General features: G+C 67.9%; 44 protein-coding genes. 33 read left to right on the forward strand and 11 right to left on the reverse strand.

Annotation, left to right across the window (positions count from 1 at the left end):
- Positions 1–262 precede the first annotated feature (262 nt).
- The 4 genes from tal (at position 263) to AC07Y4_RS22075 (ending at position 3,841) form a co-directional block, all read left to right on the forward strand.
- Positions 263–1,219 carry a transaldolase gene (tal, locus tag AC07Y4_RS22060; protein ID WP_495275107.1) on the forward strand — a complete coding sequence of 319 codons (957 nt, stop codon included), beginning with the start codon at positions 263–265 and terminating at the stop codon, positions 1,217–1,219.
- Positions 1,220–1,221: 2 nt separating this feature from the next.
- Positions 1,222–2,775, forward strand: a complete 1,554-nt coding sequence (gene pgi / locus AC07Y4_RS22065) for a glucose-6-phosphate isomerase (RefSeq protein WP_487847998.1) — start codon at positions 1,222–1,224, stop codon at positions 2,773–2,775.
- A 173-nt stretch (positions 2,776–2,948) separates the two neighbouring features.
- Positions 2,949–3,281, forward strand: coding sequence for a DUF805 domain-containing protein (locus AC07Y4_RS22070; RefSeq protein ID WP_495275108.1), 333 nt, complete (start codon positions 2,949–2,951; stop codon positions 3,279–3,281).
- A gap of 227 nt (positions 3,282–3,508) precedes the next feature.
- Positions 3,509–3,841 (forward strand): DUF805 domain-containing protein, encoded by a 333-nt coding sequence (locus tag AC07Y4_RS22075; protein ID WP_495275109.1) that lies wholly within the window; start codon positions 3,509–3,511, stop codon positions 3,839–3,841.
- A 57-nt stretch (positions 3,842–3,898) separates the two neighbouring features.
- Here the strand turns inward: AC07Y4_RS22075 and AC07Y4_RS22080 are convergent, their stop codons facing one another.
- Positions 3,899–4,960 carry a 4-hydroxythreonine-4-phosphate dehydrogenase PdxA gene (locus AC07Y4_RS22080; RefSeq protein ID WP_495275110.1) on the reverse strand — a complete coding sequence of 354 codons (1,062 nt, stop codon included), beginning with the start codon at positions 4,958–4,960 and terminating at the stop codon, positions 3,899–3,901.
- Positions 4,961–5,002: 42 nt separating this feature from the next.
- Positions 5,003–5,983, reverse strand: coding sequence for a Bug family tripartite tricarboxylate transporter substrate binding protein (locus AC07Y4_RS22085; RefSeq protein WP_495275111.1), 981 nt, complete (start codon positions 5,981–5,983; stop codon positions 5,003–5,005).
- A gap of 93 nt (positions 5,984–6,076) precedes the next feature.
- On the opposite strand from AC07Y4_RS22085, the gene AC07Y4_RS22090 reads away from it, so the two are divergent.
- The 11 genes from AC07Y4_RS22090 to xylB all read left to right on the forward strand — a co-directional run bounded on the left by AC07Y4_RS22090 (position 6,077) and on the right by xylB (position 17,795).
- Positions 6,077–7,012, forward strand: a complete 936-nt coding sequence (locus AC07Y4_RS22090; protein ID WP_206167842.1) for a LysR family transcriptional regulator — start codon at positions 6,077–6,079, stop codon at positions 7,010–7,012.
- A gap of 183 nt (positions 7,013–7,195) precedes the next feature.
- The gene (locus tag AC07Y4_RS22095; RefSeq protein WP_062472668.1) at positions 7,196–8,506 is read left to right on the forward strand and encodes an ABC transporter substrate-binding protein; all 1,311 of its coding nucleotides are present in this window, start codon (positions 7,196–7,198) and stop codon (positions 8,504–8,506) included.
- Between the two features lie 117 nt (positions 8,507–8,623).
- The gene (locus tag AC07Y4_RS22100) at positions 8,624–9,481 is read left to right on the forward strand and encodes a carbohydrate ABC transporter permease (RefSeq protein ID WP_070059984.1); all 858 of its coding nucleotides are present in this window, start codon (positions 8,624–8,626) and stop codon (positions 9,479–9,481) included.
- A gap of 13 nt (positions 9,482–9,494) precedes the next feature.
- Positions 9,495–10,319 carry a carbohydrate ABC transporter permease gene (locus tag AC07Y4_RS22105; RefSeq protein ID WP_013539656.1) on the forward strand — a complete coding sequence of 275 codons (825 nt, stop codon included), beginning with the start codon at positions 9,495–9,497 and terminating at the stop codon, positions 10,317–10,319.
- Between the two features lie 17 nt (positions 10,320–10,336).
- Positions 10,337–11,374 carry an ABC transporter ATP-binding protein gene (locus AC07Y4_RS22110; protein WP_062472672.1) on the forward strand — a complete coding sequence of 346 codons (1,038 nt, stop codon included), beginning with the start codon at positions 10,337–10,339 and terminating at the stop codon, positions 11,372–11,374.
- 90 nt (positions 11,375–11,464) lie between these two features.
- Positions 11,465–12,844 (forward strand): D-arabinitol 4-dehydrogenase, encoded by a 1,380-nt coding sequence (gene dalD, locus AC07Y4_RS22115; RefSeq protein ID WP_495275125.1) that lies wholly within the window; start codon positions 11,465–11,467, stop codon positions 12,842–12,844.
- The gene (locus AC07Y4_RS22120) at positions 12,841–13,629 is read left to right on the forward strand and encodes an L-iditol 2-dehydrogenase (protein WP_492679527.1); all 789 of its coding nucleotides are present in this window, start codon (positions 12,841–12,843) and stop codon (positions 13,627–13,629) included. Before dalD ends, AC07Y4_RS22120 begins: the two co-directional genes overlap by 4 nt.
- A gap of 26 nt (positions 13,630–13,655) precedes the next feature.
- Positions 13,656–14,327, forward strand: coding sequence for a transaldolase family protein (locus AC07Y4_RS22125; RefSeq protein WP_495275112.1), 672 nt, complete (start codon positions 13,656–13,658; stop codon positions 14,325–14,327).
- 23 nt (positions 14,328–14,350) lie between these two features.
- Positions 14,351–15,319 carry a carbohydrate kinase family protein gene (locus AC07Y4_RS22130; protein ID WP_095948301.1) on the forward strand — a complete coding sequence of 323 codons (969 nt, stop codon included), beginning with the start codon at positions 14,351–14,353 and terminating at the stop codon, positions 15,317–15,319.
- Positions 15,320–15,334: 15 nt separating this feature from the next.
- Positions 15,335–16,276, forward strand: a complete 942-nt coding sequence (locus AC07Y4_RS22135) for an AraC family transcriptional regulator (protein ID WP_070059980.1) — start codon at positions 15,335–15,337, stop codon at positions 16,274–16,276.
- Between the two features lie 52 nt (positions 16,277–16,328).
- On the forward strand, positions 16,329–17,795 hold the full coding sequence (xylB, locus tag AC07Y4_RS22140) for a xylulokinase (RefSeq protein ID WP_495275113.1): 1,467 nt from the start codon (positions 16,329–16,331) through the stop codon (positions 17,793–17,795).
- A 72-nt stretch (positions 17,796–17,867) separates the two neighbouring features.
- Here xylB and groL read toward each other — a convergent pair whose 3' ends face one another.
- On the reverse strand, positions 17,868–19,523 hold the full coding sequence (gene groL, locus AC07Y4_RS22145) for a chaperonin GroEL (RefSeq protein WP_153280487.1): 1,656 nt from the start codon (positions 19,521–19,523) through the stop codon (positions 17,868–17,870).
- A 56-nt stretch (positions 19,524–19,579) separates the two neighbouring features.
- Positions 19,580–19,870: a co-chaperone GroES gene (locus AC07Y4_RS22150; RefSeq protein WP_056572926.1), complete on the reverse strand. Its 291-nt coding sequence runs from the start codon at positions 19,868–19,870 to the stop codon at positions 19,580–19,582.
- Between the two features lie 376 nt (positions 19,871–20,246).
- On the opposite strand from AC07Y4_RS22150, the gene AC07Y4_RS22155 reads away from it, so the two are divergent.
- Positions 20,247–20,738: a cupredoxin domain-containing protein gene (locus AC07Y4_RS22155; protein ID WP_095743735.1), complete on the forward strand. Its 492-nt coding sequence runs from the start codon at positions 20,247–20,249 to the stop codon at positions 20,736–20,738.
- Positions 20,739–20,893: 155 nt separating this feature from the next.
- On the forward strand, positions 20,894–23,116 hold the full coding sequence (locus AC07Y4_RS22160) for a copper-transporting P-type ATPase (protein ID WP_495275114.1): 2,223 nt from the start codon (positions 20,894–20,896) through the stop codon (positions 23,114–23,116).
- Here the strand turns inward: AC07Y4_RS22160 and AC07Y4_RS22165 are convergent.
- A complete protein-coding gene (locus tag AC07Y4_RS22165) occupies positions 23,097–24,032 on the reverse strand; it encodes a LysR substrate-binding domain-containing protein (protein WP_495275115.1) in 936 nt (311 codons plus the stop codon). The two genes, AC07Y4_RS22160 and AC07Y4_RS22165, sit on opposite strands and share 20 nt — an antisense overlap.
- Positions 24,033–24,129: 97 nt before the next feature.
- Here AC07Y4_RS22165 and AC07Y4_RS22170 point away from each other — a divergent pair, with 97 nt between their 5' ends.
- Genes AC07Y4_RS22170 through AC07Y4_RS22190 form a run of 5 tightly spaced genes read left to right on the forward strand, consistent with a single transcriptional unit; the run spans position 24,130 to position 28,194 of the window.
- Positions 24,130–24,582 (forward strand): hypothetical protein, encoded by a 453-nt coding sequence (locus AC07Y4_RS22170; protein ID WP_369631352.1) that lies wholly within the window; start codon positions 24,130–24,132, stop codon positions 24,580–24,582.
- Positions 24,583–24,590: 8 nt separating this feature from the next.
- Positions 24,591–25,763, forward strand: a complete 1,173-nt coding sequence (locus AC07Y4_RS22175; RefSeq protein WP_495275116.1) for a trans-sulfuration enzyme family protein — start codon at positions 24,591–24,593, stop codon at positions 25,761–25,763.
- 22 nt (positions 25,764–25,785) lie between these two features.
- Entirely contained in the window at positions 25,786–26,712 is a 927-nt protein-coding gene (locus AC07Y4_RS22180; RefSeq protein WP_390346422.1) for a transporter substrate-binding domain-containing protein, read from the forward strand.
- Between the two features lie 55 nt (positions 26,713–26,767).
- Positions 26,768–27,505 carry an amino acid ABC transporter permease gene (locus tag AC07Y4_RS22185; protein WP_062471835.1) on the forward strand — a complete coding sequence of 246 codons (738 nt, stop codon included), beginning with the start codon at positions 26,768–26,770 and terminating at the stop codon, positions 27,503–27,505.
- Positions 27,505–28,194: an amino acid ABC transporter permease gene (locus AC07Y4_RS22190; protein WP_139700985.1), complete on the forward strand. Its 690-nt coding sequence runs from the start codon at positions 27,505–27,507 to the stop codon at positions 28,192–28,194. The genes AC07Y4_RS22185 and AC07Y4_RS22190 overlap by 1 nt, the downstream gene beginning before the upstream one ends.
- Positions 28,195–28,201: 7 nt before the next feature.
- Here AC07Y4_RS22190 and AC07Y4_RS22195 read toward each other — a convergent pair whose 3' ends face one another.
- Both AC07Y4_RS22195 and AC07Y4_RS22200 read right to left on the reverse strand, forming a co-directional pair.
- Positions 28,202–30,382, reverse strand: coding sequence for a TonB-dependent receptor (locus AC07Y4_RS22195; RefSeq protein ID WP_495275117.1), 2,181 nt, complete (start codon positions 30,380–30,382; stop codon positions 28,202–28,204).
- Between the two features lie 271 nt (positions 30,383–30,653).
- On the reverse strand, positions 30,654–32,246 hold the full coding sequence (locus AC07Y4_RS22200) for a phospholipase D family protein (RefSeq protein WP_495275118.1): 1,593 nt from the start codon (positions 32,244–32,246) through the stop codon (positions 30,654–30,656).
- 174 nt (positions 32,247–32,420) lie between these two features.
- On the opposite strand from AC07Y4_RS22200, the gene AC07Y4_RS22205 reads away from it, so the two are divergent.
- From AC07Y4_RS22205 to AC07Y4_RS22220, 4 genes are read left to right on the forward strand one after another with little or no spacing between them, the layout of a single operon-like run.
- Positions 32,421–34,517, forward strand: coding sequence for a TonB-dependent siderophore receptor (locus AC07Y4_RS22205; RefSeq protein WP_495275119.1), 2,097 nt, complete (start codon positions 32,421–32,423; stop codon positions 34,515–34,517).
- Positions 34,518–34,547: 30 nt separating this feature from the next.
- Positions 34,548–35,735 (forward strand): PepSY-associated TM helix domain-containing protein, encoded by a 1,188-nt coding sequence (locus AC07Y4_RS22210; RefSeq protein ID WP_492728418.1) that lies wholly within the window; start codon positions 34,548–34,550, stop codon positions 35,733–35,735.
- Complete coding sequence (locus AC07Y4_RS22215) at positions 35,732–35,944, forward strand: hypothetical protein (protein ID WP_070059960.1); 213 nt, start codon at positions 35,732–35,734, stop codon at positions 35,942–35,944. Before AC07Y4_RS22210 ends, AC07Y4_RS22215 begins: the two co-directional genes overlap by 4 nt.
- A gap of 37 nt (positions 35,945–35,981) precedes the next feature.
- Positions 35,982–38,108, forward strand: a complete 2,127-nt coding sequence (locus tag AC07Y4_RS22220; RefSeq protein WP_495275120.1) for a TonB-dependent receptor domain-containing protein — start codon at positions 35,982–35,984, stop codon at positions 38,106–38,108.
- Positions 38,109–38,183: 75 nt separating this feature from the next.
- On the opposite strand, the gene metK is transcribed toward AC07Y4_RS22220, so the two are convergent.
- Positions 38,184–39,368, reverse strand: a complete 1,185-nt coding sequence (gene metK / locus AC07Y4_RS22225; RefSeq protein WP_062471813.1) for a methionine adenosyltransferase — start codon at positions 39,366–39,368, stop codon at positions 38,184–38,186.
- Positions 39,369–39,600: 232 nt separating this feature from the next.
- On the opposite strand from metK, the gene AC07Y4_RS22230 reads away from it, so the two are divergent.
- Complete coding sequence (locus AC07Y4_RS22230; protein WP_369631358.1) at positions 39,601–40,500, forward strand: lysophospholipid acyltransferase family protein; 900 nt, start codon at positions 39,601–39,603, stop codon at positions 40,498–40,500.
- Complete coding sequence (locus AC07Y4_RS22235; protein WP_495275121.1) at positions 40,497–41,381, forward strand: LpxL/LpxP family acyltransferase; 885 nt, start codon at positions 40,497–40,499, stop codon at positions 41,379–41,381. The genes AC07Y4_RS22230 and AC07Y4_RS22235 overlap by 4 nt, the downstream gene beginning before the upstream one ends.
- Here the strand turns inward: AC07Y4_RS22235 and AC07Y4_RS22240 are convergent.
- Positions 41,375–42,289: an alpha/beta fold hydrolase gene (locus tag AC07Y4_RS22240; RefSeq protein ID WP_489059017.1), complete on the reverse strand. Its 915-nt coding sequence runs from the start codon at positions 42,287–42,289 to the stop codon at positions 41,375–41,377. The two genes, AC07Y4_RS22235 and AC07Y4_RS22240, sit on opposite strands and share 7 nt — an antisense overlap.
- 90 nt (positions 42,290–42,379) lie before the next feature.
- Positions 42,380–43,126, reverse strand: a complete 747-nt coding sequence (gene yihA, locus AC07Y4_RS22245) for a ribosome biogenesis GTP-binding protein YihA/YsxC (protein ID WP_495275122.1) — start codon at positions 43,124–43,126, stop codon at positions 42,380–42,382.
- A 71-nt stretch (positions 43,127–43,197) separates the two neighbouring features.
- On the opposite strand from yihA, the gene AC07Y4_RS22250 reads away from it, so the two are divergent.
- The 5 genes from AC07Y4_RS22250 to msrQ all read left to right on the forward strand — a co-directional run bounded on the left by AC07Y4_RS22250 (position 43,198) and on the right by msrQ (position 49,302).
- Positions 43,198–43,869: a c-type cytochrome gene (locus AC07Y4_RS22250; RefSeq protein WP_062471798.1), complete on the forward strand. Its 672-nt coding sequence runs from the start codon at positions 43,198–43,200 to the stop codon at positions 43,867–43,869.
- Positions 43,870–43,990: 121 nt separating this feature from the next.
- Positions 43,991–46,171, forward strand: a complete 2,181-nt coding sequence (locus AC07Y4_RS22255) for a cytochrome c biogenesis protein ResB (protein WP_495275123.1) — start codon at positions 43,991–43,993, stop codon at positions 46,169–46,171.
- A complete protein-coding gene (gene ccsB / locus AC07Y4_RS22260; RefSeq protein ID WP_062471791.1) occupies positions 46,168–47,487 on the forward strand; it encodes a c-type cytochrome biogenesis protein CcsB in 1,320 nt (439 codons plus the stop codon). The genes AC07Y4_RS22255 and ccsB overlap by 4 nt, the downstream gene beginning before the upstream one ends.
- Positions 47,488–47,603: 116 nt before the next feature.
- Positions 47,604–48,617 (forward strand): protein-methionine-sulfoxide reductase catalytic subunit MsrP, encoded by a 1,014-nt coding sequence (gene msrP, locus AC07Y4_RS22265; protein ID WP_159274009.1) that lies wholly within the window; start codon positions 47,604–47,606, stop codon positions 48,615–48,617.
- 31 nt (positions 48,618–48,648) lie between these two features.
- Positions 48,649–49,302 (forward strand): protein-methionine-sulfoxide reductase heme-binding subunit MsrQ, encoded by a 654-nt coding sequence (gene msrQ / locus AC07Y4_RS22270; RefSeq protein ID WP_495275126.1) that lies wholly within the window; start codon positions 48,649–48,651, stop codon positions 49,300–49,302.
- A 7-nt stretch (positions 49,303–49,309) separates the two neighbouring features.
- Here msrQ and lysA read toward each other — a convergent pair.
- Positions 49,310–50,568 (reverse strand): diaminopimelate decarboxylase (lysA, locus tag AC07Y4_RS22275; protein ID WP_495275124.1); only part of this gene is annotated, 1,259 nt, incomplete at its 5' end.

Below are 50,568 nucleotides of genomic sequence, written 5' to 3' on the forward strand. Positions count from 1 at the left end.
CGTGGGGGGCGAGGGGTCATGAGGGCTCCTGGGGAAAGTCGTTCTCGGCGTGGATGCCGCGTCCCGTTCAGGGTGCCCCCCGCCGCGGCCGGCTGCCGTCAGCCGGGGACCACAGCCCCTGTAGGGCAGGGCGGCCGACAACCCTTCGCGCTGCAGGCCGATGGAGCTTCGCGAAAACCCGTGCTACGGTTCGCATGAAAACATCGACCGCCGCGCAACTGCGTGCAGGACTTGTCACACCCCTCCCCGGATAATTGATTTCATGAACCAACTCGATGCACTCCGCCAGTGGACCACCGTGGTTGCCGACACCGGCGACTTCAAGCAGCTCAGCATTTCCAAGCCGCAGGACGCGACTACCAACCCGTCGCTGATCCTCAAGGCCGTGCAGAAGGCCGAGTACCGGCCGCTGCTCGATGAAACCGTGAAGGCCCACGCCGGCAAGCCGCTCGACGAGGTCATCGACCGCCTGCTGGTGCGCTTCGGCACCGAAATCCTCTCCATCATCCCGGGCCGCGTGTCCACCGAAGTCGACGCCCGCCTGTCGTTCGACACCGCCGCCACCGTGGCCCGCGGCGAGCGCATCGTGGCGCTGTACAAGGTCGAAGGCATCGACACCGAGAAGCGCCTGCTCATCAAGGTCGCCTCCACCTGGGAAGGCATCGAGGCCGCGCGCCTGCTCGAGCAGAAGGGCATCCGCACCAACCTCACGCTGCTGTTCTCGTTCGCGCAGGCCGTGGCCTGCGGCGCGGCCGGCGTGCAGCTCATCTCGCCCTTCGTGGGCCGCATCTACGACTGGTACAAGAAGTCGGCCGGCGCCAAGTGGGACGAAGCCGCCAGCGCGGGCGCCAACGACCCCGGCGTGAAGTCGGTGCGTGAAATCTTCAACTACTACAAGCAGCAGGGCATCAAGACCGAGGTCATGGGCGCGAGCTTCCGCAACGTGGGGCAGATCCAGGCGCTCGCCGGTTGCGACCTGCTGACCATCAGCCCCGAGCTGCTGGCCGAGCTGGCCGCGAGCAACGCGCCGCTCACGCACGCGCTCGACGCCAAGGCTGCCGCGAGCGGCAACGCGGAGAAGGTGAGCTACGACGAAGCCGGCTTCCGCTTCGCGCTCAACGAAGACGCCATGGCCACCGAGAAGCTCGCCGAGGGCATCCGCGCCTTCGCGGCCGACGCCGTGAAGCTCGAAAAGCTCATGCAGGAAAGCGGCAAGTAAACATGACCATGACCCTGCGCTGTGACCGCGCGCCGGCCTGGGCGCAACTGCAGTCCAGCTTCGACACGGCCGGTCGCCAGTTCGACCTTCGCCATGCCTTCGTGGAGGACGCCGGGCGCTTCGCGCGCTTCAGCCAGGAGGCGCCGCACGTCTTCGCCGACCTGTCGAAGAACCTCATCGACGCGCGCACCGAGGCGCTGCTGTTCACGCTGGCGCGCGAATGCGGCCTCGAAGCCCACCGCGACGCCATGTTCGCGGGCGCGCACATCAACAACACCGAAGACCGCGCCGTGCTGCACACGCTGCTGCGCGCGCCGGCCGACGCGGCCACCGGCCGCCAGACGGCCCACGAGTTGCGCGAGGTGCATGCCACGCTCGACGCCATGCTGGCCTACGCCGAGAAGGTGCGCAGCGACCACACGATCACCGACGTGGTCAACATCGGCATCGGCGGCTCCGACCTCGGCCCGCAGATGGCGGTGCTGGCGCTCGCGGAGTTCGTGGCGCCGGGCAAGCGCTTCCACTTCGTCTCGAACGTCGACGGCCATGAACTGGCGGGCGTGCTCAAGGGCCTGGCGCCCGAGCACACGCTGTTCCTGGTCGCCTCCAAGACCTTCACCACGGCCGAGACGATGACGAACGCGCTCTCGGCCAAGCGCTGGTACGAGCAGTCGGGCGGCACTGACATCGCCGGCCATTTCGCCGCGCTCACCACCAACGTCGAGGCCGCGAAGCAGTTCGGCATCGACACCACCTTCGGCTTCTGGGACTGGGTGGGCGGGCGCTACTCGCTGTGGTCGGCCATCGGCCTGCCGATCGCGCTGGCCATCGGCGCCGACGGCTTTCGCCGGCTGCTGGCGGGCGCGCACGCGATGGACGAGCACTTCCGCACCGCGCCGCTCGAGCAGAACCTGCCCGTGCGCCTGGGCCTGCTCGACGCCTGGTACCGCAACTTCCACGGTTTCACGAGCCGCAGCATCGCGCCGTACCACAGCGCCCTGAAGCGCGTGCCGGCCTACCTGCAGCAGCTCGAGATGGAGAGCAACGGCAAGCAGGTCGACGCGAGCGGCGCGCCGCTGGCCTTCGGCACTTCGCCCGTGCTCTGGGGCGAGCCCGGCACCAACGGCCAGCACGCCTACTTCCAGATGCTGCACCAGGGCACCGACGTGATCCCGCTCGAGTTCATGGCGGTGCGCGACGCCTCGCACGACCTCGACGGCCACCACCCCAAGCTGCTGGCCAACGCGCTCGCGCAGGCGCAGGCGCTGATGGTCGGCAAGCTCGACGAAGGCGGCCACAAGAACTTCCCGGGCAACCGGCCGAGCACCTTCTTCGTGTTCGAAAAGCTCACGCCCGAAGCACTGGGCGCCTTCCTCGCGATGTACGAGCACCGCGTGTTCACCAGCGGCGCGCTGTGGGGCATCAACAGCTTCGACCAGTGGGGCGTGGAGCTCGGCAAGGTGCTGGCGCGCGACATCGAGCCGCGCCTGGCCTCGGGCGATGTCTCGGGGCTCGATGCCTCCACGGCCGGCCTGCTGCAGCGGCTGAGCACCTGACGGCGCACGTCACTGCAAGCCTCGCAAGCCTTGGCCAAAGGCTCTATCCACTAGGCCTTTAGGCCATTGGTTTGCAGGGTGGTGGCCGGTTTGGCCGAGTTTGTCGTTGCACAGTGCGCCGATATGATGGCCCCGGGGAAATTTCCCTGGGATTCATCAAGAGGAGCGAGTCAATGGACTTTCAAACAGCGGTCAAGACGTGCATCGCCAAGTACACCGATTTCACGGGTCGTGCGTCGCGTTCCGAGTTCTGGTGGTTTTTTCTGGCCCAGTTCGGGGTGCTCATTATCACCGGCCTGATCCATCAATACGTGTACGTCATCGCAGCGCTGGGCCTGCTTCTGCCCGCACTCGCCGTGGGCGCGCGCCGCCTGCACGACATCGGCAAGAGCGGCTGGTTTTTGCTGCTGTCGATCATCCCGCTGATCAATCTCGTGCTGATCTATTTCTTCGTTCAGCCGACGCAGCCGGAGTCCAACGCCTACGGCGAACCGCCGAGCGCCTGAGCTGCTTTCCTCTCCGACGAGGGCCGCGCAAGCGGCCCTTTTTCTTTGGGCTGCGGCCGACGCTTCGACACACGCTGCATCGCCGAAGTCGCGATGTGGGTCAGCGCACGTTGGGGCGCTGTGCCCGCAGTGGGTTGGCTGGCTTCGAAGGCTTGTGGGCAGGAGCGCGTCGATATGATCTGCCGGGGGAATTTCCCCGGGGACCTGTCAAGAGGAGAGAGTGAATGATGGATTTTCAAACCGCAGTCCAGACGTGCCTGCGCAAGTACGTCGATTTCAGCGGACGGGCGTCGCGGTCGGAATTCTGGTGGTTCGCGTTGGCGCAACTGGTCGTCCTTTTTTCGGCGAACCTGATTCATGAGTTCGTGGGCTTCATCGTGGGGTTGGCGTTGCTGCTGCCCTCGCTGTCTGCGGGGGCGCGCCGCTTGCACGATGTGGACAAGAGCGGATGGTTTCAGTTGCTCTTGATCATTCCGCTCATCAATCTCGTGGTGATCTTTTTCTGGGTCGGGCGGTCGCAGCCCGAGGCCAATAGCTACGGCGAGCCGCCGAGCGCCTGAGCTTATTTTTTCGAAGGGCCGCACGCGCGGCCCTTTTTCTTTGGGGCGCCAGGTGGCTCAGGCCACTGCCGCCTCGACGGACACAGGCGCCGGCGCGCCGCTTGCCATCCGCACGCACAGGTCGAAAGCCTGCTGCAGCCCTTCGATCTGCGCCACGCCCTGGCCGGCGATGTCGAAGGCGCTGCCGCTGGCCGAGGTGGCCACGGGCACGGGCAGGCCGCCATGCAAGGTCACGCCCTGCTCGAAGCCCATGAGCTTCATCGCGATCTGGCCCTGATCGTGATACATCGACACCACCGCATCGACGTCGCCGCGCCGCGCGCCGATGAACACGGTGTCCGGCGAGAACGGGCCGCGCGCGTCGTGGCCTTCGGCGCGCAGCTGTTCGATGGCGGGCGCGATGATCTCGATCTCTTCCATGCCGATCGAGCCGCCGTCGCCTGCGTGCGGGTTGAGGCCGGTCACGGCGATGCGCGGGTGTGCCACGCCGGCGCGGCGCAGTGCCGACGCGATGATCTTCACGGCGTCGCGCACGCCCTCCACCGTGATGTGCCGTGCCACGTCCTTCAGCGGAATGTGCGAGGTCACGCGCGAGGTCCACAGCGAGCCGGTGAGGTTGAACTCGCAGACGAAGCCGGTGACCGCGAAGCGCTCCTGCATGTAGCGCAGCTCGTCCTCGTGCACGAGGCCGCCCAGGCGCAGTGAATGCTTGTTGAGCGGCGCGAAGAGGATCGCGTCGGCCTGGCCGTTTCGCACGGCCTGCGTGGCCAGCTCCAGTGCTTCGAACGAGGCCCGGCCCGAGCGCTCGTTCGACTCGCCGAGCACCGGTTCCTCGCCCGCCATCCAGTCGCGCACGAGGAGGCTCGGACGGCCGTCCTCGAAGCGCAGGCTGTCGAGGGTGTTCACCTGCAGCGGCGCCAGCTTCGCGCCCGCCACGCGCTCGCCCGCGGCCAGCACGACGGGGTCGGCGATCAGCAGCACACGCGCGGCGTCGAGGTTGCGCTGGCGCGCGAGCAGCTTCACGGCCATCTCGGGGCCGACGCCGCTGGGGTCGCCCAGCAACACGGCGATGCGGGGTTTGGCGGAGGTCACGCGCGGAGTTGTCGAGGGGGTAGACATGGTCGGCAATGGAGGTGGAGAAAAGAGAAAGAAGGGACGGCCTCACTCGGCCTTGATGCGCGCGTCGCGCACGAGCCGGCCGTAGTGGTCGAACTCCTGCCGGTTCATCGCCGCGAAAGGTTCGCCGGTCAGCGTGCCGGGCTCACCGCCCAGGGCCTTGATGCGCGACTGCACGTCCGCCAGGCCCATCGTGCGCGTGAGTTCGGCGCTCAGCCGCTCGACGGCGGCGCGCGGCGTGCCGGCCGTCACGTACAGGCCGTACCAGGTCGACACGTCGGCGCCCTTGACGCCTTGCTCGGCGAGCGTCGGCACGTCGGGCAGCTCGGGCGAGCGCTGCGGCGCGCTCACGGCCAGCGCGCGGAACTTGCCGGCGCGGATCTGGCCCATGGCCGACGAGGTGCTGTCGAACATCATCTCGACCTCGCCCGAGATGATGTCGATGTGCGCCTGCGAGCTGCCCTTGTAGGGCACATGGATCGAGGTCATGCCCGTGGCCAGGTTGAAGGCTTCGCCGCCGACGTGCTGCGTGCTGCCGATGCCCGACGACGCGTACTTGAAGCCGCCGGGCTTCGCGGCCATCGCGGCCAGCAGGTCCTTCACCGACCGGTAGGGTGAGTTGGCCGACACCACCAGCACGTTGGGCATCACGGCCACGAGGCCGATGGGTTGCAGGTCTTTCAGCGGGTCGTACTTGAGCTTGAGGATGTGCGGCGCCACGGCCTGCGCCGTGTTGGTGGCCAGCAGCAGCGTGGCGCCGTCGGCCGGCGCGCGGGCCGTGAGTTCGCCGGCGATGGTGTTCGATGCGCCGGGGCGGTTCTCCACCGTCACGGGCTGCTTGAGCACGGGCGCGAACTTGTCGGCCAGCACGCGCGCGAGGATGTCGGTGCCGCCGCCGGGCGAGGCGCCGACCAGGATGCGCAGCGGCTTGTCGGGGTAGGCCGGCTGCGCACCCGCGCTCAGGCAGGCGGCCAGCGCCAGGAGCGCCGCCAGGCCGGCACCGCGGGCCAGGGGAAAGAGGGTCATCGCGTCGTCTCCTGCTTGTTGTGGGCCCGAGCCTACGGAGCTTCTGGCGCGCGATCCAATCGAAAAAGGCCGAAGCTCCATATACTTTTGTGCATGAAACCCGGCCTCACCGACGCCTCGCTGATGCTGCATGTGAGGCCGCGCCAGCTGCTTTTGCTGGCCCGGCTCGATGCGCATCGCCACCTCGGCCGCGCGGCCGAGGCCATGAACATCAGCCAGCCCGCGGCCACCAAGCTGCTGCAGCAGCTGGAGGAGTCGCTGGGCGAACAGCTCTTCGAGCGCCTGGCGCGCGGCATGGCGCCCACGCCCTACGGCGAGATCCTGATCCGCTACGCCCACCGCGTGCTCAGCGACTTCGGCACCGCCCGCGAGGAAATGCTCGCGCTGCGTTCCGGCCTGAGCGGTGCGCTGCGCGTGGGCAGCGTGCCGGGTGCGGTGCCCGAGCTGCTGGCGCCGGCGCTGGTGGCGTACCACCTGCGCCATCCGCAGGTGGCCGTGTCGGTGGTGGTCGAGACCAGCGACCTGATGCAGGCGCAGCTGGAGCAAGGCGACGTCGACCTCGTGCTGGGCCGCCTCACCGACGGCCACGACGAGGCCAAGTACGCGAGCGTGCCGCTGCTGGGCGAGTCGCAGGTGGTCGTGGTGCGCGCCGCGCACCCGGTGTTCGAGCGCACGGCCACGGTCACGCTGGCCGAGATGGCGACCTGGTCATGGGTGCTGCAGCCGCCGGGCTCGCCGCAGCGCGGGCGCTTCGAGGCCGCGATGCGCGAGGCGGGCATCCAGGCGCGGCTGGACATCATCGAAACGGCATCGCCCATCGCGATCACGGCGCTGCTGGAGAACTCCGACATGGCCGCCGTCATGCCGGCCTCGCAGGCCAACCATTACGGCCGGCTGGGCGTGCTGCGCACGGTGCCGGTCGAGCTGCCGGTGCGGGTGCCGCCGATCTGCCTCATCACCCGCGAGGACCGACCGCTGTCGCCGGCCGCCGCGCAGTTCCGGCGCCAGCTGTTGGGTGGGCACGCGTGACGGGCGAGAACTTCAGTCGGACGTTTTTCCATCCTGAATTGCGTTAACTAGGGATTTCACTAGCCAACTGGTGCAAGAGAGTACTGGTTGGGCCGCTCGAAATACCAAAATCGCAAGCGCGTTTCTCCAGAATCCGGGCACGGCGACCACGATACCGAGGCGTCGCTCACCCAAGGAGACACCATGAAGCGCTTTCTGAAAGCGGGCCTCGCCCTCGCACTCATCGGCACGGGCCTTGTGTCCCACGCCGCCACCGAACTCGTGATCGCGACCGTCAACAACGGCCACATGATCGAGATGCAGAAGCTCACGCCCTTCTTCGAAAAAGCGAACCCCGACATCAAGCTCAAGTGGGTCACGCTGGAAGAAGGCACGCTGCGCCAGCGCGTGACCACCGACATCGCCACCAAGGGCGGCCAGTTCGACGTGATGACCATCGGCCTGTACGAGGCGCCGATCTGGTCGAAGAAGGGCTGGCTGCAGCCCATCGCCACCGATGCCGCCTACGACGCCGACGACCTGCTGCCCGCCATCCGCGCCGGCCTGTCGCACGAAGGCAAGCTGTACGCCGCGCCGTTCTACGGCGAGAGCTCGATGCTCATGTACCGCAAGGACCTGGCCGACAAGGTTGGCTTCAAGATGCCCGAGCAGCCCACCTGGGCGCAGGTGAAGGAGCTGGCCGGCAAGATCCATGACCCCAAGGGCGGCCTGTACGGCATGTGCCTGCGCGGCAAGCCGGGCTGGGGCGACAACATGGCCTTCCTGACCACGCTGGTCAACACGAACGGCGGCCAGTGGTTCGACATGCAGTGGAAGCCGCAGATCGACACCAAGCCCTGGAAGGACGCGATCGGCTTCTACGTCGACCTCATGAAGGCCTACGGCCCGCCGGGCGCCTCGGCCAACAGCTTCAACGAGAACCTGGCGCTCTTCAACGAAGGCAAGTGCGGCATGTGGGTCGACGCGACCATCGCCGCTTCGTTCATCAGCGACCCCAAGCAGTCGAAGGTGGCCGACAAGGTGGCTTTCGCACAGGCCCCCGTCGCCGTGACGCCCAAGGGCGCGAACTGGCTGTGGACCTGGAACCTGGCCATTCCCGCCAGCTCGACCAAGGGCGCCGCCGCACAGACCTTCGTGAAGTGGGCGACCTCCAAGGAGTACGTCAACCTCGTCGCCAAGGAACACGGCTGGGGAACGGTGCCCACCGGCACGCGCAAGTCGACCTACGCGAACCCCGAGTTCCAGAAGGTCGCCAAGTTTGCCGCCGCCGAGAAGAAGGCCATCGACAGCGCCAACCTCAGCGACAGCACCTTGCCCAAGTCGCCGTACGTCGGCGTGCAGTACGCGGCCATTCCCGAGTTCCAGGCCATCGGCGTGGCGGTGGGCCAGCAGATGAGCGCGGCGCTGTCGGGCAAGGTCACGGTCGACCAGGCGCTGAAGACTTCGCAGCTCGCAGCCGAGCGCGAGATGAAGAAAGCCGGGTATTACAAGTAAACCCCCAGGCTGCGCGCACTTCGTGTCGCTACGCCAACCCCCTTGCAGGGGGCACTGCCAGCGGACCGGCAAAGCCGGACCCGCGGCAGTCCTGACCTAAAGCCCAGGGACCAGAACATGAAAAGACTCCTGCCCCGCGCCCTCATGGCGCCCGCCGTGCTCACGCTCTTCCTGTGGATGATCGTGCCGCTGCTGATGACGTTGTACTTCTCCTTCGTGAACTACAACCTCATGCAGCCCGGCGAACGCACGTTCGCGGGCATCGAGAACTTTCACTACTTCGTCACCGACCCCGACTTCTGGCCGGCCACGTGGAACACGCTGTTGCTCATCGGGAGCGTCATCGTCATCACCGTGGTGTTCGGCGTGCTGCTTGCGCTCCTGGTGAACGAGCCCTTCCCGGGCCGCGGCATCGTGCGCGTGCTGCTGATCTCGCCCTTCTTCGTCATGCCCGCAGTGAACGCGCTGCTGTGGAAGCACATGATGATGAACCCCATCTACGGCATCCTGGCCGACGTGTGGCGCTTCTTCGGCGCGCAGCCGGTCGACTGGCTCACCGACGTGCCGCTGTTCTCCGTGATCATCATGGTGGCGTGGCAGTGGCTGCCTTTCGCCTGCCTGATCTTCATCACCTCGCTGCAGTCGCTCGACCGCGAACAGATGGAAGCGGCGCGCATGGACGGCGCCAGTTCATTTCAGCGCTTCTTCTATCTCACCATTCCGCACCTGGGCCGCCCGATGGCCGTGGTGATCATGATCGAGATGATCTTCCTGCTCAGCGTGTTCGCCGAGATCGCCATCACCACCAATGGCGGCCCGGGCAACGAGAGCACGAACATGACCTACATGATCTTCAAGCAGTCGCTCATGAACTTCGACGTGGGCGTGGCCTCCGCGGGTGCGCTGTTCGCGGTGGTGCTGGCGAACATCGTCGCGGTGTTCCTGATCCGCATCATCGGCAAGAACCTCGACTGAAGAAGGAACGACCATGCAACCCAGCAACTTCCTTCCCCAGCTGCTGCGCACCGTCGGTGCGTGGGCCGTGGCACTGCTTCTGTTCTTCCCGCTCGGCTGGTTGTTCCTCACGGCCTTCAAGACGGAGCTGCAGGCCATTCACGTGCCGCCGTTGTTCATCTTCGAACCCACGCTCGACAACTTCGGCGAAGTGCAGCGCCGCAGCGACTACCTGCTGTATGCGCGCAACTCGCTGATCACCAGCCTGGGCTCGACGATCCTCGGCCTGTTGATCGCGGCGCCGGCTGCGTACTCGATGGCGTTCTTCCGCACGAAGAAGACGCGCGACATCCTCATGTGGATGCTCTCCACCAAGATGATGCCGGCCGTCGGTGCGCTGGTGCCGATCTACGTGCTCGCGCAGACCGCGGGCATGCTGGATTCGCTCACCGCGCTCACCATCGTGTTCACGCTGTCGAACCTGCCGATCATGGTGTGGATGCTCTACAGCGCCTACAAGGACATTCCGAACGAGATCCTCGAAGCCGCACGCATGGACGGCGCGAGCCTGTGGACCGAGTTCCGCCACGTCGTGATGCCGCTGTCGGTGGGCGGGCTCGCATCGACCGGCCTCCTGTGCCTAGTGCTGAGCTGGAATGAAGCCTTCTGGGCATTGAACCTCACCTCCGCCAAGGCCGGCACGCTGGCCACGCTCATCGCCTCGTACTCCAGCCCCGAGGGCCTGTTCTGGGCCAAGTTGTCGGCCGCCTCGCTGATGGCCATCGCGCCCATCGTCGTGTTCGGCTGGTTCAGCCAGAAGCAACTGGTGCAAGGCCTGACCTTCGGCGCCGTCAAGTAAAGAAAGGGAGACATCTCATGGCCTACCTCGAACTCAAGAACATCAAGAAGAGCTTTGGCGACGTCCACATCATCAAGGGCGTCGACCTGCAGATCCAGAAGGGCGAGTTCATCGTCTTCGTCGGGCCTTCGGGCTGCGGCAAGTCGACGCTGCTGCGGCTGATCGCGGGGCTCGAACCGATCACCAGCGGCAACCTGCTGCTCGACAGCAAGGACATCACCTGGACGCCTTCGGGCAAGCGCGACCTGGCGATGGTGTTCCAGAGCTACGCGCTGTACCCGCACATGAGCGTGTACGACAACATGTCCTTCGCGCTGAAGCTCGCGGGCGTGGCCAAGGACGAGATCAGGACCAAGGTCGAGTACGCGGCCAAGACGCTGAACCTCACGCAGTACCTGGACCGCACGCCGAAAGATTTGTCGGGCGGCCAGCGCCAGCGCGTGGCCATCGGCCGTGCGATCGTGCGTGCGCCCAAGGTGTTCCTCTTCGACGAGCCGCTGTCGAACCTCGATGCGGCGCTGCGCGGCAACACGCGCGTCGAGATCCACAAGCTGCACCGCGCACTGGGGGCGACCACCATCTACGTCACGCACGACCAGGTCGAGGCCATGACGCTGGCCGACCGCGTGGTGGTGCTGAAGGACGGGCTCATCGAGCAGGTCGGCACGCCGCTGGAGCTGTACGACCGACCCGCCAACCAGTTCGTCGCGCAGTTCATCGGCATGCCGTCGATGAACATGGTGGCGGCGAGCGCCATCCCGAGTTTTTCCGCCGCGACCGGCGGGCGCCTGCCGAGCGACGGCTTCCTGGGCGTGCGCCCCGAAGGCCTGCGCGTGCATCCGAAGCAGGGCGCGGCCGCCGGCGTGCCGGGCCGCGTCGAGCTCATCGAGGCGCTGGGCGCCGACACGCTGATCCACGTGGACGTGGGTGGCGTGCCGCTCATCGCGCGCCAGAACGAACGCACGCCGCTGCAGGCCGGCGACGACGTGGCGGTCGAGCTCGACCCGTCCGTGCTGCACCTGTTCAGCCGCGAAGGCCGCGCTGTCGCCGCCTGATCCGACGACCCTCACTTTCAACGGACCTTCCCCGTGACCCTCGCAGCAGCGGGCCTCGTGCCCACCCCACCGGCGCCTTCGGAATTCACGGTGCTTCACCTCGGCCTCGGCTCGTTCCATCGCGCCCACCAGGCCGTCTACCTGCAGCGGCTGATCGATGCGGGCGACACCCGCTGGTCGCTGTCGGGCGCCAACATCCGGCCCGACATGGCCGAGGTGGTCGCGGCGTTGCAGGCCCAGGGCGGACGCTACACGCTCGAGACCGTGTCGCCGGCGGGCGAGTACCGCTACGAGCAGATCGAAGCGATCCGCGAGGTGCTGCCGTACGAGCCCTCGCTGGCCCCGGTGATCGCACGCGGCGCCGCGCCGTCCACGCGCATCGTCTCCTTCACCGTGACCGAGGCGGGCTACTACCTCGACACCAAGGGCAAGCTCGACCTGTCGTTCACCGACCTCGCGGCTGACATCGAACGCGCGCGGCGCGGCGAGGCCGGTGAGACGATTTACGGCGCGGTCTGCGCGATCCTGCGGGCACGGCGCGCCGCGCAGGCGGACCCCGTGACGCTGCTGAACTGCGACAACCTGCGCCACAACGGTGACCGCTTTCGCGCGGGCCTGCTCGAGTTCATCGCACTCGTCGGCGACGCGCCGCTGCAGGCCTGGGTCGATGCCAACACCCGCTGCCCGAACGCGATGGTCGACCGCATCACGCCGCGCCCGCCGCCCGAGCTGCGCGCGCGCGTGCGCGCCGCCACGGGCCGCGACGACGGCGCGGCGGTCACGGGCGAGAGCTTCATCCAGTGGGTGATCGAGGACGACTTCATCGCCGGCCGGCCCGACTGGGGGCGCGTGGGCGTGGAGCTGGTCGAATCGGTGCAGCCCTACGAAGAGGCCAAGATCCGCATCCTCAACGCCACGCACAGCTGCATCGCCTGGGCCGGCACGCTGGCGGGGCTGGGCTTCATCCACGAAGGCACGCACGACGCGGCCATCCGCCGGATGGCCTTCGACTACGTGACCGACGACGTCATCCCGTGCCTGAGCCCGAGCCCGATCGACCTCGCGGCCTACCGCGACGTGGTGCTCGACCGCTTCGGCAACCCCGCGATCCGCGACACCAACCAGCGCGTGGCGGCCGACGGCTTCTCGAAGATCCCGGGCTTCATCGCGCCGACCGTGCGCGAGCGGCTCGCGGCCGGGCAGGGCATCGACAGCGTGGCGATGCTGCCCGCACTGTTCCTCGCGTTCCTGCAGCGCTGGCACCGGGGCGCGCTGCCCTACGCCTACCAGGACCAGAGCATGGACGATGCTGCCGCGCACGCCATCTGCGACGCGGCCGACCCCGTGGCGGCGCTGTGCGCCGATGCCGGGCTGTGGGGCAGCCTCGCGGGCGATGCGCGGCTGGTCGATGCGGTGCGTCGTGCCGGCGAGCGCGTGGCCCGCTTCATCAAAGAGAAGGCCGCGCCATGAGCGGCCGCCTGCAGGACCGCCATGTGCTGCTGACTGGTGCCGGCGGCGGCATCGGCCTGGCGGTCGCCGAGGCCTGCATCGCCGAGGGCGCGCGCTGCAGCGTGATCGACCGCGCGACCGCCGCGCCCGAGGCCGTGCGCGCGCTGCAGCAAGCCCACCCCGACACGCTCGCCTACATCGCGGCCGACGTGACCGACACGCAGGCCATCGCGCACATGCTGGCCGAGGCGCAGGTCGCCTTCGGCCCCATCCACACGCTGTTCAACAACGCCGCCGTGTTCGACCTCGCGCCGCTGCTCGACAGCGACGAGGCCTCGTTCGACCGGCTCTTCGCCGTCAACGTGAAAGGCATGTTCTTCGTGATGCAGGCCGTGCTGCGCCACATGGTCGAGGCCGGCACGCCGGGCGCGTCGGTCATCAACATGGCCTCGCAGGCCGGGCGTCGCGGCGAGGCGCTGGTGTCGCACTACTGCGCGACCAAGGCGGCCGTCATCAGCTACACGCAGAGCGCCGCGCTGGCCATGGCGCCGCACGGCATCCGCGTCAACGGCATCGCCCCCGGTGTGGTCGACACGCCGATGTGGGACCATGTCGACAGCCTGTTTGCCAAAGCCGAAGGGCTGGCGCCGGGCGAGAAGAAGCGGCGTGTCGGCCTCGCCGTGCCGCTCGGGCGCATGGGCGTGCCGGGCGACATTGCCGGGGCGGCGGTGTTTCTCGCCAGCGACGAGGCGCGCTACATCACGGCGCAGACCCTCAATGTCGACGGCGGCAATGTCATGAGCTGAACCCCACCTTCCTTCCGCATTTCTGCATGAACGACGACTTCCACCTGTACCTCGACAGCGCCGACCTGGCCGAGCTGCAGGCCTGCCTGCCGCACCCGGTGGTGCACGGCGTGACGACCAACCCGACGCTGCTGCAACGCGCCGGCGTCGGGCGTGCCGATGTGCCAGGCCTACTGAAACGTTGCATCGACCTGGGCGCGCGCCAGGTGCAGGCCCAGGTGTATTCGAGCGAGGTCGGCGGCATGCTGGAAGACGCCACCGTCCTGCTGCCGCAGTTCGACCCCGGCCAGCTCGTCATCAAGATTCCAGCCACGCGCCAGGGCCTGGACGCGGGTGCGCGGCTCATCGCCCAGGGCGTGCCTGTGACGTGGACCGCCGTGTACGCGCCCGAGCAGGCGCACTTCGCCGCGCAGCTGGGCGCGGCCTATGCGGCGCCGTACCTCGGCCGGCTCGAAGACGCCGGCATCGACGGGCTGGCGCTCATCGCGCAGATGCAGTCGCTGGTGGCGCAACGGCCTTCGCCGGGTACGCGGCTGCTGGTGGCGAGCATCCGTTCGCGCGCGGCCTACCTGGCGCTGCTGGGGTTGGGCGTGGGCGCCATCACCATCCCGCCGCGCCTCTTTGCCGAGCTGCTCGACCATCCCGCCACCCTGGCTGCCGAAGCGGGTTTCCTGGCCGACGCCCGCGCCTTGCCCTGACAGAAGAAGAAAATCCAAGCACCATGCGCATTGCACTCACGGGCGAGGCCCTGATCGATTTCACCGCCGGCGAAGGCGGCACTCTGGCGTTCCTCGGCCATGAAGGCGGCTCGCCGCTGAACACGGCCGTGGCCTGCGCGCGGCTGGGGCAGCCGACCGGTTTTCTCACGCAGCTTTCGACCGACCTGTTCGGCGAGCGGCTGATGGCTTTTCTCGAACGCAACGGCGTCGACACCCGGCTCATCCTGCGCAGCGACGCACCGTCGACGCTGGCGTTCGTGGAGCGCACGCCGCAGACCAACCGCTACGCCTTCTACACGCGCGGCAGCGCCGACGCCACCTGGGCGCCCGAGCCGCTGCCGCAGCTGCCGGCGGAATGCCGCTTCCTGCACTTCGGCTCGATCTCGCTGCTGCAGGAGCCGGCGTCGTCGCGCATCGCCGACCTCGTGGCCGCCCACACGGGGCGCTGCGTGATCGTGTTCGATCCCAACGTGCGGCCCAGCCTGATCCCGGACATGGCCGCCTACCGCGCCCGCGTCACCGAGTGGTTCGCGATGGCCGACCTGGTCAAGCTCAGCGACGAAGACGCCGCGCTGCTCGCTCCCGGGCGGCCGGTCGATGCGCTCGCGGCCGAGTGCCTCACGGCCGGCGCGCGCGCCGTGGTCGTCACGCGCGGCGGTGCCGGTGCCACGCTGTGGCGCACCGGCAGCGCGCCGCTCACCGTGGCCGCGCCGCGCGTCGAGGTGGTCGACACCATCGGCGCGGGCGACACCTTCACCGCCGGGCTGTCCGTGGCGCTGCTGGCGCATGGCGTCGAGCATCCGGCGCAACTGGCCGAACTGGGCGACGACGCCTGGCGCGCGGTGATGCGCTTTGCCGCCACCGCCGCGGCCCTGAACTGCACCCGCGAGGGCGCCGATCCACCGACGCTGGAAGCCGTTCGCACGGCGCTTTCGCAGGAAGACAACGAGGCCGTCGCTTCCCGGCCCTGATCGATCCGTGCCGCCATGACCACGACCACCCGCAAACGCGCGATCCCTCGCCAACGCCAACCCGAGCTGGAGCGCGATTTCGCGCGCTCCCCGTCGCTGGGCTACGAGGCACCGGAAGAAACCGGCCTGGTGCGCTGCCTCGCGCACGGCTTTCCGAGCCCGCTGGTGCGATGGCACTTCCATGAAGACTACGAGCTGCACCTGATCACCGAGACCTCGGGCAAGGCCTTCATCGGCGACTGGATCGGCCCGTTCCAGCCCGGCCACCTCGTGCTGTGCGGGCCGCGCCTGCCGCACAACTGGATCTCGCTCGACGTACCCGAAGAAGGCGCCGCCGGGCGCGACCGCGTGATCCAGTTCCGCCACGAGCCCATCGAGCGCGCGGCCGCCGAGATTCCCGAGCTGCGCGACGTGATGCCGCTGCTCGATCGCGCGCGCCACGGCATCGAGTTCTTCGGCATGTCGGAACAGGCGCTGGCGCACTGGGACGCCATCAAGGCCGCGCGCGGCGTGCGCCGCCTGGGCCTGTTCTGCGAGTTCATGGCCGACCTGGCGCAGTGCACCGACTACCGGCTGCTGTCGAGCGTGCAGATGCAGGGCGTGCAGGGCAGCGACGGCGATGCGCAGGTCGACCAGATCAACGACATCGTGAACCGCATCACCAACAACATGACCGACTCGATCTCGATGTCGGACGTGGCCGCCGAGCTGGGCATGAGCGAGAGTCGCTTCAGCCGCTTCTTCCGCCGCTCGACGGGCAACAGCTTCACCGACTTCGTGAACCGCGTGCGCATCAACAGCGCCTGCCACCTGCTGATGCAGACCGACCACTACGTGACCGACATCTGCTACCAGGTGGGCTTCAACAACGTGGCGAACTTCAACCGGCGCTTTCTCGAAATCAAGGGCATGACACCGAGCGAGTTCAGGCGCCAGGCCGACACGCGCTTCGGCTGATTTCTTTCAAGGCGAACGCGCCCGCTCCGAAGGCGCCATCAGGGAGACCATCTTGTATCTGGGACTCGACCTCGGCACGTCCGAGCTCAAGGCATTGCTGCTCGCGGACGATCACCGCATCGTCGGCGTGGCACGCGCACCGCTCACGGTCGACCGGCCGCAGCCGCTGTGGTCCGAGCAGGCGCCTGCCCAATGGTGGCAGGCGCTCGAGGCGGTCATGGCCGAGTTGCGCACCACGCATGCCGAGGCGCTGGCGCAGGTGCGCGCCATCGGCCTGTCGGGCCAGATGCACGGTGCCACGCTGTTCGATGCGGCGGGCGACGTGCTGCGCCCGGCCATCCTCTGGAACGACGGCCGCAGCGGTGCGCAGTGCGAGGCGCTCACGCGCGCCGTGCCGCGCCTGGGCGAGATCGCGGGCAACCTCGCGATGCCCGGCTTCACCGCGCCCAAGCTGCTGTGGGTGCGCGAGCACGAGCCCGAGGTCTTCGCCCGCGTGGCGCGCGTGCTGCTGCCCAAGGACTGGCTGCGCTTCATGCTCAGCGGCGAGGCGGTCAGCGAGATGTCCGACGCGGCCGGCACGCTGTGGCTCGACGTGGGCGCGCGCGACTGGTCCGACGAACTGCTCGCCGCCACGGGGCTCACGCGCGATCACATGCCGCGGCTGGTCGAGGGCAGCGAAGTCTCCGCGCTGCTCAAGCCGGAACTGGCGGCGCGCTGGGGGCTGCGCGAGGGCGTGAAGATCGCCGGCGGCGCGGGCGACAACGCCGCCAGCGCGGTCGGCATGGGGCTCGTGGAGCCGGGGCAGGGCTTCGTCTCGCTCGGCACCTCGGGCGTGGTGTTCGTCTCGACCGACCGCTTCCTGCCGAACCCCGCGCAGGCGATGCACGCCTTCTGCCACGCGCTGCCCAGGCGCTGGCACCAGATGTCGGTGATGCTCTCGGCCGCCAGCGCGGTGAGCTGGGCGGCGAAGACCTTCAAGTTCGCGGACGAGGCGGCGTTGCTCGAGGCGGCGGCGTCGGTTGCGTTGGCGGACCGGGCGCGCTGCCCGCTGTTCCTGCCGTACCTGTCGGGCGAACGCTCGCCGCACAACAACCCGAATGCGCAGGGCACGTTGTTCGGCCTGACGCATGCACAAGGCCCCGCAGAGATCGCCTATGCCGTGGTCGAGGGCGTGAGCTTCGGCTTGCGCGATGGCTTCGACACGCTGCGCCTGCCGGCCGACATGCCGCTGCGCGAGGTCGCGCTCGTGGGGGGCGGTGCGCGCAGTGTGTGGTGGGGGCAGTTGCTGGCCGACATCTTCCAGGTGTCGCTCACGCTCTATGCAGGCAGCGAGACGGGCGGTGCGCTCGGTGCGGCGCGGCTGGCGTGGCTGGCCGATGGCGGTGCTGTGGCCGAGGTGTGCACGCTGCCGCCGGTGAAGCAGACGCTGACGCCTTCATCCGAAGGCGCTGGCGCACACAAGACGCGTCATGCGCGTTTTCAGGTGCTCTACATGGCGCTGCGCGACCAGTTCCGCTGAACCTTCCGCGCAAAGAAAAAGGGCCGCTTGCGCGGCCCTTTTTGCGTTGGTGAGCAGAGCTCAGCCGGGCAATTACATGCCCATGCCGCCCATGCCGCCCATGCCACCCATGTCGGGCATGCCGCCGCCGCCAGCGCCGGACTCGTCCTTGGGTGCGTCAGCAACCATGGCTTCGGTCGTCAGCAGCAGCGAGGACACCGAAGCGGCGTTCTGCAGTGCGGTGCGGGTGACCTTCGTCGGGTCCAGGATGCCCAGCTCGAGCATGTCGCCGTACGTGTCGTTCGCAGCGTTGAAGCCGTAGTTGCCCTTGCCGGCCAACACAGCGTTCACCACCACCGAGGCTTCGCCGCCGGCGTTGTTCACGATTTCGCGCAGGGGGGCTTCGATGGCCTTCAGCACCAGCTTGATGCCGGCTTCTTGATCAGCGTTGTCGCCCTTGACCGAGTCGCCCACAGCTTGCTTGGCACGCAGCAGAGCCACGCCGCCACCAGCCACAACGCCTTCTTCCACTGCAGCGCGGGTGGCGTGCAGGGCGTCTTCGACGCGAGCCTTCTTTTCCTTCATTTCGACTTCGGTGGCAGCGCCAACCTTGATCACTGCCACGCCGCCGGCCAGCTTGGCCACGCGCTCTTGCAGCTTCTCACGGTCGTAGTCGCTGGTCGCTTCTTCGATCTGAACGCGAACTTGCTTCACGCGGGCTTCGATGTCACCAGCAGCGCCAGCGCCGTCGATGATGATCGTGTTTTCCTTGCCCACTTCGATGCGCTTGGCTTGACCCAGGTCGGCCAGCGTCACCTTTTCGAGCGTCAGGCCCACTTCTTCAGCGATGACCTTGCCGCCCGTCAGGATGGCGATGTCTTCCAGCATGGCCTTGCGGCGGTCGCCGAAGCCAGGAGCCTTCACAGCCACAACCTTCAGGATGCCGCGGATCGTGTTCACGACCAAGGTCGCCAGGGCTTCGCCTTCGACTTCTTCGGCAATGATCAGCAGCGGACGGCCCGCCTTGGCGACTTGCTCCAGCACCGGCAGCAGGTCACGGATGTTGCTGATCTTCTTGTCGAACAGCAGCACGAAGGGGTTGTCGAGCAGCGCCGATTGCTTCTCGGGGTTGTTGATGAAGTAGGGCGACAGGTAGCCGCGGTCGAACTGCATGCCTTCGACGACGTCGAGTTCGCTGTCCAGCGACTTGCCGTCTTCCACGGTGATCACGCCTTCCTTGCCGACCTTGTCCATCGCGTCAGCGATGAGCTTGCCGATGGTTTCGTCGCTGTTGGCCGAGATGGAGCCGACTTGCGCGATTTCCTTGGAGGTGGTGGTGGGCTTGGAAGCCTTCTTCAGCTCGGCGACCAGGGCCGTGACAGCCTTGTCGATGCCGCGCTTCAGGTCCATCGGGTTCATGCCGGCAGCCACCAGCTTGAAACCTTCGCGAACGATGGCTTGTGCCAGGACCGTGGCGGTCGTGGTGCCGTCACCAGCGTTGTCGCTGGTCTTGGAGGCCACTTCCTTCACGAGCTGGGCGCCCATGTTCTGCAGCTTGTCCTTGAGTTCGATTTCCTTGGCCACGGACACACCGTCCTTGGTCACGGTGGGGGCGCCGAACGAACGCTCGAGCACCACGTTGCGGCCCTTGGGGCCCAGGGTCACTTTGACTGCGTTGGCCAGGATGTTGACACCCTCGACCATGCGTGCGCGGGCTTCGCCGCCGAAGACTACGTCTTTTGCTGCCATGATGAATTAACTCCGAATGGATTGAATTTGGATGGGATCGAAAGAGAGGAGAAGAATTACTTCTCGACGACTGCGAACAGGTCGTCTTCCTTCATCACGAGCAGTTCGTCGCCATCGACCTTGACGGTCTGGCCGCTGTACTTGCCGAACAGGACGCGGTCGCCGACCTTGACGGTCAGTGCGGCCAGTTCGCCCTTGTCGTTGCGCTTGCCCGGGCCCACGGCCAGGACTTCACCCTGATCGGGCTTTTCGGCGGCTGCGTCGGGGATGACGATGCCGGAGGCGGTCTTGGTTTCGCTGTCAACACGCTTGACGATCACGCGATCGGCCAAAGGACGAAGTTTCATTGCATCTCCTGGAAGGGTAAGAAACGGGTTTGTTTGTGGTCGGGCGCCGGAGAAACCGGCGACCTGTCGACTGGATGGGAGGGTTGTTAGCACTCGTCAGCAGCGAGTGCTAATCATAAGGGCATTCGATGACCTTTCAAGGGCGGCGCCCTTGCCGCCGTTTGGCACCGCCGTGCTTTTCCGGGGAAACACCGGGTGGCCGGGTGCCACCGGGCGGGACGTCTTGGGATATTTTGCCCGGGCAAAATAAGGCGATTCCCATGTCGCCGACGCAAGAGGTCGGGCGCGCAGATTGCCTTTTTGTAATCCGGGTGATCGGTGGTGGACGGGCTTGGCTTCCTAGAGTCGCGGCATCCCGGCAACCTCCAAGGACACCATGACACACACCTTCCGCAACACCGTTTTCGCTGCAGGGGCTGCACTGGCCGCTGCCGGTGCTTTCGCCTCGGGCACCCACGCCGGTGGCCACGGCCACGATGCCGAAGCCGCCGTCGGCAAGCCCGGCGTGGCCGCCAAGGTGACGCGCACGGTCCAGGTCGACATGACGGACTCGATGCGCTTCACGCCGGCGGACATCAAGGTCAAGCAGGGGGAGACGGTGCGCTTCGTCGTCAAGAACTCCGGTGTCCTGAAGCACGAGCTCGTGCTCGGGACCGAGAAGGCGCTGCTGGCGCACTACGAGGCCATGAAGAAGAACCCCGAGATGGAGCACGCCGATCCGAACATGGTCACGCTGGCCGCGGGCAAGACCGGCGAGATCGTCTGGCAGTTCACCCAGGCCGGCAAGGTCGACTTCGGCTGCCTGCAACCGGGCCACTACGACGCCGGAATGAAGGGCGCGGTGCTGGTGGGCAAGGCCGGCAAGTGAGCGTCCTGCGCACGCGTCTTTCACGCGCCGGCCGCCATGCCGGCGCTTTTTCTTCCAGGGTATCGCGCGACAGGGCTTGACCTTCACATCGTGTCAACCTGGACACTGATCGCTTCCCCCTCAAGGGCTTCCCCCTTTCCTGTCGGAGAACGCGAATGAACGACACGTCCACCAGGCACGCAGGACACCCCCACGGTCATCACGGCCACCACGATCACCACGCATCGCACGGGCATGCGCCCGCGGACCCTGCGCAGCCCGCTGCGCAAGGCACGGTCTACACCTGCCCCATGCACCCGGAGATCCGGCAGGACCACCCGGGCAACTGCCCCAAGTGCGGCATGACGCTGGGGCCCGAGATGCCGACCCTCGACGAGGGCGAAGATCCCGAGCTGAAAGACTTCAAGCGGCGCTTCTTCTGGACGCTGCCGCTCAGCGTTGTCGTCACCGTGCTCGCCATGGCCGGCCACCGCCTGCAGTGGTTCGAGATGGGCACGCAAAGCTGGATCGAGCTCGTGCTCACTGTTCCCATAGTGCTGTGGGCCGGCTGGCCGTTCTTTGTGCGCGCGGTGCAGTCGGTGGCGAACCGCAGCCCGAACATGTGGACCCTGATCGGCCTGGGCACGGCCGCCGCCTTTGCCTACAGCGTCGTGGCCACGGTGGCGCCGGGCGTGTTCCCCGCGTCGTTCGTGTCGATGGGGCGCGTGTCGGTCTACTTCGAGGCGGCGGCGGTGATCATTTCGCTCACCCTGCTGGGCCAGATCCTCGAGCTCAAGGCGCGCTCGCAAACCTCCGCGGCCATCAAGTCGCTGCTGGGGCTCGCGCCCAAGACGGCGCGCCGGATCGGCGCCGACGGCACCGAGGAAGACGTGCCCATCGGCCACGTGCATGTGGGCGACAAGCTGCGCGTGCGCCCCGGTGAAAAGGTGCCGGTGGACGGCGTGGTGATCGAAGGCGGCAGCGCGGTCGACGAGTCGATGCTCACCGGCGAGCCGCTGCCCGTGACCAAGCGCGTGGGCGACAAGCTCATCGGCGCGACGCTCAACACCAACGGCGCCCTCGTCATGCAGTCGGAAAAGGTCGGCTCGCAGACCGTGCTCGCGAGCATCGTGCAGATGGTGGCGCAAGCCCAGCGCTCGCGCGCGCCGATGCAGCGGATGGCCGACCAGGTCGCCGGCTACTTCGTGATGACGGTGATCGCCATCGCGGTGCTGACCTTCTTCGCCTGGGGGTTCTTCGGGCCGCAGCCCAGCTTGGTCTACGGCCTCATCAATGCCGTGGCGGTGCTCATCATTGCCTGCCCCTGTGCGCTCGGCCTTGCGACGCCGATGTCGATCATGGTGGCCACCGGCAAGGCGGCCACGCAGGGCGTGCTGTTCCGCGATGCCGCCGCGATCGAGAACTTCCGCAAGGTCGATGCGCTCATCGTCGACAAGACCGGCACCCTGACGGAAGGCCGCCCGCAGTTCGAGCGCGCGGTGCCTGCGCCCGGCTTCACCGCCGACGAGGTGCTGCGCCTGGCCGCCAGCCTGGACCAGGGCAGCGAGCACCCGCTGGCCGACGCCATCGTGCGGGCGGCGCGCGAGCGCCAGCTGGCGCTGGACACGCCCGAGGGTTTCGAATCCAGCAGCGGCATCGGCGTGAGCGGCGCCGTGGCCGGCCGGAAGCTGGCGCTGGGCAACACGGCGCTCATGGAACAGCTGCGCGTGCGGGTCGACGACCTCAAGCCGCAGGCCGAGGCCCTGCGGGCCGAGGGCGCGAGCGTCATGTTCCTGGCGGTGGACGGCCAGGCGGCCGGGCTGCTCGCGGTGTCGGACCCGATCAAGCCGACCACGCTGGAGGCGCTGGCCGCGCTCAAGGCTTCGGGCCTGCGCGTCATCATGGCCACGGGCGACGGGCTGACCACCGCCCGGGCCGTCGCCGCGAAGCTGGGCATCGACGAGGTGCACGGCGAAGTGAAGCCCGCCGACAAGCTCGCGCTGGTCGACAGGCTGCAGCGCGAGGGCCGCATCGTCGCGATGGCCGGCGACGGCATCAACGACGCGCCCGCGCTCGCCAAGGCCGACGTCGGCGTGGCGATGGGCACCGGCACCGATGTCGCGATGAACAGCGCCCAGGTGACGCTGGTCAAGGGCGACCTGCGCGGCATCGCGCAGGCGCGCGTCATCTCCGAGCAGACGATCGCCAACATGAAGCAGAACCTGGGCTTCGCCTTCCTCTACAACGCGTTGGGCGTGCCGCTGGCCGCGGGCGTGCTGTTCCCGTTCACGGGCTGGCTGCTGTCGCCGATGATCGCGGCGCTGGCGATGAGCCTGAGCTCGGCGTCGGTGATCACCAATGCCTTGCGCCTGCGCGGCGCTACCTGGCGCGAGGCTTGAGAAGGCCCGCCAGGGCCTTCTGGTCTTCGGCCAGCTGGATGCGCATGAGCTGGAGCACGCGCACCGCCAGGCCGGACAGCGGCTGTCCCGGCGGCAGCACCAGCATGCCCGCGAAGGACACCTCCAGCGACAGCGGGCGCACGGCCAGGCCGCGCTGTGCGTACTCCAGCGCGGTGACCGGGTTGACGACGCCGATGCCCATGCCGCTCAGGGCCATCTCGCACACGCTGGCCGCATAAGGGGTCTCGACCAGCACGCTCAATGCGACGTTGCGGTCCGCCAGCGCCCGCTCCAGGCGGCGCCGGGAGGCATCTTCCGGGTTGAGCGCGAGGAAGGGCTCTTCGGCGAGTTGATGCGGCTGGATGGTCCTGGCGCGGGCCAGCCGGTGCTTGGCATGCATCACCACCACGCCCGGAAAGCGCGCGAATTCGGAGTGCTCCAGGCCGGTCGTCGGCATCTCGTCGGCCATCAGCCCGAAGTCGACCTGGCGCCCCAGCACGGCCTCGTGCACCTCCCGCGAACTGAGCACCTGCAGCGAAATCTGCGGGCGGGCGTCGGCGTCGCCGCGCTCGGCCACCAGCCGCGACAGCACCCGCGGCACGAAGCTCAGGCCGAAGGCCGGGTACACCGCCATGCGCAGCGTGTTGACGCCGAAGCGCTTGAGGCTGCGCATGCGGTGCTCGATGCTGCTCAAGCCCACGAAGACGCGCTCGACCTCGACCAGCAATGCCTGTGCTTCGGGCGTGGGGTGCAGGCGGCCGCGCAGCCGGCGGAACAGGGGAAAGCCCGCGGCTTCCTCCAGCCTGCGCAGCGACTGGCTGATGGCCGGCTGCGTCACGCCCAGCAGCGCCGCCGCCTTGCTCGCGGAGCCCACGGACATCACGGAACGGAACACCTCGATCTCTCGGAGCAACATATAACAACCGCTTATGGAGAAAGAATTTCGGGCGCGATCCGGATTATCTCCAGCGTCCTAGAGTTGGTGTCTTCAGCCACTTCCCGAAAGACGCGAGATGAACCTTCGAACAGCGCTTGCAGTGACGGTCCTGGCGTGTGCGATGCCCGCATGGGCGCACGATTTTTCCAGCGACGTCGCCAGGTTCCAGACCCTCGCGGCCACCCGCAAGCCCGACAGCCCGCAGGCGGTGGCCGCCAAGCTCGCGCTGGAGCGGGCGCAGGGCGAGATGGAGCAGTCGGACGTGAAGATGCTGCTGCGCATCCGTTCGATGACCAACGCCGGCCTGCGTGCCCTCGGCGAACAGCCGGCCCTGCTCACCAGCGAGTACAAGCGCCTGGAGGCGGCACTGGCCAACCCGAAGACCCAGGACCCGGCCCGGATCGCCACCGCCCGCGAGACCTTCACCCGCCTGGGCGTGGAGATGAAGGTCTACACCGACCTCGAAACCATGGCCGTCGAGCAGATGAAGCACGCGCTGCAGCTCATCGAGTCGGCCCCCGCGAACTGACTTCCACCGTGAACCCATCCATTTCCCATCCCGGCACGTCCCCTGCGGACGCCGCCTTCGCCAGCCTCGCGCCGCCGGTGTGGCGCGCCTCCACGGTCGTCTTCGACTCGCTCGACGATTTCGTGCATCGCCGCACCCGCCTGCCGGACGGCTTCAGCTACGGCACGACGGGCACGCCGACGCAGCGCGCCCTCGAGGCGCGCATCGCCGAGCTGGACGGCGCCGCGCACGGCATCGTCTTTCCTTCCGGACAGGCGGCCATCTGTGGCGTGCTGCTCGCACTGCTCCAGAAAGGCGACCACCTCTTGATGACCGACGCCGCCTACGGCCTGGCCAAGTCCTTCGCCGTCGAGCGGCTGCAGGCGCTGGGCATCGAGGTCGAGTTCTATGCGCCGCGCATCGGCGCGGGCATCGAGCGCCTCGTGCGCCCGAACACGCGGCTCATCTGGCTGGAGTCGCCCGGCACGGTGACGATGGAAGTCGAGGACGTGCCGGCGATCACCGCCGTGGCGCGTGCCCGTGGCGTGCTGACCGCCATCGACAACACCTGGGCCAGTCCGCTGGGCTTCGCCGCGCTGGCGCACGGCGTCGACCTGTGCATTCACGCATGCACCAAGTACATGGGCGGCCATTCGGACGTGCTGATGGGCAGCGTCACCACCCAGGACGAAGGCCTGTACCGGTCCTTGCGCGGCCTGCAGTCGCTGATGGGGCTGGCCGTGAGCCCGGAAGACTGCTTCCTGGTGGCCCGGGGCCTGGACACGATGCAGGTGCGCATGGAGCGCCAGGCCGCCAGCGCGCGCCTGATCGCCGGCCAACTCGCCGCGCACCGCCTCGTGCGCCGCATGCTCTTTCCGGCGCTGCCCGGCGCGCCGGACCATGCGCTGTGGGCGCGCGATTTCGCGCAGCCCGGCTGCGTGATGTCGCTGCAGCTCGTGGACTGCCCCTACGACGCCTACCGGGCGCTGTTCGCCGGCCTGAAGCGCTTTGCCATCGGCGCCAGCTGGGGCGGCGTGCGCAGCATCGCGGCCTTCTACCCGGCGGAAGAACTCGCCAGGCGCAACTTCTGCGACGTCGAAGGGCCGGTCATCCGCCTGTCGATCGGCCTGGACGACCCCCAGGCCCTGCGCGACGAGCTGCTGGGCGCGCTGGACGCCTGCGCCACGCGTTTCGATCTCTGATCCCCGACACCTGGAGCCCGCGATGACTTTCAAGCCGACCCTTCACGCCGCGTTGACCCGTTCCTTCCTCGCCATGGCCGGCCTCGCGCTGTGCGCCGGCGTTGCCGCGCAGACCGCATCGCCGCTGGACGGCACGCTCAAGAAGATCAAGGACACCGGGGCGATCACCGTGGCCACGCGCGGTGCCTCGATCCCGTTCAACTACCTGGACGACCACAACAAGCAGGCCGGCTTCGCCTGGGAAATTTCGCAGCGCGTGGTCGCCCAGGTGAAGAAGGACCTGCAGCTCGCCCGGCTGGAGGTCAAGACCCTGGAAGTCACGCCGCAGACGCGCATTCCGCTGGTGGCCAACCAGACGGTCGACCTGGAGTGCAGCTCGACCACCAACAACGCCGAGCGGCAGAACCAGGTGTCGTTCTCGACGACCTTCTTCGTCGTGGGCGCGCGCCTGCTGGTGCGCAAGAACTCGGGCATCAAGCACTGGGCGGATCTCGTCGGCAAGAACGTCGTGGTCAGCGCGGGCACCACGGCGGAGCGCATGCTGCGGCAGCTCAACGAGAAGAACAAGTGGGGCATCCAGATCATCCTGGCCAAGGACATCAACGAGAACTTCCTGACCGTGGAGACGGGGCGCGCGGTGGCCGCGACGCAGGACGACATCATTCTGTTCAGCAACATCGCCCGCGCCAGGAACCCGGCGGACTGGGAGGTGGTCGGCGTGCCGCAGCAGAAGGAGGCCTATGGCTGCATGCTGCGCAAGGGCGACGCGGCGTTCAAGAAGCTTGTCGACGGCGTGATCACCGGGATGATGCGATCGGGCGAGTTCACCGCGTTGTACGAGAAGTACTTCCTCAAGCCCATCGCGGTGAAGGGCAGTGTGACGGTCAACTTCCCGATGTCGCCCGACATGCAGGAGCTCGTGCGCCATCCGAGCGACCAGCCGCTGTAAGGCACGGACGCGGCCACCCCTTCACGAACCGAACCGCCTCCCGGCACCTTTCGCGATGCACTACACCTGGGATTGGTTGATCTTCTTCAAACCCTCGGTCACGGGGGAGGGCCTGTACGGCCTGATGCTGGTGCGCGGGTTGCTGTGGACGGTCGCGCTGTCGCTGCTGGCCTGGACGCTGGCACTGGGCCTGGGCCTGATCGCCGGCGTGGCCCGCACGCTGCCCCACCGGACGGCGCGCACGCTGTCGGCGGTGTACATCCACTGCTTTCGCAACACGCCGCTGCTGGTGCAGCTGTTTCTCTGGTACTTCGTGGTGCCGGAGCTGTTGCCGACCGCCTGGGGCCATGCGATCAAGCAGATGAACCCGACCGCGAACCAGTTCCTCACCGTGCTGGTGGGCCTCACGCTCTACACGGCGGCGAAGGCGGCCGAGCAGGTGCGTGCGGGCATCGAGTCGGTGCCGCGCAGCCAGAAGCAGGCGGCCATGGCGATGGGCCTGGGAACCGTGGCGGCCTACCGCTACGTGATCCTGCCGCAGGCCCTGCGCATCGTCATCCCGCCGCTGACCTCGGACTTCCTGAACGTGTTCAAGAACTCGGCCGTCGCCCTGACGATCGGGCTCATGGAGCTCACCGGGCAGACGCGCCAGCTCAGCGAGTTCAGCGCCCATCCCTTCGAGGCCTTCATCGTGGCGACGCTCATCTACATGGCGATCACCTACGGCGTGATCGTGCTGATGCGCCGCATCGAACATCGGGTGCGGGTGCCCGGGCTGCTGGGCGCCGCGTGATGGGCTACGACTTCGATTGGGTCGCCCTGCAGCGCGCCTGGCCCTACCTGCTGCAGGGCCTGCAGATGACCGCCTTGCTGGTGGCGGCCTCCATGGCCGCGGGCATCGGCCTGGGGACCCTGCTGGCGATCACGCGGATCTTCGCGCCGCGGCCGGTGGCGGCGCTCGTGGCGGGGTACGTGAACCTGTTTCGCTCGATCCCGCTGATCCTCACGATCCTGTGGATCTACTTCCTGATGCCGGTGGTGCTGCGCGCCGTGACCGGCGACCCGAACCTCGGCGTCGGGCCGATCTATGCCGCGCTCGTGGCGTTCGTGCTCGCGGAGTCCGCCTACTACTGCGAGATCATCCGCGCCGGCATCGGCAGCGTGCGCGCCGGGCAGATGCAGGCGGCGCAGTCGCTGGGGATGTCGCCGGGGCAGGCCCTGCGGCACGTGATCCTGCCGCAGGCGTTTCGCAACATGACGCCCTCGCTGATCAACCAGACCATCGCGCTGCTCAAGGACACCTCGCTGGTCTACGTGATCAGCCTGAACGACTTTCTCGGCGCCGCCAGCAAGGTGGGACAACGCGACGGGCGCGTGGTCGAGGTCTACATCCTGGTCGCCGTCGTCTACCTGGTGCTGTGCACGGCGGGCGCCTGGTGGGTCACGTGGCTGCAGCGGCGCAGGACGGCGGCGGCGACCTGAGGCCTTCTCAGAACTTCGCGCGCAGCGTCAGCTGCACCTCGCGCCCCGGTCCCGGCAGGATCAGGTTGTCCACGCTGCCGTGGGCCGAGACGTAGTACTTGCGGTTGGCGATGTTCTTCAGGTTCAGCGCGATCTCGTAGCGCTCGGTCTTGTAGTTGGCCGCGAGGTCGGCGGTCAGGTACGAGGGCAGCGTGACGAGGTTGCTCAGCGAGGCGTAGCGCGCGCTGACGTAGTTCAGGCCGCCGCCGGCGCTGAAGCCGTGGCCGAGGTCCTTCATGGCCCACACGAAGGCCGAGTGGCGCGGGGTGAGCGCGGCGGTCTTGCCCTGCACCGGGATCGCGGCGCCCACGGGCAGCTGCAGCGAGCTCACGCTGGCGAGCGACTTCGTCATCTTCGCGTCGAGGTAGGCATAGCCCGCACTCACGTCCCAGCGGCCCGGCAGGCGGCCGTTGAGCGCAAGCTCCAGGCCGTTGGTGCGCTGCGTGCCGACGTTGATCTGGCGGCGCGGGTTGTTCGGGTCGGTGTTCTTGATGCCCGAGCGTTCCAGGTTGAACAGCGCGGTCGTGAGGTTCAGGCCGCCGTCGAGCAGGTCGAACTTGGCGCCGATTTCCTTGTTGACGGTGATCTCGGGCGCGTTGTCGATGTTGCCGGTGGACAGCGCGAAGTTCTCGCCCGAGGGCTGGAACGAGCGGCTGTACGACACGTAGTACGACTGCACCGTGTCGGGCTGCCACACCACGCCGGCGCGCGGGCTGAACTTGCGGTCGGTGCGTTCCAGCGGCGCGAGCTTGCGTTCGAAACTGGTGTCCTGCTTGAACACGTCGTAGCGCCCGCCGATCAGCGCCTTCCAGTGCGGCGCCAGCGTGATCTGGTCCTGGACGTACACGGCCGCGGTCTTGAACTCGCTGTTGCTCGGGATCGCGCCGTCGGCGAGGTAGGTGGCCAGCGGGATCGGCAGCGGGTCCGCCACCGGGCTGAACAGGTTCACGCGCTGCGCTCCTGTGGCGGAAGACACGCTGAAAAGGCGCTTGCGCTGCACGCCGAACTCGGCGCCGACCAGCCACTCCTGCTTGAAGCCGCCGAGGTCGTTGCGCCAGGTCAGGTCGGTCTGGTTGAACCAGCCGCTCTCGTCGCGGTCGACGATGCCGCGCGTGCGGCCCACCGTCAGGCGCACCGGGTCGGTGGTGCCGCTGGGCAGCGTGTTGTTGCGGTCCAGGTGGTAGCTCGAATAGCGCGTGGTGTTGCGCAGGCTCAGCGCGTCGCTGAAGCGGTGGTTCAGCGTGGCGGTGAAGGTCTGCACCTTGCTGGTCACGGTGTCGTCGCGCTTGCCGTGCGCGGAGCCGTAGTAGGCGCCGATGGGCACGTCGACCGGGCGGCCGTTGAGCGCCGGAATGCCGAAGTCGGTGAGGCGCTGGTCGCGCAGGTTGGTGTACTGCAGCAGCAGGTCGGTCTGCGGGCTGAACTTGATCGCCAGCGAGGGCGCGATGTTGTGGCGGTCGGTGAACTGCTGGTCGCGGTAGCTGTCCGACTGCTCGCCCGCCACGTTCAGGCGGAAGGCCATGTTCTCGCCGATGGGCGTGTTCAGGTCGATCGTGCTGCGCGTGTAGTGGTGGCTGCCCAGGCCCAGCGAGACCTCGCCGAAGCGGCGCTCGAACACGGGTTTCTTGGTCACGCGGTTGATCAGGCCGCCCGAGGAGCCGCGCCCGTAGAGCACGGCGGCCGGGCCCTTGAGCACCTCGATGCGCTCGGTGTCCGAGAGGTCGCGAAAGTACAGCGCGTCGTCGCGCACGCCATCGACGAACCAGTCGGAGATGCCGCTGAAGCCGCGGATCACGACCTGGTCGCGCTGGCCGTCGCCGTGGTTGAAGCTCACGCCCGGCACGTTGCGCAGGGCGTCCTGCATCGACACGGCGCCCTGGTCGCGCAGCAGCTGTTCGGGCAGCACGTTGACGGCCTGCGGCACGTCGCGCAGCGGCGCGCTGCCCTTGGTGGCGGTGCTGGCGGCGGCGGGGGCGTAGCCCTTGTCGTCCTCGGCGCTGACGGTGACTTCCTTCAGCGTCGTGGCGGCGGTCTGTGCCAGCGCGACGCCCGACAGCGACGCGAGGGCGGCGCCGGCCAGCAGCGAAAGGGGCCACAGCGGGCGCGAGGGGGTGGCGGTGCGGGTGGCTGTGCGGGAAGAGAGCTTCATGTTGTCCGGTTGTGCTTGTTCTTGGAGGGCGGCGCCGCGCAGGCGCAGCCGTACGCGACAACGCCCTTCGTCGCGAGAGACGAAGGGCGTTGTCGTGCCCTGCCTTGAACTGGAAATGTCTGGGTGAGGCAATGGCGCAGCGCGGACGGAAGACGCTCCGTGGCGGGACGCCATGACGGCCGCTGGACGCGGCGGGCTGAATTCTAAGGAGCTAAATGCGAGGCGTTTGCATTTGTGGCAAGGATGCGACGCGGGGCCGCCCGCTCGCGGCTCACAGCTGGTCGGTCGGCACGAACCACGAGAACAGCAGCAGCTGCAGGCGCGTGAGCATGCTGGAGTCGGGCTCGCTGTCGAGCACCTCGTTGTGCACGTCGCCGGTGCCGATCCATTGCACGTTCTGGCCGTCGGGCTTGAGCACGACGCGGTACACGCCTTCCATGTCGTCCAGCTGGTAGGCGAAGAGCAGCGCCTGCGTGAGCTCGAAGCTGCGCACGCGCACGCCGAACTCGGTGTTCAGCAGGGCCGAGCGCGGGTCGAGGTTCATCGAGCCCAGCAGCACCCACTGGCGGTCGACCAGCGCCAGCTTGGCGTGCAGGCGCCCGCGCGCCTTCTTGAGCAGGCTGCGGAACTGGCCGCTGCGCTTGAGCTGCTGCGTGCTCACCTCGTACAGGTTCACGCCCAGCTTGAGCATGTCGACGCGGTAGCGGTTGTAGTTGATGTTCACCAGCGGCTCGTCGCTGTCGGCCAGCGAGTTGGTGACCACCGTGATGCTCAGTCCGTGGTCGCGGCCCATGCGGATGCGCTCCATGCCCTCGTCGCCCGGAATGAAGTAGGGCGAGATCACCACCACGTTCGACTTCGCGGCGCCCAGCATCTCGTGGAAGCGCTGCGCCAGCGACTCCTGCGGGCGCGCCATCGTGCCCAGGGCCTTGTTCGGGCTGTCGGCGGTGGCGGCGGCCTCGGCGCGGATCCAGCGCGTCTCGCCGATGTTGTCCAGCTGCGCGCCCAGCGGCAGGTCGCCCAGCAGGTCGGTGGCGGCCAGCGGGTCGGGCAGCGGCGCAAAGGCCGGCGAGGTCGCGGCGTCGAAGGCGGCCTTCAGCTCGGCGGGCGTGAGCGTCGTGCCGGCCATGCGCTGCAGCGGGTAGACCACGTCGCTGTTCCAGTAGGTGTCGAAGATCCCGGCCGACTGCGGCACCACCGGGCCGGCCAGCAGCAGCTCGAAGTCGATGAAGTTGGCGCTCTCGCTGCGCAGGAAGTACTCGTCCGCGAGGTTGCGCCCGCCGGCGATGGCCATGGCCCCGTCGGCGATGAACAGCTTGTTGTGCATGCGGTGGTTGAGCCGCCGGAAATCGCCGAAGAATTCCAGCCAGCGCAGCGACGAGTGATCGCGCGCGTTCACGAAAGGGTTGAACAGCCGCACCTGCGCGTTCGGCTCGGCGGCCAGCCCGAGCAGCAGGCGGTCCATGCCGGCGGTGTAGAAGTCGTCGAGCAGCAGCCGCACGCGCACGCCGCGCCGGGCGGCGTCGCGCAGTTCGCGCAGCAGCAGGCGGCCGGTCTTGTCGTTGCCGAGCTGGTAGGTCTGCACATCGAGCGAGGCCCGGGCGCGGCGGATGAGCTCCAGCCGCGCATCGAGCGCGAACGAGGCCTCGATCAGCGGCCGCATGCTCGACAGCCCGTCGGGCGGCGAATCGAGGCTGGCGGCGGCATGGCCGAGCGGGGTGGCGGACGAAGCGGGAATGGCGATCGAGGGCGGCCCATCGGGCAGGCGCGGCGGCAGGCCGGCGCAGCCGGTGAGCACCAGCACGACCAGCACCAGCGCCGGGCCGCGCAGCGCAGGAAACAACGAGGCGAGGAGCTTGAGCATGGGGCCTGTCAGCGCACGCAAGGGCGTGCGGGCGGCATCGTAGCCCGGCTCGCGACGGCGACCGCGGCGGTTTTGCAACGCTTCGCCCCCGTGTGCTGGAAAACCCGTGGACCGCGACTTTCTTGACAATAGAATGCGAATTGTTATCAATAGTGTTCAATGAGCAATAAAAACATGGCAAGAATGAGGGCGCGGCGCAGGGCCGCTTCGGTGCTGGTGGGCTGTCTGGCGATCTACGCGCAGCAGCACGTTCTGGCGCAAACGGGCGGCACGGGGTCGCTGCCTGAAGTGCGCGTCGATGCGAACGCCGAAGCCGAGACCGCCACCTCGCCCGTGATCGGCTACCGCGCCAAGAACGCCGTCACCGCCACCAAGACCGACACGCCGCTGTCGGAAACGCCGCAGTCCGTCACCGTGATCACGCGCGACCAGATGGTCGACCAGGGCGCCAACAACCTGCAGGACGCCCTCAACTACGCGGCGGGCGTGCGCTCCGACGCCTACGGTGTCGACTCGCGCACCGACTCGATCCGCGTGCGCGGCGCCTACCCCGACATCTACCTCGATGGCCTGCGCCAGGCCTACGGCTACTACACCAGCACGACGCGCACCGAGCCCTACACGCTGGAGCGCCTCGAGGTGCTGCGCGGCCCCTCGGGCATGCTGTTCGGCGCGGGCACCGCGGCGGGCGTGGTCAACATGGTCAGCAAGCGGCCGCTGCAGGAGGCCCAGCGCGAGGTGGGCGTGCAGTTCGGCAGCTTCGGCCGCAAGCAGGTGCAGGCCGACCTGACCGGTCCGCTGAATGCCGATGGCTCGCTGTCGTACCGGTTGATCGCGCTGCAGCGCAAGTCCGATTCGCAGGTCGACAACGTGCCCGACGACCGCAGCGTGATCGCGCCCTCGCTCACCTGGCGCCCCAACGCAGCGACCTCGCTGACGCTGCAGGGCCTGTGGCAAAAAGACAAGAGCGGCAGCAGCTCGCAGTTCCTGCCGTGGGAAGGCACCTTGCTGCCGAACCCGAACGGCCGCGTGCCGGCCAGCCGCTTCATCGGCGAGGCCGGCGACTACTACAACAGCGAGCGCCAGACCTTCGGCTGGCAGTTCGAGCACAAGTTCAACGACAGCTGGACCGTGCGCCAGAACTTCCGCTACGCGAAGAACGAAAACGACAACCGCTACCACTACGGCGGTGCGTTCAGCGGCTTCGACAGCTGGTCGACCGACCCGGTCTTCAAGCGCGTGTTCCCCCGCTACTTCGACAGCCAGCTGACGCGCAACCGCACGCAGACCCTGGACAACCACGTCGAGGGCCACTTCCAGACCGGTGCGCTCCAGCACACGCTGCTCGTGGGCGCGGACTTCGCGCGCCAGCGCGAGAACGTCTGGGGCGGCACCACGGTCGACACCATCGACCTCTATGCGCCGGTGTACGGCCACGTGGACGAACCCGAGCGCGTGGCGCGTCCGCGCACCCGCCAGCGCCAGACCGGCCTGTACCTGCAGGACCAGATCAAGCTCGACAACTGGATCTTCGTGGCCGGCCTGCGCCATGACCGGGCCGTGTCCAGCGCCGCCGGCAGCGACGAGCAAAAGAGCAGCGCCACCACCAAGCGACTGGGCGTGATGTACGCCCATCCCTCGGGCTGGTCGCCGTACCTGAGCTACAGCGAGTCGTTCACGCCGCAGTCGCCGCGCGAAGGCCGCATCTTCTCGCCGCTGCGCGGCGAGCAGTGGGAAGCGGGCGTCAAGTACGAGCCGAAGAATCGCGCCATGGCCTTCAGCGCCGCGGTGTACGACCTGCGCGAGAAGAACCAGATCGTCGAAGAGCAGCCGAAGGTGTTCTCGCAGCGCGGCCTGACCAAGACCCGGGGCGTGGAGCTGGAAGCCAAGGGCTCGGTGGGCGCCAACCTCGACCTGATCGCCCACTACAACTACACCGACGCCGACGCGCAGATCGAAGGCCTGCCCAAGCACCAGGCCAGCTTCTGGGCCAAGTACAGGTTCTCGGTGGCCGGCATGAGCGGCTTCTCGGCCGGCGCCGGCGTGCGCGTGATGAGCTCGTTCCGCGACACCCAGTTCGGCACCGGCCCGCGCATCCCCGGTGTGGCGCTGGCCGACCTGGTGTTTGCCTACGATACGGCCCAGTGGCGCTATGCGCTCAACATCAACAACGTGACGGACAAGGTGTACTTCAGCACCTGCCTGTCGCGCGGCGACTGCTGGTACGGCGCGCGACGCAACATTGTGGCGAGCGCCACCTACCGCTTCTAGCCTTTTCCCCACCCAACGACGCACGACGACATGGACAGCCGAAAGATCAAGACCTGGGCCTGGGTGCACAAGTGGAGCAGCCTCGTGTGCACGGTGTTCATGCTGCTGCTGTGCATCACCGGCCTGCCGCTGATCTTCCACCACGAGATCGGCCACCTGCTGGGCACCGAGGTCGAGGCGCCGAAGATGCCGGCGAACACGCCGCGCATCAGCCTGGACAAGGTGGTCGAGATCGGCCGCGCCAAGCACCCCGACCGCGTGGTGCAGTTCGTCTCGCAGCCCGAGGACGACGACGGCCTGTGGTTCGTCACGCTCACGCCCACGCCCGAGCCCACCGAAGACTTCAAGTCGGTGGCGGTCGATGCGCGCACCGGCGTCGTGCTGGCGCAGCCGGAGTTCAGCCAGGGCTTCATGTACATCATGTTCAAGCTGCACGTCGACCTGTTCGCCGGGCTGCCGGGCAAGCTGTTCCTGGGCTTCATGGGGCTGCTGCTGCTGGTGGCCATCGTCTCGGGCGTGGTGCTGTATTCGCCGTTCATGCGCAAGCTCGACTTCGGTACCGTGCGGCGCGAGAAGCGCCCGCGCCTGAAGTGGCTCGACCTGCACAACCTGCTGGGCATCGTCACGCTGGTGTGGCTGTTCGTGGTGGGCTCCACCGGCATGATCAACACCTGGGCCGACCTGATCATCAAGTACTGGCAGTACGACCAGCTGAGCACGCTGCTCGCGCCCTACAAGAACGAGCCGGTGGTGCCGGTGGCCGAGCGCGGCTCGCTGCAGCGCTCGATGGAAGGCGCGATGCAGAAGGCGCCCGGCATGAAGCTGTCGTTCATCGCGTTCCCGGGCACCTCGTTCTCGAGCCCGCACCACACGACCTTCTTCCTGCGCGGCAACGAGCCCTTCACCTCGAAGCTGCTGCAGCCGGTGCTGGTCGATGCCAAGACGGCGGAGGTCACGGCGGCGCCGAAGATGCCGTGGTACCTCACGGGCCTGCTGGTGTCGCAGCCGCTGCACTTCGGCGACTACGGCGGCATGCCGATGCAGATCCTGTGGGCGCTGCTCGACATCGCGACCATCATCGTGCTGGGCAGCGGGCTGTACCTGTGGCTCAAGCGCGGCAACACCGTGCCGGCACGGACGACCACGACGACTGCGGCGCCCGCCACGGTATCGGGCCCGCAGCCTGACCCGGCACCGGCCATGAAGGTGCAGGCATGACGACGCACCACAAGGCACCGCACCAGTCCTTCTGGCGCATGTGGGGCTGGCCGATCGCGCTGGGCGTGATGACCACGGTCGGCCTGATCACCGCGCTGTTCAGCGACGGCGGCCTCGGCGACATGGTGGCCTGGGTGGGCCTGGGCATTCCGGTGCTCGTGTGCGCCTGGTACGGCTGGCGCCGCTCGCCGCGCACGGGTTCCCGCTAGGCGGAAGGGGCAGGGCACCGACGCAGAATCGGTGCCGATGAATGCCGCACTCTCCTACCCGCTTCGCCTGCTGATCCTGGGCGTTCCGCTGGCCGTGCACGGCCAGCAACCCGCCACGTCGCCGGCCGGCACGCTGCGCGACGTCACCGTTTCCACGCCGCGCGGCACGCTGTCTCCGTTTCTCGTGCCCGGCTCGGTCGACCGCGTCGACGGCGACGAGATGCGCGACAGCCGGATGCAGGTCAACCTGTCCGAGAGCCTGGGCGCCGTGCCGGGCCTGCAGGTGCAGAACCGCATGAACTACGCGCAGGACCTGCAGCTGTCGGTGCGCGGCTTCGGCGCGCGCTCGACCTTCGGCGTGCGCGGCGTGCGCCTGTACGTGGACGGCATTCCGGCCACCTTGCCCGACGGCCAGGGGCAGACCTCGAACATCGACATCGGCTCGGTCGACCGCGTCGAAGTGCTGCGCGGGCCGTTCTCGGCGCTGTACGGCAACTCGTCGGGCGGCGTGGTGCAGGCGTTCACCGCATCGGGGGAGGGCGCGCCGCGCTTGTCGTATTCGCTGGCGGGCGGCAGCTTCGGCAGCTGGCGCCAGTCGCTGCAGGTGAGCGGTTCGCAGGGCGCGGTCGATTACCTGCTCGGCGCGAGCCACTTTCGCACCGACGGCTGGCGCGAGCAGAGCGCCGCGCGGCGCAACATCGCGAACGGCAAGCTGGGCGTCGCGCTCGACAACGGCGACAAGCTCACGCTCGTATTCAACAGCGTGCGCATCGAGGCGCAAGACCCGCTGGGCCTGACGGCCGAGCAGGTTGCGCAGGCACCGCGCAAGGCGCCGCTGGCGCTGCAGTACGACACGCGCAAGACGGTCGAGCAGACGCAGGTCGGCCTGCGCTACGAGCGGCGCCTGAATGCCGAGCAGGCGCTGCAGTTCATGGTCTATGGCGGCGAGCGCAAGACCGTGCAGTTCCAGTCGATTCCACCATCGGCGCAGCAGAGTCCGCTGCATGCAGGCGGCGTGATCGATCTCACGCGCCAGTACGGCGGCGTCGACCTGCGCTGGACCGCCGCGCTGCAACTGGCCGACCGGCCCTTCGACCTCGTGGCGGGCCTGGGCTACGACAGCCTGCGCGAGCGCCGCCGCGGCTACGAGAACTACCTGGGCCCGGTGGCCGCGCCCCTGCTGGGCGTGCAGGGGCGCTTGCGTCGCAACGAGCGCAATGAGGTCTGGAACCTCGACCCCTATGCGCAGGCGGCCTGGCGCTTCGCGGAGCGCTGGACGCTCGAGGCCGGCGTGCGTCGCAGCCGCGTGCATTTCGATTCGCACGACCTGTACATAGCCGGCGCCAATCGCAACGACAGCGGCAGCGCGAGCTACAGCAAGACCTTGCCCGTGGCCTCGCTGCGCTACCAGGCCACGCCCGATCTCGCCGTGTATGGCTCGGTGGGCCGGGGCTTCGAGACGCCGACGCTCAACGAGCTGTCGTACAGACCGGGCGGCGCGAGCGGGCTCAACTTCGGGCTGCGGCCTTCGGTGAACGACAGCCTCGAAGTGGGCGCGAAGGCGCGGCTGGCCGGCGGCCTGCTGACGGCGGCGCTGTTCCACACCCGCACGCGCGACGAGATCGTCACCGCCACCAACAGCGGCGGTCGCGCCACCTTCCAGAACGCGGGGCGCACGCGGCGCAACGGCTTCGAGCTGGGCTGGCAGCACGAAACGGCCGACCACTGGCGCACGCAGGTCGCCTACACCTGGCTGGACGCGACCTACCGCGATGCGTTCTGCTCTCCGTCGCCTTGCGCGGGCAGCAATGCGGTGAACGCGGGCAACCGCATCCCGGGCATCGCGCGGCAATCGCTGTTCGCCTCGCTCGGCTGGGTGCCGCCCGAGGGCTGGCGCGCCGGTGTCGAGATGCGCGCGCTGAGCCGCATCCAGGCCAACGACCTGAACACCGCGAGCGCGCACGGCTACGCCGTGGCGGCGCTGTACGCCGGCTACCTGAAGAAGTGGGAGCGCTGGGACTTCAACGCCTTCGCGCGCGTCGACAACCTGTTCGACCGGCGCTACATGGGCTCGGTCATCGTCAACGAAGGCAATGCGCGCTTCTACGAGCCCGCGCCCGGTCGCAACTGGACGGTGGGCCTGAGCGGCGCGTATCGCTTCTGACTGAAGGCGCCATGAAAGGAAAAGGCCCGCCGCCCCGAGGGAACGGCGGGCCTTGAGGCCCGGTATTCGCAGTGCTTACTTGAGGCCGGCTGCGGCGCGCAGTGCGGCCGCTTGCGTCGTGGCTTCCCAGGTGAACTCGGGCTCTTCGCGGCCGAAGTGGCCGTAGGCGGCGGTCTTCTGGTAGATCGGGCGCAGCAGGTCGAGCATCTGGATGATGCCCTTCGGGCGCAGGTCGAAGTGCTCGCGCACGAGCTCGGCGATCTTCTCGTCGGGGATCACGCCGGTGCCTTCGGTGTAGACCGTGATGTTCATCGGCTGGGCCACGCCGATGGCGTACGCCACCTGGATCTGGCACTGGCGGGCCAGGCCGGCGGCCACGATGTTCTTGGCCACGTAGCGCGCGGCGTAGGCGGCCGAGCGGTCGACCTTGGACGGGTCCTTGCCCGAGAACGCGCCGCCGCCGTGCGGGCAGGCGCCGCCGTAGGTGTCGACGATGATCTTGCGGCCGGTGAGGCCGCAGTCGCCCTGCGGGCCGCCGATGACGAAGCGGCCGGTCGGGTTGATCAGGTAGCGCGTGTTCTGCAGCCATTCCTTGGGCAGCACGGGCTTGATGATCTCTTCGATGATGGCTTCGTTGAACGAGGCCTTCATCTTGGTTGGCGTTTCGCTCTGGTCGGGGCTGTGCTGCGTGGAGAGCACCACGGTGTCGATGCTGTGGGGCTTGCCGTCCACGTAGCGCATCGTGACCTGGCTCTTGGCGTCGGGGCGCAGGAAGGGCAGGCGGCCGTCCTTGCGCAGCTGGGCCTGGCGCTCCACGAGGCGGTGGGCGTAGTAGATCGGCGCGGGCATCAGCTCGGGTGTCTCGTCGCAGGCGTAGCCGAACATCAGGCCCTGGTCGCCGGCGCCGGTGTTCAGGTGGTCGTCCGAGGCGTGGTCCACGCCCTGGGCGATGTCGTTGGACTGCTTGTCGTAGCAGACCATCACGGCGCAACCCTTGTAGTCGATGCCGTACTCGGTGTTGTCGTAGCCGATGCGCTTGATGGTGTCGCGCGCGACCTGGATGTAGTCGACGTGCGCGTTGGTCGTGATCTCGCCGGCAAGCACCACGAGGCCGGTGTTGGTCAGCGTTTCGGCGGCGACGCGGCTGCGGGGGTCTTGTTCGAAGATCGCGTCGAGGATCGCGTCCGAGATCTGGTCCGCGACCTTGTCGGGATGGCCTTCGGAAACCGATTCGGAAGTAAAGAGAAAGTCGTTCGCCACTGTGGTCACTCCTTGAAGTTCAATTGGCGCGTTGCCAACTCTGCGGAGCCCTGGCGAACGCTTTAGCAGATGTCGACGTATCGACGGGACACAATCGCATTCGCGCTTGTGGGTGTCGCCCTGCAAGTTGTTCCGTAACTCGGCGACAATTTGCATTCTATTCGAGCCGCGCAATACCATGCGCGCGCGTCCGCCTTTTGACCCTCCCTGACTCTCTCCCCCTCCCCGTTCAATGATCACCCTGTTCCGCCTGCTTGCCCGCGTGCCGATGCCGTTGATGCATCGGCTCGGCGCCTTGCTGGGATGGCTGGTCTGGTGGTGCGCGCCGGACTACCGCCGCCGCTTCAAGGCCAACGCCGAGAGCGCCGGCTTCTCGCCCGCGCAGTACCGTCCCGCCATCGCCGCCGCCGGCCACATGGCGTCCGAGCTGCCCTGGCTGTGGCTGCGCCCGCAGGGCGAGAGCGTGCTGACGCGCGTGGTGCGCTGGGAAGGCGTCGAGGCCTTCGAGGCCGCGATGCGCGCGAAAAAGGGCGTGATCCTCGTGGCGCCGCACCTGGGCAGCTGGGAGATGTGCGGCCAGGCCATCGGCGAGCGCTTTCTCGCGGACTTCGGGCCGATCACCGCGCTGTTCCGTCCGGCGCGTAAAAAGTGGATGGCCGACCTGATCGCCGCGGGATCGCGCGACCGGCCCGGCCTGCAGACCCTGCCGACCAACAACACCGGCGTGCGCGGCCTGATCCGCACGCTGCGCGGCGGCGGCTACACCGGCATCCTGCCCGACCAGGTGCCGCCACTGGGGCAGGGCGTGTGGGCGCCTTTCCTCGGCCGCCCCGCCTACACCATGACCCTGCTTCCCCGTTTGGCCCAACAGACCGGTGCCGCCTGCTTTCTCAGCGTGTGCGAGCGCCTGCCGCGCGGCGCGGGCTACGTGATCCGCTTCGAGCCGATCGTCGGCACCGCGCTCACCGACCCCAATGCCTCCATCGAGGACGCCGCCGCCGCCATGAACGACGGCATCGGTCGCCTGATCCACAGCCTGCCCGGCCAGTACGTGTGGGACTACGCGCGCTACAAGGAGCCGCGCGGCGAACCCGCCGTGGTGGCCAATGCCGCAGGAGGGGCTGCGCCATGAGCCTCAGCTCCCGACTCGGTATCGGCTTCATGCGGGTGCTGGCCCCGCTGCCCCTGCCGCTCGTGCGCGGCTTCAGCAAGGTGCTCGGCCGTGTGCTGCACACCATCGCCGTGCCGCGGCGGCGCGTGGTCGACCGGAATCTGGCCCTGTGCTTCCCCGGGAAGTCGGAGGCCGAGCGCCGCGCCATCGCACGCGAGACCTTCGTCTTCGTCGCGCAGTCATGGCTGGACCGCAGCTGGCTGTGGCATGCGCCCGAAAAGGTGGTGAAGAGCCGGCTGAAGATCGTGGGCGCGGCGCCGGAAATCCGCGAGATCGCCGAGGGCGAGGCGCCGATGATCCTGTTCGCGCCGCACTTCTACGGCCTGGACGCCGCGGCCACTGCGCTCACCATGCACACGGCGCGCCCGTCGGCCACGATCTACACGACCCAGCGCGACCCGATGGTCGACGCCTGGATCCGCGAAGGCCGCACGCGCTTCGGCGACGTGGCGGCGCTCAACCGGGTGGACGGCATCAAGCCCATCCTCGCGGGGCTGCGCAAGGGCGGCCTGCTGTACCTGCTGCCCGACATGGACTTCGGGCGCGACCAGACCATCTTCGTGCCCTTCTACGGCGTGCAGGCGGCCACCGTGCCCTCGCTCTCGCGCTTCGCGCGGCTGGGCAAGGCCAAGGTGGTGCCGGTGGTGGCCAAGCTCACGCCGGGCGGTTATGAGATCCAGGTGCTGCCGGCGTGGCAGAACTTCCCCACCGACGACGTCGAGGCCGACACGGCGCTCATGAACGAGCGCCTGCAGGGCTACATCGACACGATGCCGTCCCAGTACTACTGGGTGCATCGGCGCTTCAAGACCCGCCCGGAGGGCGAGCCGCCGATTTACTGATTGCGGGCCAGGAAGCCTTCGATTTCACGCGCGACCAGTTGCGGCTGCTCGTGCACGATCCAGTGGGTGGCGTTCGGCACCTTCTTGACCTCGAGCTTCGGCACATAGTCTTCCAGCCCTTCGAGCAGGCCCGGCAGCAGCGCCGCGTCGTCGAGCGCCCAGAACACGAAGGTCGGCATGGTCACCGTGAGGCGTTCGCGCGGCAGCACCGGGATGCTGTCGACGGTCTGGCCCGGCAGCGGCGGCTTCATCGGCGTCACGCGGTACAGGTTGCAGGCGCCCGTGAGGCCCGCGCTCCAGACCTCGCGGTACTGCTGCTTCACTTCTTCGGTGAGCCAGCCGAAGCCGTCCGGGCCGGCCTTCATCAGCAGGAAGAAGGGCCACATACGCTTGAAGTCGTCGGCCGCGAGCAGGGCTTCGGCATCGGGGCGCGCGAGGAAGTGCATGTAGGCACTGGCCTGCTGCTGTGCCGGGTTGTTGCGCAGCTCGCGCGTGAAGGTGCCCGGGTGCGGCGAATTGATGATGACCAGCTTGCCGACCTGCTGCGGGAAGGCGTTGGCGTAGCCCCAGGCGAAGGCGCCGCCCCAGTCGTGGGCCACCAGCGCGGCCATGGTGCCGTCTGCGCTTTCGGTGGCCACGAGCTGCTGGATGTCCTGGATCAGCAGGTGGGCCTTGTAGTCGGCGACTTCCGTGGGCGCGCTGGACTTCTCGAAGCCGCGCAGGTTGGGCGCCACGCAGCGGTAGCCGCCGTGGGCCGGGTCCGAGAAGTAGGCGAGCAGTTCGTCCCAGATGAACGCGGCTTCGGGAAAGCCGTGCAGGAACACCATCAGCGGCTGGCCCGGCTTGCCGGCGGCGCGGCAGCTGAGGGTGGTGCCGTTGGGCAGGCTGCGTTGGAAGGTCTCGATCATGCTTCGTGTCTCCTTGGGTTGACTGTCGCTATTGTTTTGATAGTGAACTTCGCAGGCGAGGCGCTCGATGCAGTCGGTTCCTCTAGCGCATCAGGCGTCTTCGGCCGGTGGTGGCGCGGGCGCTGCCGGTGCTGCTGCGGCGTCGTCGGGATGCACCCAGCGCCACAGCAGCTCGGCCGCCTCGCCGACCCCTTGCTTCTTCAGGGCCGAGAACAGTTTGACCTCGCCGCCGCCGGCGTTCAGTCGCGTAATCGACAGCACCTTGGCGGCTTCGGTGCGCGTGAGCTTGTCGGACTTGGTCAGCAGCACGAGGAATTTCAGGCCCTGCTCGACGCGCGGACGGATCACGTCGAGCAGGATCTCGTCGAGCTCGGTCATGCCGTGGCGCGGATCGCACATCAGGACAACCCCGCGCAGACTTTCGCGCGTCATGAGGTAGTTGCCCATCACGCGCTGCCAGCGCAGCTTGGCTTCCTTCGGCACGGCCGCGTAGCCGTAGCCGGGCAGGTCGGCCAGCACGGCGTCGTCGACCTTCTGCTTGCCGATGCCGAACAGGTTGATGTGCTGCGTGCGGCCCGGCGTCTTCGAGGCGAAGGCCAGCCGTGTCTGCTGCGTCAGGGTGTTGATGGCGGTCGATTTGCCGGCGTTGGATCGGCCGACAAAAGCGATCTCGGGCAGGTCGACCGGGGGCAGGTGCTCCAGCTGCGGAGCGCTGGTCAGGAAGTGGGCGGTGTGCAGCCAGCCGAGGGCCACGCGCTCGCGTTCAGCGACCTGCGGGTCCACGGCAGGGGCCGCGCGGGGAGGATAAGCGGCGGACTTGGCGCGCGGGGAGGTCATCAATGGGCTTTCGGAACGGGGCGCCATTGTAGAATCGCGGGGTTTTGCGCCATAAATTCGAAGCCCCCGATATGAAGTTGTTTGCCAATATTCTGCTTGCAGCCCTCATGGGCGTCGCAGCCAGCGCGAGTTTTGCAGCCGATGAGCATGCCGCTGCCCCCGCAGCGGCAGCCGCCAAGCCGGCCAAGCCCGATCCCGCCAAGGGCGACACGCTGTTCAATGCGACGCCGGCCAACAGCCAAAGCTGTGCTTCGTGCCACAACGCGGACGGCAACTCGGCCATCGCAGCCAACCCCAAGCTGGCGCAACAACACCCCGAATACATCCTCAAGCAGCTGCAGGACTTCAAGTCCGGCAAGCGCAAGAGCGCGATCATGAAGCCGCTGGCCTCGGCGCTGTCCGAAGAAGACATGCGCAACATCGCCTGGTTCGTCGGCTCCAAGAAGATCAAGCCGGGCTTCTCGAAAGAGAAGGACACGGTCGCCCTCGGTGAAAAGATCTACCGCGGCGGCATCGGCGATCGCCAGATCCCCGCCTGCGCCGGCTGCCACAGCCCGAACGGTGCCGGCCTCCCGGCCCAGTACCCGCGCCTGGGCGGCCAGCACGCCGACTACACCGTGACCCAGCTCGTGGCCTTCCGCGACAACGTCCGCCTGAACAGCTCGCCCATGAACGGCGTGGCCGCCAAGCTCAACGACCGCGAAATCAAGGCCGTGGCCGACTACATCGCCGGCCTGCGCTGATTTCCGCTGTCGCGCTGTCCAGCGTGAACTAACCGCCGATAAAAATCCCAAACAAAGGGCGGGCCGATCCAGGAGGATGGCCCGCCCTTTTGTTTTTTTCTCCTTTCCTGGTTCCCTTCCGATGACCGTTTCCACCCATGGCCTTCGCGTGCATCGCGGCCCGCAGCTGCTTCGCGCAGCGGTGGAACTGCTGTCGTCGATGCGCTTCGCGATCGCGCTGCTCACGGTCATCTGCATCGCCTCGATCATCGGCACCGTGCTCAAGCAGCATGAGCCGATCAACAACTACATCAACCAGTTCGGGCCTTTCTGGGCCGAGCTGTTCCGCACGGCGCGGCTCGACTCGGTCTACAGCGCCTGGTGGTTCCTGCTGATCCTGCTGTTCCTGGTGATCAGCACGTCGCTGTGCGTCGCGCGCAACACGCCGCGCATCCTGATCGACCTGCGCACCTTCAAGGAAGACATCCGCGCGCAGAGCCTGAAGGCCTTCGGCCAGCGCGCTGAGAACCGGCTGGCTGAAACGCCCGACATGGCGGCCAACCGCATCGGCCAGCTGCTCGTGAGCGGCGGCTGGAAGGTCAAGCTGCAACAGCGCAACGCCAGCGCCGACGGCAAGGCCTCGGCCGGCTGGATGGTCGCGGCGCGCGCCGGCGGCGCGCACAAGCTGGGCTACATCGCTGCCCACAGCGCCATCGTGCTGGTCTGCATCGGTGGCCTGCTCGACGGCGACCTGGTGGTGCGCGCCCAGACCTGGTTCAACGGCAAGAGCGTGTTCACGGGCGGCGGCATGATCGCCGACGTGGCGCCCGAGCACCGCCTGTCGACCGCCAACCCGACCTTCCGCGGCAACATCCTCGTGCCCGAGGGCGGGCGGGGCAACGTGGCCATCCTGAACCAGGCCGACGGCGTGCTGCTGCAGGAGCTGCCGTTCACTATCGAGCTGAAGAAGTTCATCGTCGACTACTACTCGACCGGCATGCCCAAGCTGTTCGCCAGCGAGGTGGTGCTGCACGACCGCGAGAGCGGCGAGCAGGTGCCCGCGCGCATCGAGGTGAACCACCCGGCCAGCTACAAGGGCGTGGAGATCTACCAGTCGAGCTTCGACGACGGCGGCTCCACGGTGAAGCTCAAGGCGGTGCCGATGGCGGCCGCGGCCAAGCCTTTCGAGGTCGAGGGCATCATCGGCGGCCCGAGCACCGAGATCACCAACGGCAAGGACAAGCTCACGCTCGAGTACGCCGCGCTGCGCGTGATCAACGTCGAGAACTTCGCCGACGGTGGCGCCATGGGCAGCGGCGCCGACGTGCGCAAGGTCGACCTGCGCCACGGCATCGAGTCGCGCCTGGGCGCAGCCAACAAGACCAACAAGCCCAAGGTGCTGCGCAACATCGGCCCGAGCATCGGCTACAAGCTGCGCGACGCGGCCGGTCAGGCGCGCGAGTACCAGAACTACATGGTGCCGGTCGACGCCGGCGACGGCCAGCCGGTGTTCCTGCTGGGCATGCGCGAGAAGCCCGAGGAGCCGTTCCGCTACCTGCGCGTGCCGGCCGACGAGCAGGGCTCGATGGACGGCTTCGTGCGCATGCGCACCGCGCTGGGCGACCCCGCCTCGCGTGAGCGCGCCATCGAGCGCTACATCGCCAAGGCGACCGACCCGAAGCGCCCGGAGATGGCCGAGCAGCTGCGCGTGTCGGCTGCCCGCGCGCTGGCGCTGTTCTCGGGGGCCGAGCGCGCCAAGGCCGACGCCGCATCGCAGGGCGGCTGGCAGGCGATTGCCGAATTCATGGAAGCCAACGTGCCCGAGGCCGAGCGCGAACGCGCCGGCACGGTGCTGGTGCGCATCCTCAACGACGTGCTGTTCGAGGTGCTCAATCTGAGCCGCGAAGGCGCCGGCCTGGCCGCGCTGCCGAACGACGAGAAATCGCAGGGCTACCTGACGCAGGCCGTGCTGGCGCTGAGCGACGCGCACTTCTACCCGGCGCCGGTCGCGATGATGATGACCGACTTCACCCAGGTGCAGGCCAGCGTGTTCCAGGTGGCGCGCGCCCCTGGCAAGAACATCGTCTATCTGGGGTGTCTGTTGCTGATCGTCGGTATTTTTGCCATGCTGTACGTGCGCGAGCGCCGCCTGTGGGTGTGGCTGACACCCGGCGGCGGCGCCTCTGGAGACAACGACGGCCGCGAAACGGTCGCCACGATGGCGTTCTCGGTCAACCGCAAGACCCTGGACAGCGATCGCGAATTCGAGCACCTGAAGCACAGGTTGCTCGCCCTGAAGAAAGAAGAACCGGCGTCACCATGAACACCACGACCCTCACGCTCCACGAAAGCTGGCTCTCCCGCCGCAACCTGTTCGACTGGGTGTTCGCGGCGCTGGTGCTGGCCGGCGGCGCGTTCGCCTTCATGCGCCACGCCGGCTCGATGGACAGCTACGAAAAGCCGATCCTCGTGGCGGCGCTGGTCTCGGTCATCGGCATCTGCTGGTTCTGGCGCCCGCTGCGGGTGCTGACGCTGGTGGTGGCCGCGGCCTCGCTGCTGGCCATCAGCTCCTACCAGGGCGACCTGGCGCGCGCCGATTCGGTGTTCTGGCTCAAGTACTTCCTGTCGAGCCAGTCGGCCATCCTCTGGATGAGCGTGCTGTTCTTCATGAGCACGCTGTTCTACTGGATCGGCTTCGCCGCCGGCAAGCAGCAGGCCGACACCTTCGACCTGATCGGCTCCCGCCTGGCCTGGGCGGCCGTGACGATGGCGCTGATCGGCACCATGGTGCGCTGGTACGAAAGCCACCAGCTCGGCCCGGACATCGGCCACATCCCGGTGAGCAACCTGTACGAAGTGTTCGTGCTGTTCTGCTGGCTGACGGCGGCGTTCTACCTGTACTTCGAAGAGCGCTACAACACGCGCGCGCTGGGTGCCTTCGTGATGCTGGTGGTGAGCGCGGCGGTGGGCTTTTTGCTCTGGTACACGATCGTGCGCGAGGCGCACGAGATCCAGCCGCTGGTGCCCGCGCTGCAGAGCTGGTGGATGAAGCTGCACGTGCCCGCCAACTTCATCGGCTACGGCACCTTCGCGCTCGCGGCCATGGTGGCCTTCGCCTACCTCATCAAGGAGCAGGCGAGCGAGACCCGCTGGTACAAGCTCACGCCGATCTGGCTCCTGGGCGTGGCGCTGTGCTTCGTGCCGGTGGCCTTCCGCCAGCGCGTGCAGGAAGCCGGCGGCAGCTACTGGGTGATCTATGCGGGCATCTCGGCGCTGATCGCGGCGGGCATCCTGCTGGGGCGCAAGCGCATCGCGGCGCGCCTGCCGGCCAACGAGGTGCTCGACGACGTCATGTACAAGTCGATCACCGTCGGCTTTGCCTTCTTCACCATCGCGACCGTGCTCGGCGCCCTGTGGGCGGCCGACGCCTGGGGCGGCTACTGGAGCTGGGACCCGAAGGAAACCTGGGCGCTGATCGTCTGGCTCAACTACGCGGCCTGGCTGCACATGCGCCTCGTGAAGGGCCTGCGCGGCACCGTCGCAGCCTGGTGGGCGCTGGCCGGCCTGGCCGTGACCACCTTCGCCTTCCTGGGCGTGAACATGTTCCTGAGCGGGCTGCACAGCTACGGCACGCTGTAAGCGCAGGCTTGGCGCCTTTTGCGAAGAATTGAAACCACGCGCCGCCATGGCGCGTAACCAAACCGGGGCATGTCACGAACTACCCTGAGCACAACGATTCACGCGAAAGGCCTGCCATGTCGTTCCCTTCCCGTTCGCACCGTCGCGACACCCACGGTTTCAACCATCCGCTGTCGAGCGAGATCACGCCGCGCGCGGCCTACGAAGGCCGGCGCGACCTGCTCAAGTTGATGGCCGGCGGTGCCGCGGGTGCGGCGCTCGCCACCTTCGCCGGGCGCGAGGCCTTCGCCCAGGCGACCGGCCCGCACAAGCTGGCCCTGCTGCCGGGCGCCAAATCGGCCGTGCCGGGCGCGCAGACGATGGAAAAGCTCACTGACTACAAGGACGCGAGCAGCTACAACAACTACTACGAGTTCGGCGTCGACAAGGGCGATCCGGTGAAAAACGCCGGCACCCTCAAGACGCGGCCGTGGACCGTGGAGGTCGAGGGGCTGGTCAAGAAGCCGGGCAAGTACGGCATCGAAGACCTGCTCAAGCTCAGCGCCCAGGAAGAACGCATCTACCGCCTGCGCTGCGTCGAGGGCTGGTCGATGGTGATCCCGTGGGTCGGCTACTCGCTGGCCGAACTCATCAAGAAGGTCGAGCCGCAGGGCAACGCCAAATTCGTCGAGTTCGTGACGCTGGCCGACCCGAAGACCATGCCCTTCGTCGGCTCGCGCGTGCTCGACTGGCCCTATACCGAGGGCCTGCGCATGGACGAGGCGATGCACCCGCTCACGCTGCTGGCCTTCGGCATGTACGGCGAGGTGCTGCCTAACCAGAACGGCGCGCCGGTGCGGCTCGTGGTGCCATGGAAGTACGGCTTCAAGTCGGCCAAGTCGATCGTCAAGATCCGCTTCGTCGAGAAGGAGCCGAGCACGGCCTGGAACAAGGCGGCGGCGCAGGAGTACGGTTTCTATTCGAACGTGAACCCGACCGTCGACCACCCGCGCTGGAGCCAGGCGACCGAGCGCCGCATCGGCGATGGCGGCGGCCTGTTCGCGAAGCGGCGCAAGACCGAGATGTTCAACGGCTACGAGGCACAGGTCGGCCAGCTCTACGCCGGCATGGACCTGAAGAAGAACTACTGAGCGGGCGCGCCCGCCCGGTCGTTGCGCCATGCTGAACAAGCTGCTCATGCACCCGGCGACCAAGCCGGTCGTCTTCCTGCTGTGCCTGCTGCCGTTTGCGCGGCTGGCCTTCGGCGCCTTCACCGACGGGCTGGGCGCGAACCCGGCCGAGTTCCTGATCCGCGCGACGGGCGACTGGACCCTGCGCTTCCTGTGCATCGTGCTGGCGGTGACGCCACTGCGCGTGATCGCCAAGCTCAACGCGCTGGCGCGGCTGCGCCGCATGCTGGGCCTGTTCGCGTACTTCTACGTGGTGCTGCACCTGCTGTGCTACAGCTGGTTCGACATGGGCTTCGAGTGGGGCGAGATCGCCAAGGACATCGCCAAGCGGCCGTTCATCCTGGTGGGCTTCTCGGCCTTCCTGCTGCTGACGCCGCTGGCGGCCACCTCGTTCAACCGCGCGATCAAGGCGATGGGCGCCAAGCGCTGGCAGCTGTTGCACAAACTGGTCTACGGGATCGCGGGGCTCGGGCTGCTGCACTTCTTCTGGATGCGCGCGGGCAAGAACAACTTCGCCGAAGTGTTCGTCTACGCCGCGATCATCGGGGTGCTGCTGGCGTGGCGCGTCTGGAATTTCGCGCGCAAGCGCCAAGCCAGGCCCGCAGTGGCCGTGCGCGGCAGCGAGAAGCCGCTGCGCACCGGCTGAGACGGGATCAGCCGTCGATCTCGGCGCGCAGCTGGTCTTCCATCGTCTCGCGACGGCGGATCAGCTTGGCGCTGGCGCCGCTCACCAGGACCTCGGCCGCACGGCCGCGCGTGTTGTAGTTGCTGGCCATGCTCATGCAGTACGCACCGGCCGACAGCACGGCCAGCAGGTCGCCGGCCACCACGTTGAGTGCGCGATCGCGGCCAATCCAGTCGCCGCTTTCGCAGACCGGGCCCACCACGTCGTAGGTCGGGGCGTCGCCGGCGCGCTCGCGCAGCGGCACGATCTTCTGGAAGGCCTGGTACATCGCGGGGCGCGGCAGGTCGTTCATGGCTGCGTCGACGATGCAGAAGTTCTTGTCTTCGCCGGGCTTGGTGTAGAGCACCTCGGTCACGCACACGCCGGCATTGCCGACCAGCGAACGGCCGGGTTCGATCACCAGCTTGCGCTGGCCGAAGCCGCGCGCGTCCAGCTTGGCGAGCAGCTGCTGCCACAGCGCATCGGCCTTGGGCGGCACTTCGCCGTTGTAGTCGATGCCCAGGCCGCCGCCGAAGTCCAGGTGATGGATCGGCACGCCGGCCGCCTCGATGGCTTCCACCAGGTCGAGCACGCGGTCGCAGGCGTCCAGGTAGGGCGAGGCTTCGGTGATCTGCGAGCCGATGTGGCAGTCGATGCCGACCACCTCAAGACCCGGCAGCCGGGCGGCGTGCTGGTAGGCCTGCACCGCGCGGTCGTGCGCGATGCCGAACTTGTTGCCCTTGAGGCCGGTGGAAATGTAGGGGTGCGTCTTCGGGTCGACGTTCGGATTGATGCGGATGCTGATCGGCGCGCGGACCTTCTCGGCCAGCGCCACCTCGTTGAGCACGTCGAGTTCGGCCTCGCTCTCGACGTTGAAACAGGCGATGCCGGCCGCCAGGGCCTGGCGCATCTCGGCGCGCGTCTTGCCGACGCCCGAGAAGATGATCTTCTTGGGATCGGCGCCCACGGCCAGCACGCGCGACAGCTCGCCGCCCGAGACGATGTCGAAACCGCAGCCGGCCTCGGCGAACACGCGCAGCACGCCGAGCGAGGAATTGGCCTTCATCGCGTAGCAGATCAGCGCCTCGCGGCCCTCGAAGCCGCGCTGGTAGGCGGCCAGGGCGTCGAGCATCCACTGCTTCGAATAGACGAACAGCGGCGTGCCGTGCGTGCGCGCCAGCGCGTCGAGCGCGACGCCCTCGACGTGCAGCGCGCCGTCGCGGTGGGCGATGTGGGGGTGGCCGGGCA

This window comes from Variovorax sp. GW460-12-1-14-LB1 (genome assembly GCF_059423605.1).

What these genes read in the sequence shown, in the direction of transcription:
- AC07Y4_RS22120 (WP_492679527.1), top strand. Translation starts at nt 12,841, where the DNA reads ATGAGCGGCCGCCTGCAGGACCGCCATGTGCTGCTGACTGGTGCCGGC.
- AC07Y4_RS22135 (WP_070059980.1), top strand. Translation starts at nt 15,335, where the DNA reads ATGACCACGACCACCCGCAAACGCGCGATCCCTCGCCAACGCCAACCC.
- ccsB (WP_062471791.1), top strand. Translation starts at nt 46,168, where the DNA reads ATGAACACCACGACCCTCACGCTCCACGAAAGCTGGCTCTCCCGCCGC.
- AC07Y4_RS22200 (WP_495275118.1), bottom strand. Translation starts at nt 32,246, where the DNA reads ATGCTCAAGCTCCTCGCCTCGTTGTTTCCTGCGCTGCGCGGCCCGGCG.
- AC07Y4_RS22205 (WP_495275119.1), top strand. Translation starts at nt 32,421, where the DNA reads ATGGCAAGAATGAGGGCGCGGCGCAGGGCCGCTTCGGTGCTGGTGGGC.
- AC07Y4_RS22230 (WP_369631358.1), top strand. Translation starts at nt 39,601, where the DNA reads ATGATCACCCTGTTCCGCCTGCTTGCCCGCGTGCCGATGCCGTTGATG.
- AC07Y4_RS22215 (WP_070059960.1), top strand. Translation starts at nt 35,732, where the DNA reads ATGACGACGCACCACAAGGCACCGCACCAGTCCTTCTGGCGCATGTGG.
- groL (WP_153280487.1), bottom strand. Translation starts at nt 19,523, where the DNA reads ATGGCAGCAAAAGACGTAGTCTTCGGCGGCGAAGCCCGCGCACGCATG.
- AC07Y4_RS22210 (WP_492728418.1), top strand. Translation starts at nt 34,548, where the DNA reads ATGGACAGCCGAAAGATCAAGACCTGGGCCTGGGTGCACAAGTGGAGC.
- AC07Y4_RS22155 (WP_095743735.1), top strand. Translation starts at nt 20,247, where the DNA reads ATGACACACACCTTCCGCAACACCGTTTTCGCTGCAGGGGCTGCACTG.
- yihA (WP_495275122.1), bottom strand. Translation starts at nt 43,126, where the DNA reads ATGACCTCCCCGCGCGCCAAGTCCGCCGCTTATCCTCCCCGCGCGGCC.
- AC07Y4_RS22185 (WP_062471835.1), top strand. Translation starts at nt 26,768, where the DNA reads ATGCACTACACCTGGGATTGGTTGATCTTCTTCAAACCCTCGGTCACG.
- AC07Y4_RS22075 (WP_495275109.1), top strand. Translation starts at nt 3,509, where the DNA reads ATGGATTTTCAAACCGCAGTCCAGACGTGCCTGCGCAAGTACGTCGAT.
- AC07Y4_RS22105 (WP_013539656.1), top strand. Translation starts at nt 9,495, where the DNA reads ATGCAACCCAGCAACTTCCTTCCCCAGCTGCTGCGCACCGTCGGTGCG.
- AC07Y4_RS22220 (WP_495275120.1), top strand. Translation starts at nt 35,982, where the DNA reads ATGAATGCCGCACTCTCCTACCCGCTTCGCCTGCTGATCCTGGGCGTT.
- AC07Y4_RS22180 (WP_390346422.1), top strand. Translation starts at nt 25,786, where the DNA reads ATGACTTTCAAGCCGACCCTTCACGCCGCGTTGACCCGTTCCTTCCTC.
- AC07Y4_RS22095 (WP_062472668.1), top strand. Translation starts at nt 7,196, where the DNA reads ATGAAGCGCTTTCTGAAAGCGGGCCTCGCCCTCGCACTCATCGGCACG.
- AC07Y4_RS22170 (WP_369631352.1), top strand. Translation starts at nt 24,130, where the DNA reads ATGAACCTTCGAACAGCGCTTGCAGTGACGGTCCTGGCGTGTGCGATG.
- AC07Y4_RS22070 (WP_495275108.1), top strand. Translation starts at nt 2,949, where the DNA reads ATGGACTTTCAAACAGCGGTCAAGACGTGCATCGCCAAGTACACCGAT.
- AC07Y4_RS22235 (WP_495275121.1), top strand. Translation starts at nt 40,497, where the DNA reads ATGAGCCTCAGCTCCCGACTCGGTATCGGCTTCATGCGGGTGCTGGCC.
- msrP (WP_159274009.1), top strand. Translation starts at nt 47,604, where the DNA reads ATGTCGTTCCCTTCCCGTTCGCACCGTCGCGACACCCACGGTTTCAAC.
- AC07Y4_RS22160 (WP_495275114.1), top strand. Translation starts at nt 20,894, where the DNA reads ATGAACGACACGTCCACCAGGCACGCAGGACACCCCCACGGTCATCAC.
- AC07Y4_RS22255 (WP_495275123.1), top strand. Translation starts at nt 43,991, where the DNA reads ATGACCGTTTCCACCCATGGCCTTCGCGTGCATCGCGGCCCGCAGCTG.
- pgi (WP_487847998.1), top strand. Translation starts at nt 1,222, where the DNA reads ATGACCATGACCCTGCGCTGTGACCGCGCGCCGGCCTGGGCGCAACTG.
- AC07Y4_RS22085 (WP_495275111.1), bottom strand. Translation starts at nt 5,983, where the DNA reads ATGACCCTCTTTCCCCTGGCCCGCGGTGCCGGCCTGGCGGCGCTCCTG.
- AC07Y4_RS22150 (WP_056572926.1), bottom strand. Translation starts at nt 19,870, where the DNA reads ATGAAACTTCGTCCTTTGGCCGATCGCGTGATCGTCAAGCGTGTTGAC.
- AC07Y4_RS22100 (WP_070059984.1), top strand. Translation starts at nt 8,624, where the DNA reads ATGAAAAGACTCCTGCCCCGCGCCCTCATGGCGCCCGCCGTGCTCACG.
- AC07Y4_RS22195 (WP_495275117.1), bottom strand. Translation starts at nt 30,382, where the DNA reads ATGAAGCTCTCTTCCCGCACAGCCACCCGCACCGCCACCCCCTCGCGC.
- tal (WP_495275107.1), top strand. Translation starts at nt 263, where the DNA reads ATGAACCAACTCGATGCACTCCGCCAGTGGACCACCGTGGTTGCCGAC.
- AC07Y4_RS22080 (WP_495275110.1), bottom strand. Translation starts at nt 4,960, where the DNA reads ATGTCTACCCCCTCGACAACTCCGCGCGTGACCTCCGCCAAACCCCGC.
- AC07Y4_RS22130 (WP_095948301.1), top strand. Translation starts at nt 14,351, where the DNA reads ATGCGCATTGCACTCACGGGCGAGGCCCTGATCGATTTCACCGCCGGC.
- AC07Y4_RS22090 (WP_206167842.1), top strand. Translation starts at nt 6,077, where the DNA reads ATGAAACCCGGCCTCACCGACGCCTCGCTGATGCTGCATGTGAGGCCG.
- AC07Y4_RS22240 (WP_489059017.1), bottom strand. Translation starts at nt 42,289, where the DNA reads ATGATCGAGACCTTCCAACGCAGCCTGCCCAACGGCACCACCCTCAGC.
- AC07Y4_RS22125 (WP_495275112.1), top strand. Translation starts at nt 13,656, where the DNA reads ATGAACGACGACTTCCACCTGTACCTCGACAGCGCCGACCTGGCCGAG.
- AC07Y4_RS22190 (WP_139700985.1), top strand. Translation starts at nt 27,505, where the DNA reads ATGGGCTACGACTTCGATTGGGTCGCCCTGCAGCGCGCCTGGCCCTAC.
- AC07Y4_RS22165 (WP_495275115.1), bottom strand. Translation starts at nt 24,032, where the DNA reads ATGTTGCTCCGAGAGATCGAGGTGTTCCGTTCCGTGATGTCCGTGGGC.
- AC07Y4_RS22250 (WP_062471798.1), top strand. Translation starts at nt 43,198, where the DNA reads ATGAAGTTGTTTGCCAATATTCTGCTTGCAGCCCTCATGGGCGTCGCA.
- AC07Y4_RS22110 (WP_062472672.1), top strand. Translation starts at nt 10,337, where the DNA reads ATGGCCTACCTCGAACTCAAGAACATCAAGAAGAGCTTTGGCGACGTC.